56 protein-coding genes (2 of these 56 cut by a window edge) are annotated in these 57671 nt (G+C 40.6%); 25 read left to right on the top strand and 31 right to left on the bottom strand.

Translation table 11 applies throughout. From position 1 onward, the window contains the following. From G601_RS0102690 to G601_RS0102650, 7 genes are all read right to left on the bottom strand, one after another. Positions 1–701, bottom strand: partial view of a class I SAM-dependent methyltransferase gene (locus G601_RS0102690; protein ID WP_026664394.1) — the 5' portion only. The gene continues 97 nt to the left of window position 1, outside the view; the window shows 701 of its 798 coding nt (coding positions 1–701); its start codon is at positions 699–701; its stop codon lies beyond the left edge, outside the window. Positions 702–817: 116 nt separating this feature from the next. After that, a complete protein-coding gene (locus G601_RS21620; protein ID WP_051200894.1) occupies positions 818–1477 on the bottom strand; it encodes a flavin reductase family protein in 660 nt (219 codons plus the stop codon). A gap of 348 nt (positions 1478–1825) precedes the next feature. Next, complete coding sequence (locus G601_RS0102675) at positions 1826–2113, bottom strand: hypothetical protein (RefSeq protein WP_026491797.1); 288 nt, start codon at positions 2111–2113, stop codon at positions 1826–1828. A gap of 640 nt (positions 2114–2753) precedes the next feature. Continuing rightward, positions 2754–4865: a helicase-related protein gene (locus G601_RS21615; protein WP_051205508.1), complete on the bottom strand. Its 2112-nt coding sequence runs from the start codon at positions 4863–4865 to the stop codon at positions 2754–2756. A 68-nt stretch (positions 4866–4933) separates the two neighbouring features. Then, positions 4934–6850 (bottom strand): VWA domain-containing protein, encoded by a 1917-nt coding sequence (locus G601_RS21610; RefSeq protein WP_051205506.1) that lies wholly within the window; start codon positions 6848–6850, stop codon positions 4934–4936. A gap of 98 nt (positions 6851–6948) precedes the next feature. After that, positions 6949–7431 (bottom strand): hypothetical protein, encoded by a 483-nt coding sequence (locus tag G601_RS0102655; protein WP_026664393.1) that lies wholly within the window; start codon positions 7429–7431, stop codon positions 6949–6951. A gap of 144 nt (positions 7432–7575) precedes the next feature. Continuing rightward, a complete protein-coding gene (locus tag G601_RS0102650) occupies positions 7576–8811 on the bottom strand; it encodes a 6-phosphofructokinase (RefSeq protein WP_026664392.1) in 1236 nt (411 codons plus the stop codon). Between the two features lie 193 nt (positions 8812–9004). Here G601_RS0102650 and G601_RS0102645 point away from each other — a divergent pair, with 193 nt between their 5' ends. Further along, on the top strand, positions 9005–9292 hold the full coding sequence (locus G601_RS0102645; protein WP_026491794.1) for a hypothetical protein: 288 nt from the start codon (positions 9005–9007) through the stop codon (positions 9290–9292). A 10-nt stretch (positions 9293–9302) separates the two neighbouring features. Here G601_RS0102645 and G601_RS0102640 read toward each other — a convergent pair whose 3' ends face one another. From G601_RS0102640 to G601_RS21605, 5 genes are all read right to left on the bottom strand, one after another. Beyond that, the gene (locus G601_RS0102640) at positions 9303–10691 is read right to left on the bottom strand and encodes a hypothetical protein (protein WP_026664391.1); all 1389 of its coding nucleotides are present in this window, start codon (positions 10689–10691) and stop codon (positions 9303–9305) included. A 137-nt stretch (positions 10692–10828) separates the two neighbouring features. Further along, on the bottom strand, positions 10829–11278 hold the full coding sequence (locus G601_RS0102635) for a cysteine hydrolase family protein (RefSeq protein WP_026491792.1): 450 nt from the start codon (positions 11276–11278) through the stop codon (positions 10829–10831). A 101-nt stretch (positions 11279–11379) separates the two neighbouring features. Further along, positions 11380–11583 carry a hypothetical protein gene (locus G601_RS0102630; RefSeq protein WP_026491791.1) on the bottom strand — a complete coding sequence of 68 codons (204 nt, stop codon included), beginning with the start codon at positions 11581–11583 and terminating at the stop codon, positions 11380–11382. Between the two features lie 110 nt (positions 11584–11693). Further along, positions 11694–11861: a hypothetical protein gene (locus G601_RS25955; RefSeq protein WP_155829453.1), complete on the bottom strand. Its 168-nt coding sequence runs from the start codon at positions 11859–11861 to the stop codon at positions 11694–11696. 91 nt (positions 11862–11952) lie between these two features. Beyond that, positions 11953–12288: a hypothetical protein gene (locus tag G601_RS21605; protein ID WP_035790224.1), complete on the bottom strand. Its 336-nt coding sequence runs from the start codon at positions 12286–12288 to the stop codon at positions 11953–11955. Between the two features lie 173 nt (positions 12289–12461). Between G601_RS21605 and G601_RS0102610 the strand changes: the two genes are divergently transcribed. From G601_RS0102610 to G601_RS21595, 4 genes are all read left to right on the top strand, one after another. Continuing rightward, complete coding sequence (locus G601_RS0102610; RefSeq protein ID WP_026491790.1) at positions 12462–12752, top strand: hypothetical protein; 291 nt, start codon at positions 12462–12464, stop codon at positions 12750–12752. Between the two features lie 248 nt (positions 12753–13000). Further along, positions 13001–13312 carry a PspC domain-containing protein gene (locus G601_RS27165; RefSeq protein ID WP_035786115.1) on the top strand — a complete coding sequence of 104 codons (312 nt, stop codon included), beginning with the start codon at positions 13001–13003 and terminating at the stop codon, positions 13310–13312. Positions 13313–13364: 52 nt separating this feature from the next. Next, a complete protein-coding gene (locus G601_RS0102600) occupies positions 13365–13604 on the top strand; it encodes a hypothetical protein (protein WP_026664390.1) in 240 nt (79 codons plus the stop codon). 705 nt (positions 13605–14309) lie between these two features. Beyond that, entirely contained in the window at positions 14310–15650 is a 1341-nt protein-coding gene (locus tag G601_RS21595; protein WP_051205505.1) for an endo-1,4-beta-xylanase, read from the top strand. Between the two features lie 70 nt (positions 15651–15720). Here G601_RS21595 and G601_RS0102585 read toward each other — a convergent pair whose 3' ends face one another. The 7 genes from G601_RS0102585 to G601_RS24610 all read right to left on the bottom strand — a co-directional run bounded on the left by G601_RS0102585 (position 15721) and on the right by G601_RS24610 (position 24213). Continuing rightward, positions 15721–17280: an ABC-F family ATP-binding cassette domain-containing protein gene (locus tag G601_RS0102585; RefSeq protein ID WP_026491788.1), complete on the bottom strand. Its 1560-nt coding sequence runs from the start codon at positions 17278–17280 to the stop codon at positions 15721–15723. Positions 17281–17375: 95 nt separating this feature from the next. Then, a complete protein-coding gene (locus G601_RS0102580; RefSeq protein WP_026664389.1) occupies positions 17376–18173 on the bottom strand; it encodes an aminoglycoside N(3)-acetyltransferase in 798 nt (265 codons plus the stop codon). Positions 18174–18187: 14 nt separating this feature from the next. Next, positions 18188–19015: a sugar ABC transporter permease gene (locus G601_RS0102575; protein WP_026492562.1), complete on the bottom strand. Its 828-nt coding sequence runs from the start codon at positions 19013–19015 to the stop codon at positions 18188–18190. Continuing rightward, positions 19012–20298 (bottom strand): carbohydrate ABC transporter permease, encoded by a 1287-nt coding sequence (locus tag G601_RS0102570; protein ID WP_026664388.1) that lies wholly within the window; start codon positions 20296–20298, stop codon positions 19012–19014. Before G601_RS0102570 ends, G601_RS0102575 begins: the two co-directional genes overlap by 4 nt. 12 nt (positions 20299–20310) lie before the next feature. Beyond that, positions 20311–21762: a sugar ABC transporter substrate-binding protein gene (locus G601_RS0102565; protein ID WP_026492560.1), complete on the bottom strand. Its 1452-nt coding sequence runs from the start codon at positions 21760–21762 to the stop codon at positions 20311–20313. Next, positions 21759–23435, bottom strand: a complete 1677-nt coding sequence (locus tag G601_RS0102560; protein WP_026664387.1) for a glycoside hydrolase family 13 protein — start codon at positions 23433–23435, stop codon at positions 21759–21761. Before G601_RS0102560 ends, G601_RS0102565 begins: the two co-directional genes overlap by 4 nt. A 13-nt stretch (positions 23436–23448) precedes the next feature. Beyond that, the gene (locus G601_RS24610) at positions 23449–24213 is read right to left on the bottom strand and encodes a hypothetical protein (RefSeq protein WP_051205502.1); all 765 of its coding nucleotides are present in this window, start codon (positions 24211–24213) and stop codon (positions 23449–23451) included. Between the two features lie 154 nt (positions 24214–24367). Here G601_RS24610 and G601_RS0102550 point away from each other — a divergent pair, with 154 nt between their 5' ends. Next, positions 24368–25252 (top strand): LacI family DNA-binding transcriptional regulator, encoded by an 885-nt coding sequence (locus tag G601_RS0102550; RefSeq protein ID WP_026664386.1) that lies wholly within the window; start codon positions 24368–24370, stop codon positions 25250–25252. Between the two features lie 53 nt (positions 25253–25305). Here G601_RS0102550 and G601_RS0102545 read toward each other — a convergent pair whose 3' ends face one another. Next, the gene (locus G601_RS0102545; protein WP_026492557.1) at positions 25306–25785 is read right to left on the bottom strand and encodes a methylglyoxal synthase; all 480 of its coding nucleotides are present in this window, start codon (positions 25783–25785) and stop codon (positions 25306–25308) included. A 311-nt stretch (positions 25786–26096) separates the two neighbouring features. Here G601_RS0102545 and G601_RS0102540 point away from each other — a divergent pair, with 311 nt between their 5' ends. After that, positions 26097–27191 (top strand): threonine aldolase family protein, encoded by a 1095-nt coding sequence (locus G601_RS0102540; RefSeq protein WP_026664385.1) that lies wholly within the window; start codon positions 26097–26099, stop codon positions 27189–27191. A gap of 87 nt (positions 27192–27278) precedes the next feature. On the opposite strand, the gene G601_RS21585 is transcribed toward G601_RS0102540, so the two are convergent. Beyond that, complete coding sequence (locus G601_RS21585) at positions 27279–27668, bottom strand: DUF4342 domain-containing protein (protein WP_035786627.1); 390 nt, start codon at positions 27666–27668, stop codon at positions 27279–27281. Positions 27669–27899: 231 nt separating this feature from the next. Continuing rightward, positions 27900–29321: a GGDEF domain-containing protein gene (locus G601_RS21580; protein WP_035790222.1), complete on the bottom strand. Its 1422-nt coding sequence runs from the start codon at positions 29319–29321 to the stop codon at positions 27900–27902. 521 nt (positions 29322–29842) lie between these two features. On the opposite strand from G601_RS21580, the gene G601_RS21575 reads away from it, so the two are divergent. Together G601_RS21575 and G601_RS0102520 are read left to right on the top strand one after the other, a co-directional pair. Then, positions 29843–30433 carry a hypothetical protein gene (locus G601_RS21575; protein WP_051205500.1) on the top strand — a complete coding sequence of 197 codons (591 nt, stop codon included), beginning with the start codon at positions 29843–29845 and terminating at the stop codon, positions 30431–30433. Positions 30434–30468: 35 nt separating this feature from the next. Continuing rightward, entirely contained in the window at positions 30469–32220 is a 1752-nt protein-coding gene (locus G601_RS0102520) for a carbon starvation CstA family protein (protein ID WP_026664384.1), read from the top strand. A gap of 83 nt (positions 32221–32303) precedes the next feature. Here G601_RS0102520 and G601_RS0102515 read toward each other — a convergent pair whose 3' ends face one another. Further along, positions 32304–32549: a TIGR03905 family TSCPD domain-containing protein gene (locus G601_RS0102515; protein WP_026492554.1), complete on the bottom strand. Its 246-nt coding sequence runs from the start codon at positions 32547–32549 to the stop codon at positions 32304–32306. A gap of 212 nt (positions 32550–32761) precedes the next feature. Here G601_RS0102515 and G601_RS0102510 point away from each other — a divergent pair, with 212 nt between their 5' ends. Genes G601_RS0102510 through G601_RS0102500 form a run of 3 tightly spaced genes read left to right on the top strand, consistent with a single transcriptional unit; the run spans position 32762 to position 35344 of the window. Further along, entirely contained in the window at positions 32762–33001 is a 240-nt protein-coding gene (locus G601_RS0102510) for a hypothetical protein (RefSeq protein ID WP_035786605.1), read from the top strand. A gap of 25 nt (positions 33002–33026) precedes the next feature. Then, a complete protein-coding gene (locus tag G601_RS0102505) occupies positions 33027–34499 on the top strand; it encodes an alpha-L-fucosidase (protein ID WP_081673349.1) in 1473 nt (490 codons plus the stop codon). A 44-nt stretch (positions 34500–34543) separates the two neighbouring features. Beyond that, the gene (locus G601_RS0102500; protein ID WP_051205499.1) at positions 34544–35344 is read left to right on the top strand and encodes an alpha/beta hydrolase; all 801 of its coding nucleotides are present in this window, start codon (positions 34544–34546) and stop codon (positions 35342–35344) included. An 8-nt stretch (positions 35345–35352) separates the two neighbouring features. On the opposite strand, the gene G601_RS0102495 is transcribed toward G601_RS0102500, so the two are convergent. Together G601_RS0102495 and G601_RS0102490 are read right to left on the bottom strand one after the other, a co-directional pair. Continuing rightward, complete coding sequence (locus G601_RS0102495) at positions 35353–35997, bottom strand: phosphatase PAP2 family protein (protein ID WP_026664381.1); 645 nt, start codon at positions 35995–35997, stop codon at positions 35353–35355. 33 nt (positions 35998–36030) lie between these two features. Further along, on the bottom strand, positions 36031–37311 hold the full coding sequence (locus G601_RS0102490) for an FIST signal transduction protein (RefSeq protein ID WP_026492549.1): 1281 nt from the start codon (positions 37309–37311) through the stop codon (positions 36031–36033). Positions 37312–37519: 208 nt separating this feature from the next. Between G601_RS0102490 and G601_RS0102485 the strand changes: the two genes are divergently transcribed. Next, a complete protein-coding gene (locus G601_RS0102485; protein WP_026664380.1) occupies positions 37520–39964 on the top strand; it encodes a ribonucleoside triphosphate reductase in 2445 nt (814 codons plus the stop codon). 98 nt (positions 39965–40062) lie between these two features. Next, positions 40063–40572 carry a helix-turn-helix domain-containing protein gene (locus tag G601_RS0102480; protein ID WP_026664379.1) on the top strand — a complete coding sequence of 170 codons (510 nt, stop codon included), beginning with the start codon at positions 40063–40065 and terminating at the stop codon, positions 40570–40572. An 83-nt stretch (positions 40573–40655) separates the two neighbouring features. On the opposite strand, the gene G601_RS0102475 is transcribed toward G601_RS0102480, so the two are convergent. Continuing rightward, on the bottom strand, positions 40656–42332 hold the full coding sequence (locus G601_RS0102475) for a M3 family oligoendopeptidase (RefSeq protein WP_026664378.1): 1677 nt from the start codon (positions 42330–42332) through the stop codon (positions 40656–40658). 255 nt (positions 42333–42587) lie between these two features. Here G601_RS0102475 and G601_RS0102470 point away from each other — a divergent pair, with 255 nt between their 5' ends. Together G601_RS0102470 and G601_RS0102465 are read left to right on the top strand one after the other, a co-directional pair. Then, positions 42588–43892: an ABC transporter substrate-binding protein gene (locus G601_RS0102470; protein WP_026664377.1), complete on the top strand. Its 1305-nt coding sequence runs from the start codon at positions 42588–42590 to the stop codon at positions 43890–43892. A 13-nt stretch (positions 43893–43905) separates the two neighbouring features. Beyond that, positions 43906–45693 carry a methyl-accepting chemotaxis protein gene (locus G601_RS0102465; protein WP_026664376.1) on the top strand — a complete coding sequence of 596 codons (1788 nt, stop codon included), beginning with the start codon at positions 43906–43908 and terminating at the stop codon, positions 45691–45693. 84 nt (positions 45694–45777) lie between these two features. Here the strand turns inward: G601_RS0102465 and G601_RS0102460 are convergent, their stop codons facing one another. The 3 genes from G601_RS0102460 to G601_RS0102450 all read right to left on the bottom strand — a co-directional run bounded on the left by G601_RS0102460 (position 45778) and on the right by G601_RS0102450 (position 47889). Beyond that, on the bottom strand, positions 45778–46644 hold the full coding sequence (locus G601_RS0102460; protein ID WP_051205497.1) for a methylenetetrahydrofolate reductase: 867 nt from the start codon (positions 46642–46644) through the stop codon (positions 45778–45780). A gap of 255 nt (positions 46645–46899) precedes the next feature. After that, complete coding sequence (locus G601_RS0102455; protein ID WP_022761203.1) at positions 46900–47262, bottom strand: response regulator; 363 nt, start codon at positions 47260–47262, stop codon at positions 46900–46902. A gap of 279 nt (positions 47263–47541) precedes the next feature. After that, positions 47542–47889 (bottom strand): hydrogenase maturation nickel metallochaperone HypA/HybF, encoded by a 348-nt coding sequence (locus G601_RS0102450; RefSeq protein WP_035790220.1) that lies wholly within the window; start codon positions 47887–47889, stop codon positions 47542–47544. Positions 47890–49727: 1838 nt separating this feature from the next. Here G601_RS0102450 and G601_RS0102445 point away from each other — a divergent pair. The 3 genes from G601_RS0102445 to G601_RS0102435 all read left to right on the top strand — a co-directional run bounded on the left by G601_RS0102445 (position 49728) and on the right by G601_RS0102435 (position 53369). Continuing rightward, a complete protein-coding gene (locus G601_RS0102445; protein ID WP_026664373.1) occupies positions 49728–50516 on the top strand; it encodes a ParA family protein in 789 nt (262 codons plus the stop codon). Next, a complete protein-coding gene (locus G601_RS0102440; RefSeq protein WP_026664372.1) occupies positions 50513–51220 on the top strand; it encodes a hypothetical protein in 708 nt (235 codons plus the stop codon). Before G601_RS0102445 ends, G601_RS0102440 begins: the two co-directional genes overlap by 4 nt. A gap of 919 nt (positions 51221–52139) precedes the next feature. Then, the gene (locus G601_RS0102435; RefSeq protein WP_026492539.1) at positions 52140–53369 is read left to right on the top strand and encodes a replication initiation protein; all 1230 of its coding nucleotides are present in this window, start codon (positions 52140–52142) and stop codon (positions 53367–53369) included. Positions 53370–53476: 107 nt separating this feature from the next. Here G601_RS0102435 and G601_RS21570 read toward each other — a convergent pair whose 3' ends face one another. Further along, complete coding sequence (locus tag G601_RS21570) at positions 53477–53749, bottom strand: HPr family phosphocarrier protein (protein WP_155829537.1); 273 nt, start codon at positions 53747–53749, stop codon at positions 53477–53479. A gap of 276 nt (positions 53750–54025) precedes the next feature. Here G601_RS21570 and G601_RS0102425 point away from each other — a divergent pair, with 276 nt between their 5' ends. The 3 genes from G601_RS0102425 to G601_RS0102415 all read left to right on the top strand — a co-directional run bounded on the left by G601_RS0102425 (position 54026) and on the right by G601_RS0102415 (position 56416). Continuing rightward, the gene (locus G601_RS0102425) at positions 54026–54679 is read left to right on the top strand and encodes a GDSL-type esterase/lipase family protein (protein ID WP_026664371.1); all 654 of its coding nucleotides are present in this window, start codon (positions 54026–54028) and stop codon (positions 54677–54679) included. Positions 54680–54864: 185 nt separating this feature from the next. Continuing rightward, complete coding sequence (locus G601_RS0102420; RefSeq protein WP_026492537.1) at positions 54865–55422, top strand: GNAT family N-acetyltransferase; 558 nt, start codon at positions 54865–54867, stop codon at positions 55420–55422. 4 nt (positions 55423–55426) lie between these two features. Continuing rightward, positions 55427–56416 carry a tRNA dihydrouridine synthase gene (locus G601_RS0102415; RefSeq protein ID WP_026664370.1) on the top strand — a complete coding sequence of 330 codons (990 nt, stop codon included), beginning with the start codon at positions 55427–55429 and terminating at the stop codon, positions 56414–56416. A 26-nt stretch (positions 56417–56442) separates the two neighbouring features. Here the strand turns inward: G601_RS0102415 and G601_RS25950 are convergent, their stop codons facing one another. Continuing rightward, positions 56443–56595 (bottom strand): hypothetical protein, encoded by a 153-nt coding sequence (locus tag G601_RS25950; RefSeq protein ID WP_155834437.1) that lies wholly within the window; start codon positions 56593–56595, stop codon positions 56443–56445. Between the two features lie 168 nt (positions 56596–56763). Between G601_RS25950 and G601_RS0102405 the strand changes: the two genes are divergently transcribed. From G601_RS0102405 to G601_RS0102395, 3 genes are all read left to right on the top strand, one after another. Then, entirely contained in the window at positions 56764–57042 is a 279-nt protein-coding gene (locus G601_RS0102405) for an HU family DNA-binding protein (protein WP_026492535.1), read from the top strand. Between the two features lie 71 nt (positions 57043–57113). Beyond that, positions 57114–57620: a hypothetical protein gene (locus G601_RS0102400; protein WP_026492534.1), complete on the top strand. Its 507-nt coding sequence runs from the start codon at positions 57114–57116 to the stop codon at positions 57618–57620. A 3-nt stretch (positions 57621–57623) separates the two neighbouring features. Further along, positions 57624–57671: the start of an MATE family efflux transporter gene (locus G601_RS0102395; protein ID WP_051205494.1), read on the top strand. The gene runs 1389 nt beyond the window's last position; the window shows 48 of its 1437 coding nt (coding positions 1–48); it begins with the start codon at positions 57624–57626; the stop codon falls past the right edge of the window.

The raw sequence follows: 57671 nt of genomic DNA, 5'->3' as shown, positions 1-57671 counted from the left end.
CCAGTAATCATGATTCCGTTACTACACATACCCGACATAATTTCTGACATGGAATGTGTATAGTCGGTAAATGTCTTAGACTCATAGTTCTTCTGGGTCATATAATACATGCCACCGTTACCCGTCCACTCATGCTCAAAGTACGAATAATGGCACTCCTTTTTGTGGTCTGGATTGTACGGCTCATCACCCTGTGTCGCAAGCATATTCGTGCAGGGATGCTGCTCGTTTATCACTATTACCGCTCCAGGCTTCATACACTTTGCTATAACTGCAAAAAAACGGTCCAGATTATCAAACCAGCACAGCGCACCAATAGTGATGATCACAACATCAAACTCCTCTTTATGGCTGTCATCGATATCGTATACATTTGCCGCCACAAACTCGCAGGGCAGATTCAGTTCTTTGGCCTTTTCATTAGCAAAAGAGATCTGGTTTTCTGCAATATCAAAGCCTACTCCCCTTGCTGCGCTCCCACTCTTCACCAAAGAAAGCAGTTCACGTCCATTATTACAGCAAAACTGACCGATTACAGCACCCTTGGTATTAATCTTTTTCAGAACTGCCACCATTTCATCGTTAAAGAACGGATAATCTTCTTTTTCCACCCGCTCAGTTATATCTGCGCCCCAAGAAGCGTGTCTGTTATCAAATGCTTCTTCCCATGCAGCTTTGTTTCCTTCAATGTATTTTTCCATAACTGTGTTCCCTCATTCACAACTTCAACCGCATATCTAAGTATTTCTGAGTCTTATCTTCAAAGCCAAGCTTTCGATAATCCTGAAGTTCCACGTGTCTTATTTCCATAGTTGTATTAATACTCCATAACATCTATCTTTTTCTTAAGAACTGCTGCGTAGTCATGACCTGTCTTTGTTACTTTTTCTGGATCCATCTGATAGTGAATGTTGTAAAGAATTCCGTTTTCTCCGGTACGATCAGTAATATGATCTTCATCAATATGAATGCCGACTACCTCAAGGCAGAGCATAACATGATCATCACCCGGTACGATTTCCTTTTCCCAGACGAACCTGCATTCAAGGTTCATAAAGCATTCCCGAACCATAGGCGCGTTAACCCATGATGCCTTTTCAACAGACATGCCCGAAGCCGTAATCTCATCTGCTTCAAACTGATTGTTTTGGATTGTCGCCATACATGCCGCATGATACTCTTCAGACATGAAATTGATAACGGCTTCTTTTGTCTCGTTTATGCTCTGATACAGATGTCCATTTTTATTCACGCTGGCAAGAATAGCATAGAATCCATTACCACGATCGGCACTTGTAAAGGTTGACCAAGACTGCATGCAGGCATTTGGTTTACCATTGGATTTGTATGTGGTAACAAGAAAAAGCGGAGACGGAACAGTCGCCACGAATTCCTTCCATGAGAAGCCAAAATTCTTGGAATAATCTCCGTATGTTCCTTTCAAGCTTTCAGGCATATCATTGTATCGATATTTCATATTCTTACTTCCTTTCCAATCTCCTCGTACCCTCTAAGCACAATCTCATAATACAGATAATCGCCGGTAATATTGTCTTTTCTACTTGTCCCAACCTGAGTTTTAGTATTTATCAAGTAGTTTCTGCCTTAATATTAGCTCTTTCCTACGAGTCTTATCTATTCTTAAGCAATTTTCACGTAGTCGATTGCTTTTAGGTGGTCATTTCCTACGCGTGAAATCCCTGTTTGACCATTTTTCGCGTAGTTATTGCCCGAATGTCAATTAGGCTACTTGACCTTATTTGCTTTGTGGCATTCGACGTGTAGTTACACTTTTCATCCCCACTAATACATTATCTCCCGCAATTTAATGTTCTTCTAGTATCCTTGCCAGCTTGACCAAGAGTATGTATATAGTGTTTGTATTTGTTGGAGCCCAATCCCATCCCTTTGATGCATTAGCATGAGACTTTGTCCATGTCGTCTTCTGTAATAAGGATTCATTACTAATCAGCGACTTCATTTCATCCACAATATAATCTCTTTCTTGTTTTGTACTTTCGACGCTAATGCCTTTTTGTTCCATTTCATCAACTTTTTCGCACTCAGTTATTATATCGTGCATCACTTGTTTTATTTTATTAAAGTCTTTCACTTTATTGTATCCTCGTATGAAAATTCACTGTAGTATTATCATCGATTATCCCTAAGCAGAAAGCGGCTTACAATCATCTTGGTGTCCTCTTGACGGGTAGCACACCAAATCTATAGATTAGTATAGCAAGCTTACCCACTTTCAACCTAGTACCACATTTTAGGTCATATAGACGTACACCTTCACGGATAACAGATTACTATTTTCCCTCCCTTTATACCAGAATAACCTTTTATCTGACAACTGACTGAACTTTTTCAGCGATAACAGTATAACGAAAGATATTGAAATGCCTTTATACTTGTTTTTTTCATCCGGAATTCATAAATAATATTCTATCGGCGTAACACAAACGTAATTACGTCAACTTTTGTATCCAGGCTTTACGCCAATTTATGCAAATTTTCTCAAACAGGTTGAACCCAGCCCAAACCCACCATAAATCGAGTAGGCTGACTCCTACTCGATTTCGCACACGAACATTCCGCACTTCGTGCTCCATGTTCTTACAACCGGCAAATGAATTTGTATGCAAGCATCCATTCGCTTGCCGGTTTTGTGCAACAAAAAGGGCAGTAGACCTACTTGATCCACCGCCCTAATAAGCATCTTTATATTAGTCTCCAGCGCTTGTGAGCTCCTATCTTCTCCCCCTCAAATGCCTCCTTTTCCTGAAGCACTCCTGGCAAATGTTGAACTTATACGACCATTTAAGCTTCTTACCACAGTATGCGCATGCCCTCAGGTTCAGCTTCTGCTTATCAAGAATCCTGAATATCTTCTCTGAGATCAGGCGCTTGCCCTCCAGGATCTTATACAGATCATCCGCGTCTCCGAAAATACGTGTGAATGCATACAAAAAATCAAACACGGCACTTGCTGTTTCAAGCTCAACCAGCGCGTTCTTATCGTCTTCATCGACAGTCATAGCTTCATAATCCGCCATGGTCTCATAGATATTGGGCTGCCTTCCGTCATTCAGAATCTTGTAGTAATCCAGATAAACGCCGAAAGTATCCTTATTATCCTCATTAATGGGGATTCTGATGAACTTCCTTATAAGCTCCCTGTTATCCTTAATACTCTCAAGGGCCTTGGCTATGCTGATTTTCTCTGAAATATCGCCCTTGTTATAGTACTTTTCAGCGGGAATCTTGTTCCAGGTTTCGAGAATAGCTGATATTCTGCCATTTTTATGCAAAAAGTCCTCAGGTATGTTGATCATAACCTGCCTGAGGGGCACCAGTCTGCTAAAAAGGAGTCCCTCAATAGTCTCGTAATCGTAGTAAGAAGTCACATACCCGGTATCATAAATGCCATATCTTCCGGCTCTTCCCGCAATCTGCTTGACCTCAGAGGAGGTGAGCGGTCTCTCGTCTACACCATCGAACTTGATGGTCTGCAAAAATACTATCCTTCTGATCGGAAGGTTCATGCCCATGCCTATGGCGTCGGTTGCAACCACCACTTCCGTGTCGCCGTCCGCAAACTTCTTAGCCTCTCTGTGTCTTACGTCATAGGGAAGAGATCCGTAAATTATGCTGCATCTGACCCCATTCTGCTGGAGCTCAGCCGCAACGCTGTGTACATCCTTTCTTGAAAAAACGATGAGAGCATCGCCCTTCCTGACATCCGCAGGAAAGTCAAAGTCCTTCGCGGATTCATCCATAACAAGTGGTGTTTTTCTTTCATGATACTGCACTTCGTATGAGTCTCCGCAGGATTTGATCATTCGAATAAGCAGATCCTCTGCATCTGCGGAAGCACATACATGTATAGTCTTAGCCCTTACACCCAGAATCGCAGCGGTCCAGTAGCCACCTCTCTGGCGATCAGCAGCCATCTGGGCTTCATCAATAACCGCCATATCCCATTCCTCTGTGAGATCAAGCATCTCAATCGTCGAGGATTGGTGGAAGGAACCTGGCATAAGTATCCTCTCCTCGCCCGTTATCATGGAGCAGGGCGTACCTTCCCTGTTCATCCTCTCATACTGCTCATAGGCAAGAAGACGAAGGGGCGCCAGATATATGCCATTTTCTGCGCTTTTAAGGTCCTCCATGGCCTGATAGGTCTTACCGGAATTAGTAGGGCCTATATGAAGGATAAACCTGCGCTCCATCTGCCTTGCAAGAGGGAAAAGCTGCGTATAATCATCAGGTGTTGAGGTCTCAATATTTTCAAAAAGAAGCCTCTTTGCCTCCATTATCTTCTGATAACGCCTTGTGGCCTTCTGATAATGGGGATTCTTCATAAGCTGCTCAAATACCACCTGCTCGGACGTATTGTCCTTGACATAGGCCACAATCCCCTTCATAAAGCGGGATTCCCTGAGATACCTCATTATTACCTTAGAGATGACCTTTTTCCTGCCGGATGATATGAACTCCAGGATCTCTGTCCTGTCTGACTCCCAGAGTACGTCTATGATCACATGCCCCAGCTCCGGGATTAGCTGCGTGAGATATACAGTATTTACCCTGCTCTGAAAATCCCTGCAGAATTTCTCTATGTTAGCGCCTGATATCTCCTGCTTTTCGGTCCTTCCAAAGCTTCCATGCACAGTTATGTAAATGCGCTCCGTTTTAAGGACATCAAGAAGAGCGCTATGAATAGCATAGGCCACCTTAGCGCTGTTTTTCTCAAAATATGCATCAAAAACATCCCCGGGGAAGGTTTCTCTGACATCCCGGAGCTCTGCGTTAAATTTTCTTTTCTTTGCAATGTAGTGATTTGTACGTTTCTTCTTCATGCCTCTATTATATATGAAAATCCGCCACCCTTAAACAGAGTGACGGATCTCATATTTTTATCTAAATATTATTCCACTACATACTTGGAAGGATCTTCACTGACCTTCTTAACCATATATAAAAACTGGAGTTTTGAAATATCATCTGTTACGCCTGACAGAGTCTTAAGTCTGTCATAAACTGAATCATAGGTTGTTGTTCCCTTGTTGTCAGAGTCGCGCATAAGCATTCCAAACTGTGCTACGCCGCAGGCCCATGAAGTGTCATCATCCATCTTATCCTGGAGCATATCGTAGGATACAAGGTACTCCTTGAGTACGCTTTCTGATGCCTCGGGCTCCTTATATCTGATATTTACTGTAAGGAGCTCACCTTCGGGAGCCTTTGCCTCTTCCTCTTTCTTATCCTGATATTTGGACTCGACCTTAGGCATATCCATTGCTGAATCTGTAGGAACTATCTCGTAGAGTACAGTTACACACTGGTTTGAACCGATCTCGCCGCCGTCCTTTGTATCATCTGCGAAATCCTCAGCTGCCATAGCTCTGTTTTCGTATCCAATAAGGCGATAGCCTTTGACATTTTCAGGATTGAACTCAACCTGGAACTTTGTATCCTTCGCAACAGTGTAGATTGTGGACCAGAGCTCTTTTTTCAGAACGCGCTCTGCTTCATCCGGGCAATCGATGTAAGCATAGTTGCCATTTCCGTGGTCTGCCAGAGCTTCCATCTTGTCATCCTGATAGTTGCCTGTACCGAATCCGAGGCAAGAAAACATAACGCCTGTTTCCTTTTCTTTCTCGATGAGATCTATCAGTCCGGCCTCTGAGGTTGTTCCAACATTGAGGTCTCCGTCTGTTGCAAGGATGACACGGTTGTTGCCGCCATCTATAAAGTTCTTCTCAGCGATTTCATAGGCTGTGATTATTCCCTGGCTTCCGTTTGTGGAACCGCCTGCTTTAAGCTGATCGATGTAGTTCTTGATCTTCTTGTGGTCACTGCCCTTTACGCCCTCTGCTACTACTTCGGAAGATCCCGCATAGGTTACTATGGATACGCGGTCATTTTCATCAAGGCTGTCGGTCAGTGTCTTGAATGCGTCTTGTACAAGGGGAAGCTTATCAAAATCGTACATGGAACCTGATGTGTCGATAAGGAATACGATATTGCTTCCTTTTTCAGGAATGGCTTCCTCAGTCTTTAAGCCGATCTTCAGAAGAAGTGTATCCTCATTCCAGGGGCAGGGATTAAGAGTTGTTGTAACGCCAATCTTTTCACCCTTTTCAGGATCCTTGTAGTCGTATTTGAAGTAATTGATCATCTCTTCAACTCTGATTGCATCGTTATCTATTCCATAACCGTAGTAATCATAGTCAACGCCCAGAATTTTCCTGCGGAGATTGGAATAAACGGCAGTATCTGTATCTGCTCCGAAGGTTGAAAAAGGCTGTGTGCTAACTGATGTAAAGCCTGACTCAGTTACGTTCTTATAGGACTCTGTATCCCATATCACAGGCTCGTCCATGGAAGGCGCCATATCATAATCTGCAGAATAGTCCTCCGCGCATGGTTCTTCATAAGCCATAGCAGTTTCTGTTTCGCAGCTCTCCTCTGCCATGGGTGCCTCCGCAGTGGCTGTTGCCGCATCCTGAGGTGATCCGCCTATAAAGTTAGTGATCTCATTCAAAATTCCGCCGGTTGACTTAGTGGTTTCATACTTATCATATTCCATGCCACCTTTAAGATAATCCTCGTAATCTTTTCCGGCATTTCTGATAAGCCTGTCCATCTCTATTGAAGACAGAGCAGGAGCCTTGGCCTCTTTATCCTCGTCCGCTTTGACATTTTCTGCCTCATCCGGCTCTTCATCGTTATTCTGTTGTTCCTGGGTAGGATTGTTATTTACCTGGGGTGTCGGCTGACTGCAGCCCGAAAGTGTGATTGTAGCTACAAGTGCAAGTACCAATATAGATTTCCTTTTCATAAATATATCCTCCTGAAAGCGTAGTTTTACCGTTTCTACCCTATATACAGTTGGGGATATAAAAATGTTGCAAAGGAATTAAAAAATTTTTTTATTTTTTATTCTTCGTCATAATCGAATTCGTAATCGGGCTCCTCATAGCTATCCTCGTAATCATCATAATCCGCTTCCGCATCATCGAAGTCCTCATCGTCATCAGTATCCACATAATACAGAATGTCCGTAGTAAGAATCTCCTGAATAAAGGTATAGCTTCTGTCGCCCTTTTCCCAGTCAGAGGCCTCTGACTCCCTGTGGGCACTGGTTAAGGTCAGAATTTTATCGTCACTTATATCATAAAAAAAGTATTCCTTGTCCGACGGGCCATGCCTCAGCACGATCATACCCTTCTCGAATTCTTCCCACCTTCCGGAATTAAGGCCTTCGCCACTTGATGTAAAATCGCCTTCTTTTCCGAAAGTGATCTTGCCATCCTCAGAAGTCCATGTTGTCTGGGAAAGTCCGCTGGTTTTTGATGCGCCGCAGCCCCACAGAGCAAGACAAAATATCGCCGACAGGGCTGATAAAACAAATTTCTTCATGCAAAAAGCTCCTTTATAAATTCACCCCGGCGATAAAATTATCTGCCACTTTCTTCATCCTCTAATGATACGTTACATCAGTTAATGAAGTATAAAAAAAGGATTAAATAACTCTTTTATTTCTGCATGAAGAAATTTCTATTGTTAATTATTTGCTTTTAAATGTCTTACGTCCAAATACTCCGGAACACCGTTTTTAAAGCGAATCACCGGCTCTCCTGCGATCAAAGGTCTAAGGTAGGTCAGCATTTCTTCTGTGACATCGTTTCCTTCGGCATTTATCCAGCTATCGGGAACGTTTTTAACAAGATTGGCTGTATCATGAATATCCTGATAATCCGTCTCTACGCAGTAAGGCGTATTGCCTGTTCTTTTCAGGGTTACCATAACGCCGCTCTTACCCTCCTTGGCAAGAAGGAGTGCGCGTTTTCCCTGCTCTGCAGACTCATTAAGGTCTGTAAGGGATGCCAGGTGCGAAGCACATCTCTGTAAAATATTGACCTCTACGGAGCGAACCTTTACGCCGATACGCTCAGCTACAAGGCTCTCAAGGGCTTTTCCTGCGCCGCTTAGCTGATTATGTCCGAAATTATCGGTTGATGTGGAGGATGCGCTTATATAGTTGCCATCCTTATCGCGTATGCCCTCAGAAACAGCCACAACAACGCTGTTATTGGTCTCAAGGAGCCTCTTTACATCCTCGATAAATGCGTTCTCATCAAAGGCTCTCTCCGGAAGATAGATAAGGTGAGGCGCGCAGGAATACTCATTTCTTGCAAGGGCAGAAGCCGCTGTAAGCCAGCCTGCGTCTCGTCCCATTACCTCCACGATAGTCACTGACTTAACAGGATAAATGTAAGTATCATGGGCCATCTCCAATATTGAAGAAGCTATATATTTAGCCGCCGAACCAAAGCCCGGAGTATGGTCGGTGCCACACAGATCATTATCAATTGTCTTGGGAATACCTATAATTTTGACGTCGCTACCAATTTCAGCAGCATATTCGGATAACTTAAGAACCGTATCCATGGAGTCATTGCCACCGATGTAAAAGAATGCATTTATATCATGCTCAGCAAAGAATTTGAAGATTTTTTCATATATTTCAGGCTCATCCTGATGTTTGGGAAGCTTGTATCTGCATGAACCAAGATACATAGCGGGTGTGACCTTTAGTTTCTCGGTAAAATCCGGGATAGTAGCACAAAGCTCCGACAGATTAAGAAGCTTCGAATTAAAAATACCTGTAATTCCATTTATGGAACCATACACGGTATCAAAATACCTGTTTTCCCCATTTGCCAAAAGAACACCGGCAAGTGATGCGTTAATAGCAACTGTTGGCCCACCTGACTGGGCGATGATGCAATTATTCAAAACTGTACCTCTCCTGATAGATTACTCCTCATTGCCACGCATTTGTCATGGCAATATATTTTTTCCGACCGGATTAGTCTACTTTATTCAGAAAAAAAATACAACTTTAATTAATAATTTGTTCGATTGAAACACCAGTTCGAAAGGAGTATCATATAGATAACCGAATATATGTTCTGTCGGAGGATTTACCATGAGCAAAATCTATGAAAATATTGATGTTATATGCGCACATAAGGCAGACGGGAGCATAATCCCGATTCGTATAAGGTTTATGACAGATGACGGCGAATACCAAACCTTTAATATAAAGGGCTATCGTGAGGCTGAAAAAAGAGGAGCCCGAACCACAGAGGACGGCATTTTCGTCTGCGATTCAGGCTTCATATTTGAATGTATGATATATGTTTTTAATACGAAAAGGGTAGTCAGACTCTACTACGACCCCAAGACCAATACCAATTGGAAAATGGCCATCTGACGTTACTCAGCTACACCTTTTTCTGATATGCTACCCCGCCGGCCTCAAAGCCCTGCACCTCCTCGGTTCCGTAGGCATCATATTCATCATAATCGAATTTAGGAATTGCATTAGCTTCAGGCTGGTCTGTACTTTCTGCGGCCTCCGCATTCCCTGCATTTTCTGCAGCCTCCGCCTGGACTTTCTTCATTTCCTCCACATATTCGATCTCGTAGTCAATCTCTTTAGCAAGATACATGACTCCCGCAGCATGGACCACATCACCGCTCTCGAAGGCCTTCTTCACTTCCTCTTCGATCTTCTTGTGAAGGTTCCCCTTGGGGAAGGTCTTTAAAACATCCACTGCAGGCCCAAAATACGCCTCGTCAACGTCTCTGATGCACTTGAACAGGAAACTCATACCGTCTGCATTTGCGGGGTATCTGAGGGTATTCATGACCTCAACAGCATTACACACGCAAAACTCATTTTTATACTGTGTAAAGTGCAAAAATGACGATAACGGAGCCTTCTTTTTCCTGATGGCATCTGCGGTCTTTGCCACCTCTACATCCGACAGAACCCTCTCAAAAATAGTCCTGTTGATCTCTGTTTTATTAAAAATGGGAATGTATCTATACCCGCTTTGCTTATTCCTTAAATATCCGTCCTTATCAGAAGCATTCGCCTTCTCCCAGAGGTAACGAAGTCTGCTAAAGTCAGCCTTATCAAGCACATCATCTGGTCTCTGAAAGGCTTTATCGAACTTTTCATCGGCTTTCCTTGGCATATCGGTATAGTAAACGCCTCTATCCTTGAAAAATGCATCAATCTCGTTCTTTACGCCAAAATACTTAGCCCTTAAGGGAAGTCCTATCATGCCCCCATCTATGGTATATATAACGTTTTTCTTGCGATTATAGCCGCAAATAAGATCCACAGGCATATAACCGCCAAACATGCATATCCACTTATCATCCTCACTGACCGTGATATGCTTCAGCTCTTTTCCGTCTTTTGTTTTATATGGTGAAAACTGCGAGCTATTAACTATATTCATGACCTGATCTTTTTTAAGCATCTTTTCAAAATGCGGCAGATCGCTGAACTTATCAGGCTTCTTCACCTTCCTGCGGGCTTCCTTGGGATCATGGAGCAGCGCATCTACGCTTAAAAAGCCCAGTGGACCATCCAACCGTATCGAAAATGAAATAACAAAACTTATACCTATACCAACGGTACACGCAAGCCCTATTAAGGAGGAATTCTGGGACCAAAGCGTTAGCCCAAGCCCTGCAGCCATCCCCAAAAGCATCGTTATTACCCATCGCACTCCCCAGGCACATATATAAATAAGGCCCGCTAAAATATTTCCTACGGGGCCTCCTTCTTTAAAATACTCAATTACTTTCCTTATCATCTCTGGTTCCCTAAAATACAATACTTCCATGCTTTATCTGATTTTCAGCCAAAGCATTATATATTATATCCATATAAAAAGCGGTTTACAATCAGAGACTGCAAACCGCCTGGATACTCGCAATATTATGTTTTTCTTTATAAAATCCTTACACCTGCATCTTCAAGCTTTTTCAGCGTTTTTTCATACACCTTGTCATTGCGTGCGCCGACACAGGCCCTTACTATTTCTGTCTTATAACCCAGTTTTAAAGCATCCATAGCGGTTTTCGCCACGCAGGATGAGCCATCTATTCCTATAAGCTCAAGCTCTGTTGTTTTGAGCGACTTTATCTTGTGAGCAAATTCTTTGGACGAGAAAGCGCTTGGCCTTCTCTTTTCAAAAACCAGATCTGAAACCAGGAGCAGGTCATCAGTGAGCTCGTATCCGGTATTATTACCCGTTACTCCCACATTTTTCACGTATACGATAGAGACGTCTTCTTCCTCGTGGGCAAGCTTAATCTTTTTGTTGATATTCTCCACAAGTCCGTCATCATATCTATCCATATACTTTTCCTGCATATCGATAACAACAAGTGCCCTCATAAGAACCCCCTTTTTCTCATCGGTGCATTGTCTATGAAAACTTATTTTGATTTTAAGCTGAAACAGGCTTTTTATCAAGTTTTATTCTCGAAGCCAAGACCTCATGCGCCCTTTATGGCCTTGATCCACTTGCCGCTTCTAAGGCGAAGTACGCACCATACGCACTTGATAATCTGATCTATTTTTATGAAAAAATATACCCAGAATGCCGGCAGATGCCATATAAGACCTGCCAGTATACCGAGGGGAACAGAGGCGATCCACAGGAACAATACGTCCGCCAGCCCAATCTGGAGCTTTATCATCACCTCAGAATGCGTGCTGTGGCTTACGGATGCCTGTCTTAATAACAGGATTAGCTCCGCAAAAACATATTAAAACTATAAAAGTGATGGAACTGCATACTGCAATTCCATCACTTTTCATTTGTATCTCCAATTCCCTGAGAAGATTCTTCCTCAACAAGAACAAACCTGTCGTCAGGCTGCTTGCACCTCGGGCATACATCTATGTCACGTATGCTTTTGCCCTCTTTTTCCTCATCAAAAATGTATCCGCATGCTCTGCATCTATAAACTGCCATATCTGCCCCCTTTCAGAATAACAACATGTTTATATATTAAAGATATCAAAAAAAGCTTCAGGATGCCATATAGCGCCCTGAAGCCAGTATATTAATCGTTAGATTCTGTAGATGCATCTGTCTCTGCACTATCCTCAGCTGCATCATCTGTAGCAGTCTCATCTGTTGCTTCTGTAGCATCATCACCTTCAGCCTCTACCTCAATAGGCTCATCTGCTGTAGGAGTTGCCTCATCAGTTATCTCTGTAGCTGCTACCTGTGCAGGATGCTTGGATGCATATACTCTCCATCCGGCGATGCCACAAACCGCCACAAGTACTACCAGACTTACGATCTTCGCGATCATCTTATTGCGTTTCTGCTTGGCAAGTCTTGCCTTTCTCCCCTTTTTTTCTTTCTTGTACGCGTCAACTTTTTCCTGACTCATTGATTCTACCTCCCATTTTTATAACGTGATACACGCAGATACGTGCTCGTATAAGAACATAATTAACATAGCAGAAAAATGTGTACTAAGTATGAATATTTTTATATATGCTTTTCATGAAAAATTGTGATATAATTCCAATTCGTGACTAAAAGTAAAAGGAAGGTTTGAGATTGACTAAGACAGAATTTGAAAAGCTCCTTCTTGATGAAGGTTATGTATGTGAGCAGGGAGCGCAGTATCCCTCAGTTATCGTATATGATAGCAAGGACGTTAAAACCGTTTCTAAAAAGGTACGCGCTTTGTGTAAAAAATGCGGATATGAGTCATCCTTCGCTGTTCGTTCCTTCAGAGAGGGCATAAAAACATATCCACAGAATACAAAGGCTGAAGATAATGTTGCCGAGGTAATTGATATTGAAAATGGTGAGCAGCAGGAAGAAACTGCAGCTGTTTCAGCGTAAATCCATATCTTTTAAGGCAATAGCCACTTATAAAAGGCAGAATCAGTGCAAAGCAGGTCATTATCCGTGTGATGGGGCCTGTTTTTTCTATGGACTGATAGTATACGTTCAGGAAGCCGACATATACGCTGCAAAAGAAAAATAAGAATGGCGTTTTTGCTTAATGAAACATTTATGTGAAGACTTTTTAGTCCTACAATCGTTTTATAAACAGGAGCTGCTTTTAAAAGAAAGTGAGGAAAGTGGTTATGAGTGGAAAAAAGCTTCGTAAGAGCAATGATAAAAAGGTGTGCGGCGTATGCGGAGGAATCGCAGAATATTTTGATATGGATCCTACCGTGGTCAGAATTATATACGCATTACTTCTTGTGTTTACAGGAATAGGAATTCTTCCGTATTTCCTGGCTGCAATAATAATGGATGAGCCTGAAAATGATGAAAATAGCTCAACCTACGCAGAAACAAACAGTTACTCGGCAAATAATGTATATGAATCAGATGAACCCGTTGGTTTTAAGCCTGATTCTAATGACGAAGAGGTCAGAGGTTTCAAAATCTGACCGGAATATTCCGGAATCCTTGATCCCGGAACTTTCGAAAGAGGTGATAGGCATGAACAAAAAGCTAAAGAAATTCGCAGGCATGGGAGCAATGATAATCGGTGTATTGCTTACTTGGGAAGCTGCCAGCGAAGCTAACATGATGCTGATGTGCGAATGCATATGCCTTACTTTCATAGGAATGTTCTATACATTCCCGATTACGGAGAATATTAAGCGAGTTATGCAGGAAAATCGGAAAACTAAGGCATCTAAAGCAAATAAGACCGATGAATCACTGAATATAATATAAACGAATAATGATATTGTTGATAATTATATAAAGCAAACAACCTAATATTTGATATAGTTACATCCATTGAACAGAGCTGGCCCCCTATCCAGCTCTGTTCTTCTTTATATGTATTCGTAAACTCTTCTATAACTTCATATGCTATATCTCAGCAATATACTCCCCAAACTCAACAATTACTGAGTAGAAGCCGCGCCCGTTTTACGGCTATATTAGTTTAATCAGAGATATTTTTACAAAAACTAAATACCGGAGGCAGACGTCAACTACCACGCACCTAAAGGTACGTGGCTTGCGACTCCCTTGTAGTTCGTTGCAATAACTCCTACATTTTGTCGGTGAGACTTCCGTGGGGTCGCATCATGGGACGGTTGACACCGCCCCTTACAGACAAGACATGCTTATCTGTAACTGTATCAGGTACTCTATATATTAACCTCACGGATAATATATTCCCATGCAGTACAGTAAACGCTAATGCTTGAGTATATTTTACGTAACACCAAGACTTATGTGTTACAACCTCATATATACTTGCCAATGTACAAAGAGTGCCTTTGGTGAACAGCGCACCTAACGGTTTTCTCGTAAAACTTGCTGTTGAGTACATTATAGCATGTATGTTCTTGGATAACAATTTACAAGGCTCCTCCCACCGCCCAAGGGCAGTGGGTTTCTGCCTACGAAACCGAAAGGATTATATTTATGAAAAAAGCTAAATTACTAAGTGGTATTATCGCGTTATCGTTACTTGCCGGCTGTGGAAGCAATCCCCCTGCGGCAGACACTTCCAGTTCTGAGAGCACAAGCGTCGAAAGCACTGTTTCAGCAGAAGAAAATTCTTCCGTTGACACCGAACAAAGCGCTTCCGTAGAGGAAGAAGTCACTCCAACAGAAGAAGACAATGGCGCTACTTCCGTTTCTTCTGAAGAGGACAATGACGATACTTCCGCCGCAGACGATGAATACGCTGATGCAGTACTTAAGGATCTCAGTGCCGATTACTTCACATTTGGTGTCGGCATAAACGGCAGCACTTTGGAGAATCAGACCCTCAACATTCCTGAATACATGGAACTGGCGAAGGAGCAGTTTAACAGCTGCACAATGACAAACCTTATGAAAAGCTGCTATATCCTTGATCAGGCCGGTTCAATTGAAAGCTTAAATAGCGGCAACGGGGAGCCTGCTCTCTCATTTGCTTCTATCGATCCCACCCTGAAATGGTGCAGTGAAAACGGCTTGAAAATGCGTGGTCACACCCTTGTTTGGCATACTCAGGCCCCTGAATGGTTCTTCAGGGAAGGCTATGTTGATGATGGAGAATACGTAGACAAAGACACTATGCTGATGCGCATGGAGAGCTATATTAAGCAGCTCCTTACCCATGTTCAGGAGGAATATCCCGGTGTTATTTATTGCTGGGATGTTGTGAACGAAGCAGTTGATCCCGACAGCGCAGATCCGAACAGCCCCTTCAAATGCAGAACAAAGATTGAAAACGCACCTAATCCCTGGTTTGAGACCATAGGCCAGGACTATGTGGAAATGGCATTTACCTATGCAAGAAAATATGCTGACAGCGATGTTAAGCTCTTCTACAACGACTACAACACCTATCAGGCACCTAAGACAGAGGGTATCTATACTCTTTGCGAATCACTTAAAGAAAAAGGGCTGATCGATGGTATCGGAATGCAGGGTTACTGGGGAATTGACTATCCTCCGATCAAGGATATCCGGACCGCTATAGAGAAGTTCTCAGAGCTTGGCCTTGAGATACAGGTAACAGAATTGTCTGTTGGTGTTGATAAGGAAAATGATGACATGTTCCAGAAGCAGGCCGATAAATACGAAGAGATCTTCAATCTCCTCTGCGACATGGATACACAGGGCGGAGGCCCCGCAAACATAACAAACGTCACAGTATTTGGCCTTGTAGATCATTATCGTGAAGGCGACGGCACCAATTCCAGGCTTTTCGATGAAAATTACAACCCCAAGCCGGCCTTTAAGAAAATTGTTGATGTACTTAAATCCAGATAATAGCCATTTTCTAATCCCTTTTTTATTAATCAAAAAATGACGGCGAAAGCCGTCATTTTTTGCGATTTCTTTAGATTTTTGTAGTCCATTTTGTACAATCTATTACTTCTGTGGCCAGATCCTCATAAAAATCAGGTTCATGGCATACCATGATAACCGTTCCCTTATACTCTTTCAAAGCTCTGTGAAGCTCATCCTTAGCATCGACATCCAGATGGTTTGTAGGCTCATCGAGTACAAGTATGTTTGATTCCCTGTTCATAAGCTTGCAAAGTCTTACCTTAGCCTGTTCTCCTCCGGAAAGTACCTTACACTTACTCTCTATATGCTTGGTAGTAAGTCCGCATTTTGCAAGAGCTGAGCGAACCTCGTACTGTGAGAAGGACGGGAACTCATTCCATATCTCCTCAAGACAGGTGGTCTCGATATCTGGAGACATCTCCTGCTCGAAATATCCTATCTCAACATGCTCTCCTCTCTGTACCCATCCGGATATTGAAGGAATAATTCCAAGAAGACTCTTAAGCAGTGTTGTTTTACCGATTCCGTTAGCTCCCTTGAGCACGATGAAGGAATTTCTCTCAATCATGAGATTTAAGGGGCTTGAAAGAGGCTCATCATATCCAATAACCAGGTCCTTTGTCTCAAAAAGAACCTTTCCGGGTGTTCTTGCTGTCTTGAAATAGAATTCCGGCTTCGGCTTTTCCTGTATCTTCTCGATAATTTCCATGTTATCGAGCTTTTTCTGCCTTGCCATAGCCATGTTCCTGGTGGCAACTCTTGCCTTATTTCTTGCAACGAAGTCCTTAAGGTCTGCAATTTCCTGTTGCTGTCTGTTGTAAGCAGCCTCTCTCTGGGCTTTTTTCATTTCATAGACTTCCATGAACTTGTCATAGTCACCTACGTATCTCTCGAGACTGTGTGTTGTACCATCCATGTGATAAATGATATTTACCACGCTGTTAAGGAACGGAATATCATGGGATATGAGAATAAAGGCATTTTCATACTCCTGAAGGTATCTTGTAAGCCATACGATATGCTCGGCGTCAAGGTAGTTCGTAGGCTCGTCCAGAAGCAGAATATCCGGTTTTTCCAAAAGGAGCTTCGCAAGAAGGATCTTGGTTCTCTGTCCACCGGACAATTCAGTAACGTCTCTGTCCAGTCCCAGCTCCAAAAATCCCAGAGCCCTTGAAACTTCATCAATTTTGGAATCAATGAGATAAAAATCGTGATTTGTAAGAAGATCCTGGATAGTACCGAGCTCCTCCATGTACTCCTCAAGCTGCTTCTCATCAGCATCTCCCATGGAATCGCAGATTTCGTTCATCCTGCGCTCCATCTCATACAGGGGCTCATAAGCAGAGGCAAGGACATCTCTTATTGTCATGCCTTCCTTCAGAACTGCATGCTGATCAAGATACCCTGCCTTTACATTTTTGGACCACTCAATATTACCCTCATCCGGCATAAGCTTGCCGGTGATTATATTCATGAAAGTTGACTTACCTTCGCCGTTTGCTCCGACAAGTCCGATATGCTCTCCCTTAAGGAGTCTGAATGAAACATCGTCAAATATGGCTCTGTCGCCAAAACCATGGGTGAGATGCTCTACGTTTAAAATACTCATATGTTACACCTTTTCTTTTCAGTAAATATAGTATAGATATCTTATCCAAAAATATATGTACTGACAAGAAATATGGCTGCAATATGAATTGTTATTTATTTTCCGGTACTTCCGTTTCTGTTCTTGGTAATCCATTTAGTGGCAAAATCCACCAGTTTTCTCTGACTCATAAGGCGAAGCTGCGCATTACCCAAAATACATTTATTTACGTCCGTTTCCTGCTCGAAAGCAGCACCTATGTCTACAAAATCCTCTCCGTCAACAAAAAGGGTCTCATAGGCCTTCCAGACGCGTTTTCCGCCCTCCATAACCGCACTGTGTTCAACGCAGTTATGCTTTCCGGGATATGTGGCACGGACATCAGCAAGATGAATTGATGTGTTTTTATCATAGTCTACGCCTATAAGCAGCACATCTCCGTCCAGCTCATAGAGCTTACCTATTGGAGAGCCCTCCCCGAAAATATTGGAAAGATCATGATCTTTAGTGAGATATTCTGCATTTTTGCCCCAGGCTGCCACGGATCTTGCCGGATGATCACTTCTAAGAGCCCCCGGCCAGCTTCTGAACATCTCTGCCACGGCTCCCATGGTATTTGTAGGGGTTATATTCTTGTCATAGGCAGGCCAGTTGTCGCGGATAATCTGCCAGTATTCCTCGGGAACAGTCCAGTGAACGCCATCCTCGGGATCTAAGTTTTTCCAGGACTGAGTGGGCATCATGATAGTGCCCTCAGGCCCTACTGTCTCAGTAAGCACCTCGATGACTGTCTGAGCGCCGCCGCATACATACCCGATAGAGCTGAGGGATGTGTGTACCATAAGAGTCTGCCCCTTATGAAGGCCAATCTCTGAAAATGCAGCCATAATCTCGTCTTTTGTAATTGGTTTCATTGTGTTCTCTCCTCTTACTGTTTAACCGCTCCATCCGACACTCCTGCCACAAGGAATCTCGATAATGAGAAATATAAAATAACAATTGGTACCGCTATAAATATGGCTCCTGCTGCGAATCTTGAGAATTCTGTCTCGCCAAGATGTGTAAGTCCAACCGCCACAGTCCACAGATCACGGTTTTTAAGCAGCATGTTAGGTAAAATGAAGTCACTCCAGGGCCATGCAAAGGAAGTAAGTGCCGTATACACCAATATTGGCTTGGAAAGCGGCATTGTAACCTTCCAGAAAATCGTCGGATTCGAAGCTCCGTCAATTCTTGCAGCCTCATAGATAGAGTTACTTATAGTGTCAAAATAGCCCTTTTGCACAAGATATCCCATGGGTGCACCGGCTGAATAAACAAGTATAAGGCTCCAAAGGTTATTTATCAGATTGAAATTGATCATAATGAGGTAAACAGCCGTCATTCCCATAAAGCTGGGGAACATGCTGAGCACAAGGGTTGTTTTCATCAGCGGTTTTCTCATCTTAAATCTGAATCTGCTCATGGTATAGGCAGTAAGTATGACAAGAACCGTGGACAGCACACAGGAAAACACCGCAACAAACAGCGTATTCCTGAGCCAGCTGGGATAGTCATACATCTGTGTATCCGAAAAGAGCTTTATATACGTACCAAGGCTATAGCTCTGGGGGAAGAATCCCTCATAGTCATATATTGAACCTGAAGCTGAAAATGACGCAAGTACAAGCCATAACACCGGGAAGAAGAATACAAAGGAGACAATAATCAGGACTATATGCGTTATTACTGCCTCTGAGAGTCGTTCCTTTCTCATCTGAATGTATCCTCCTTCTTAAATGCTGATGAATTCACGTATGCTGTTAATGATATAACAGATGTTATTATGAAAATAATGAGACTTACTGCGGCTCCTATCCCATAGTAGTTATTATCAATTGAGAGATTGTAGAGCCAGTTAATGAGCAGATCCGTATCGCTGGCAAGGAAATAATCGTCCAGATACAGTCCGCCTCTCAGGAAATAGAACACTCCAAAGTTATTGAAGTTACCTACGAAGCTGGTTATTAGCGTAGGGGTAGTAGAAAATACCACAAAGGGAAGTGTAAGCTTTGTAAACTGCTTCCATCTTCCTGCTCCATCAAGACTTGCGGCTTCATAGAGCTCATTATTCATATTTGACAGTATTCCTGTCGCAAGGAGCATGGATGTAGGAATTGATATCCATGCATTTACCAAAAGTCCTATTATTCTGGCCTTCCAGCCCGCATCAATGTCCAGAAATCCCACGGCCTGCAGCCCAAAAGCCTTAAGATAGTAGTTTATGGGGCCGCCATAGGAAAACATGAACTTGAAACCAAGAAGCGTGATAAATCCCGGTACAGCATAGGCAAGAATAGGAAACGCCCTCCAGAAGGTTTTTCCCTTTACACACTTTTTATTTAAAAGAAGCGCCAGGAAAAGCCCGCCAAAATAGTTAATTATTGTAGCGCTTATCGCCCAAATAATGTTCCAGCCAAGTATCCTTACGAAGGTGTCCTTGATTCCGGAAAGAGACAGTATCTGAGCAAAATTGCTTAGTCCCACCCAGTCAACAAGCTTAGGCGGAACGATATCTCCGCCATAGTTGGTGAAGGCTATAAGAATCATGAAAATGATCGGAAGAATGTTGAATACTGCAACCCCCACCACCGGCAAAAACAGCGCAACAACATAGAATTTCTTATCCACAAAGGACAGAAGTGAAGCGTAGAAGCCGGGAACAGGCTTACCCTGTTCCACCAGCTTTTCCGTATTTTTAATGTCTCTTATATTGGAAAAATAGAAAACAATTACTGCTATCAGAATGAGAAACGACAGTATTCCCTTAAGCATCATGATGATGGAGTCATCACCGGCAACGCCCAGCCAGGGATCGCCCTCCACGGTACCGAGGGTGAAAAATCCCACAATATCAGTGATTCCCGCACTAAACAGGTACCAAATATACAACCCAAGGACCGCCATATACAAAAGGCCTTTGATCCTCTGCCCGTACAGGAACTGTCCAAGTCCCATTACCACATAGGAGCACTTGGTTTTAACGTTAGTAGATTTCATTTCATGGCTCCCTTATTTTGACAAAGTAAAGATCGCATCATAGATGCTCTGTGATGCCTTATCCAGGGCTTCCTGCATAGCAGCTTCGTCGCTGTACTTCACCTCTTCGCCCTTAATCTCTCTGAATGCATCCTTAGCCACATCACTAAGAAGTGTGCGCATGGGATCCCAGATCTGATCAACGGCCTTCACTGAAGGCATAAGACTGATATGTCCGGCATTAAGGCTCTCAAAAATCATACCTGTTACGCCGCCGATCTCCTCAGCCACATCGGATCTTGTAGGTGCTATTCCGAGGATTTCAGCTCTTTTCTTGATCATCTCTCTGCTGGTTGCAAAGTTAACAAACTCTATGCACGCTTCCTTGTGCTCAGTGTAGGCACTGATTCCGTAGCCGTTGACACCACCCATGACAACTGTGTCAACTTCTGTGTCATTACCTGAAAGATTGCCATCTGCAGGCATTTTTCCGGGAAGCTCTATCATTCCAAGATTTTCAGTTGCCTTATCGGAAGCCTCTGCGTCACTAAGGCCCTCTGCTTTATATACATCAGCAAGTCTGTCGTGGAAAAGAACATAGGTATCCGGCGTTGATATAGAGCAGAAATATGTGCCATCCGCAACCTTGGAGTATCTGTTCTGACCGATGGAGTCATCGATACACTCCTCGCTCATAACTCCCGCAAACTGCCTGAGTCCCATCATTCCCTTGGCAGCGTCAGCCTTGCCAAATCCCACATCCTCGGGGTTTGAGATGCCGTTTTCATCCTTCCCGAATACATAACCGCCGTAAGAGAACATAAACTCTGCCATCATATAAAGGTCATTGCAGGCTGCCACAAGGCCGTAATTCTCGCCGTCAGAGTCATCCTGAATCTGCTCGGAATACTGATATAAGCTGCTCCAGTTCTGGAAGAAATCCGGAGTCTTGTCGCCATCCTTATCCCAGTCGGTTTCCCAGTTTTCCGGAAGCTTATCCTTTCTGTAAAAAAGCATGGGCTCCTGAACGTTTACAGGAATCGCGCAGGTGTACTGTTTTCCGTCGACCACGATGGTAAATGCATCCCAGGCCTCCTCCGGAATGAGCTTTGCACACTCGAAATCATCCCTGTTAAGGGCCAGAATATGCTTATCCTCAGCATAGGTCATAAGCTTGTCATTTGCCTGATACAATACGTCAGGGCCATAGCCATAAGGGCCGTTTTCCGCAAGATTACTGTACTCATCCATGTTTGCATCAACCGCAACGATTCCCTTATCCTTGTAGGCTTCGTTAAACTCATTAAGGAGTTCATCAAGATACCCCTCTGATTTTGCTGTATCATTCTCAAGTATTCTTAAGGTTATGACTCCATCCTCGGATTTCTCGCCTGAAGCCTTGCCGCTGCTGCTTCCGCAGGCTGTAGCACCGGCCGCCAGTGATGATATTAATAACAGGCTAAGCGCCTTCTTCATATACTTCATATTACTTCTCCTCCGTCTACGAACAGTCTGTATTTACCGGGTTCCACCTGGATTTCTCCGTCTTGACCCATACAGTCAGTCTGATTTATATATAGTGCCATATCAGCATTTTCGCCGTGTCTTTTCATACACAGCAGCTTCTTGTCTTCAGATGGATATATTGATGTCCCACTGAATGAAAATCTGCCCTTTTTCCTGATATCCGAGAGCCGCCTGATGAGCTCTCCAAGGCTCTTTTCAGGGGTATTCTCCCAGTCCATGCATCTTCTGCAATCTGGGTCGTAGCCACCAACAGTATAGCACTCCGTACCATAAAAAATCGATGGCGCTCCCGGGAACAGATACAGCAGCGTAAGTGCGGCCTTCAGTCTGTCCTTGTCCTCATGAACCTCGCTGAAAAACCTGTCAGTATCATGGCTATCCAGTAGGTTTAGCATCATGTCGTTAACCGTGTCAGAGTTTCTTGCAAGGATATCATTTAGTTTAAACGCCATGCCTTCGGCGTCGAACTTATCATACGCGAAATAATCAAGAGCCGCCTTGGTAAACGCGTAATTCATAATGCTGTCGTACTGATCGCCCTTTAGGTAATTACTGGCATCGTGCCAGTTTTCACCGATTATCACCGCTTCCTTCTTGGCAGCCTTCACCTTTTTCCTGAACCTCCTCCAGAAATCGTGGCTTATCTCATCGGAAACATCAAGCCTCCAGCCGTCTATGTCAAACTCATTTATGTAGTAGGTGGCGATGGATATGAGATAATCCTGCACATCCGGGTTGGAGGTGTTCCACTTTGGCATATATTTGCAGCCGGCGAAAACCTCGTAGTTGAGCGGTTCCTTATTAGGATAATCCTCCCTTATTACAAACCAGTCATAATACTGCGATTTTCTGCCGTTTTTAACCACATCCTGGAACTTATCGTTTTTCTCACTCACATGGTTAAATACCGCGTCGAGAATTATCCTCATTCCTCGTCCATGGAGGTCCTTTACCAGCTCTTGCAGGTCTTCCTTAGTTCCAAACTCCCTGTCTATCTCGAAATAGTCCACAATATCGTACTTGTGATTGGAGGGAGACTTGAAAATCGGCGTAAGATACAGGGCATCGCACCCGAGCCTTTGTATATAATCGAGTTTATTTATGATTCCTTTTATATCGCCGCCTGCAAAGCTCCTGGGATTGGGGATATCGCCCCATTTGAGGTTTATGTAGCCCTTGTCCTTCTCTTCATCCCCGATGCAGAATCTGTCTATGAATATCTGATAAAAACAGGCCTGTGACAGCCACTCCTCCTTATCAAAGACATCTGCATTATTTATGTATGGATACTGGAAAAAGTTATAATATCCCTTGGTGAAATCATAATCAGCGGTAGCTCCGTCCTCTGAGAAATAGTAGTAATCCTCTCCGTCATACAGGTAAAATACGTAAGCAAGCCTTGTATCCTGCAGATCAAGCGTTATTGAATAATAATCGTATAATTCCCCGCGAAGCTCCCTTTTCATCAGAGCCTTCCTCTGACTCTCACCGATCACATATTTACTCTCATATACGATCCACGCCTTCTTGATGTCGTCCCTTGCTGTTCTTAGTCGTATTACAATTTCATGCTCAGATATCGGAAAACAGTACGCCGAATCCGTTATATGCAACAGTGCAAATTGGTTCATTTATACTGCCCCTTTACTCTGAAACTTCTTCAGTAGCTACCGGATCAGAGTTTCTGACTATTGAAAGTGTATCCTGAGCCTGATTATCGGGATTTGTTGTTAATGTAATGGTGTAATTTCCATCAACTACAACCTCAACATTAGCTGTATCATCAGTTCCGCCAAGGCCTCCGGCATTTTTCATCTGAGTCTCATCAATATCTGTAAACTTACCAAAGCCCTTCTGTCCATCCCATGACCAGTCATGAATAACCTGGAACTGATCGCCTTCAAACAGGTCGATTGTAAGTGAAAACTCATTTGCATTTACGCCTGTGGGAACAAGCTCAAATTCTGCCTTTTCCTCATCGCTAAGATCAGCTGCCCAGTTGTTAACCTGGAGAGAACCCTTTGTTGAAGTTCCTGCTATATACCAGTGTCTTGTGTCCTCTGCCGCTGCTTCAGCTCTGAAATCTCCGTACAGGGTTGTGTCCTTATCAAAAGTATCTGTTGAAGGATCCTTCTTACTGGCTTCAACAAATGAAGGTGTTTCGAACCATCCGTTAAACTCTGCGCCATCTGCCTGCTCATAAGCTTCGTATGTGGCCTTATCAAGAGCTTCACCAGCCGTTCCTGTCACAGTACCAAGAGTTTCATCCTGGTTCATGAAGGTAACTGTGATCTCTTCTGCCGGCTTACCTGCAGCCTTGGAGCTGCCACAGCCTGACAGACTTCCTATAACCAGCATTGTTGTCATTGATCCAGCCAGCATTTTTGTGAAAAATGATCTCTTTCCCATAATTTTAATCCTCCGCGTTTTGTTTTGTTAAACTTGTTAACTTAACAGTTAAACTAGTAATAGCACTTTAAATTTCTCTTGTCAACACCGAGATGCTTTGCTATCATTAGGTTAACTTGTTAACCCATATATAAAATGTAAAGGACGGAGCAAAATGGCTAATGAAAAGAAGGCAACTGTCCGCGATATAGCCGCAAAGGCAGGCGTTTCAGTTGCTACTGTCTCCTATGTACTTAACGATAAAAAGGATACAAAAATAAGTGACGCAACCAGGAAGAAGGTTCTTCAGGTTGCAAATTTGTTAAACTACAGTATTCCTGAAAAATATAAGAATATAGACGCAAGAAAGAGTACCTACACCATCGGCGTTATGTATCAGCTCAAGGCAGATACTCCCTCCAGAAATATGGAGATTATGACTCTTATTAATCTTCTGGCAGAGAGATTTATAAGGATAGGCTTTAACTGCCAGCTTATTCCTATCGAATCTGAGACTGAATACAATAAACCGGTACAGGGACTTGATGGAATAATCGCGATCGACCTCGAAAGCAGCATTTTCAAGCAGATGTCCGGTCATTACTTCATCCCCATCCTCTGCCTCGACATGATCATCAACGATTTCCTTTTCTATCAGATCCATACTGACATGGAGATCCTGGTATCTCAGGCAAAGGAGCACCTTGGTGATGATTTCTACCTCGTTACTGATAAGTACAATAATGAAGGCTACAGAAATTACATCTCCTCTGTAGTCCCGGATGAGAAAACTATATATTTCTCCGATCTGGAAAGAGAGGGCTTTTCTAAATTAAAAGGCAAAAAAGCCCTGGTTTTCGGCTCACACCTTGGCATGATCCTCATGCAGTATGCAAACTGTAAGGAAATAGCCATCATTTCCAGCAGCGATGCCCCAAATAGCTATTTTAAAGCCAAAAACATCCACCACGATATCGAGAGAAAAGCCAATCTCGCCATGAATATCATGATGAATGCGCTCGAGAAAAAATTCGATGTAAAGCACGAATATAAAGTATAAACGGTAAAAATTTAAAGCAGATAATATCCTCGCAAAATTGCCTAAAGCTTTCCTTACATCTCTGATGGCAGGGTTTCTGCTCTATTAGCGATATTCTGCTTGAAATTGATGATGTCATGGTTATATTCCTCGTCCATATAAGTTGAATGAAGAAGGAAATCAGCTGTAGCTTTATTATTGGCGAATGGAATATCATAAACCTGTGCAATTCTCATAAGCGCCTTTACATCAGGATCATGAGGTGCTGCTGTAAGCGGATCAGAAAAGAAAATTACGAAATCAACCTTTCCCTCTACTATCTTGGCACCAATCTGCTGGTCGCCTCCAAGCGGGCCGGAGTTGTAGCCTCTTACAGGAAGTCCTGTGGCATCTGTAATCATGCGGGCTGTTGTCCCTGTTCCGCACAGGAAATGATTCTTAAGTGTCTCCGCATTATCCTTACACCACTTTATAAGCTCTGCTTTCTTACCATCATGAGCGATAAGTGCAATATTTTTCTGTTTTCCAATTGTAAGTGTAATTGTATCTGTCATATCTGTCCTCCCAAGTTGTTTTTTAATGCTAAATTAGTCTTTTTATCGAAAAAATCTGTAGCGGTAAAAACGCCGCTAATGTGGATTATTATACCATTTCTGGCTGTTTTGGGTAGACTTTATCATATTCATTTCGCCTTATACATCATGACATCATAACATCATGATGTTGTATCATCAAATCGTTTTATCTTGCAAAGTCCTTCAAAAAAGAGGCTTGCTACTCCCCTGAAACATAGCTATTATCATAGTATTGACTGTAAACTCGACGCAATTATATTGCATATCTTTTTTTAGAAAGTGAAAACAAAATGAGTAAAAAAATATCCTTTTCAAGTGATTACACAAAAGGCGCTCATCCTAACATATTGAAGCGCCTCCAGGAAACCAATTTTGAACAGTTAGATGGCTACGGCACCGACGAATACTGCAAAAGCGCAGCTGATAAGATACGAGAAGCCTGCGATGCAAAGGACGCAGATGTGTTCTTTCTGGTGGGCGGAACCCAGACCAATCAGATCATTATCGATATGCTTCTTGAGCCCTATGAGGGCGTTGTGGCTGCTCAGACAGGACATGTGGCAGCTCACGAAGCAGGTGCCATCGAGTTTTCCGGCCATAAGGTGCTTACTATCCCCGGATTTGTAGAGCCCAAAGAGTTATCTGGCGAAGGTGCTTCAAAAAAACCGGTTTATTCCGATCAGATCGGTAAGATCAGAGCCTGTGACCTCAAAAAGCTCCTCTCTGATTTTTACGCAGATGATAACCATGAGCACATGGTATTCCCAGGAGCAGTGTACATTTCACATCCGACAGAGTATGGCACTCTTTATTCCAGGTCAGAGCTTGAAGAGCTCTCAGCCATCTGTAAGGAATATGAGATACCGCTTTTCCTTGATGGTGCGAGACTTGGCTATGGTCTCATGAGCCGCAGAACAGATGTGACTCTTCAGGATATCGCAAGGCTCGTTGATGCATTTTATATCGGCGGAACCAAGGTTGGTGCACTGTTTGGAGAGGCTGTTGTATTTCCGAAAAAAGTGCCCACAAAGCACCCTGTTCCCATCATCAAGCAGCATGGTGCCCTTCTTGCAAAGGGATGGCTCCTTGGGCTTATGTTTGATACTCTTTTTACTGATGATCTTTACATGAACATCAGCCGCAATGCCATTGATATGGCAGAGGAGCTTCGCGCAGAGCTCGTTAAAAAGGGCTATCAGTTATTCATCGATTCTCCCACCAATCAACAATTCATTTTGATGGATGATGAGAAATTAAAGGAATTATCAGAGCATGTAAGATACGGCTTCTGGGAGAAATATGACGATACCCACACCGTAATAAGGCTTGCCACGGACTGGGCGACCACTAAAGAAGACATCGATGAGCTTATGAAGTTTTTATGATATACAGGCGTTGATCATTGATAAATACAGCATGAAAAATCCCCGATTCAGATACCTGAACCGGGGATTATCTTTAATTATTCAGTTTTAATTTACCTCGTCAGAAGTGCCATCCTTTTTAACTACGATGAGCTTGCATCCAAGACCGAATGCTGCAACTGATCCGGCGATGAGTGCCCAGGGAGCTGCTGCAAGTCCAACGATACCGCCGATGATACCTACATTAACAGGTACGCTAAGGACAATCTCATCATCCTTTTTAATCTGGATACGATCAACATTTCCCTCTTCAACAATCTTTTTAAGCTTGTCAATGAGGTTCTTAATGTCATCACCGATGTCCTTTGTAGCGGGCTGTATAAGCTTTACTGCCTCATCAACATCTCCGTTAGTCTTTTCAAGTGCTTCTTTAGCTGTCTTATACTCTACCCCTGTAAGTTCCATTACTTTTTCAATAGCTTCAAGTGTTATATTCATTGTCTCTCCTTTCTGTTCTTATGCGTTTTGCAATAAGACTGGCAATGCCAACAACAATTGTTTTGTTTATGCTATTACTATAATGTGTCTAGTCTGTCTGTTACATATCATATAGAGCAAAACCTGATATTCTATTTCTCTATTTTAGCAAAAAAATTATCAGAATTCAGCGTTGATTCTGATAAAAAAATGCAAAAAAAAGCTGATTCTCCGAAGAAAACCAGCTATATTCTAATCTTCTCTTGCCATCTTGCTCTCAAGCTTGTTTTTATACATGAGATCATCGGCACGTTTAAATACATCATTCATTGAGGTGTCTATATACTGATCGTATACCGCAAGTCCAAGGGCTGCTGAATATCGCTCCCATGGCTCTTTACTCTCATCCAGGGCACTCTTATCGAATTCCTCTTTTAGCTTGGCAACCAGCTTATCTCTGTTGCGATAGTCGAAATTTTCAAGCAGTACAACAAATTCATCACCGCCTATTCGGAATACGGGAGAATGGTTGAAAACCGTACAAATAGTGCGACAGGCTCCCAGAAGAAAATCATTTCCATGCTCATGACCATAATGGTCATTTATCTTCTTCAGATTGTTTACATCAGCCATCAAAATGGCAAAGCTGGCAGTATTATTTGCGATATTTTCGTTAATACGCTCCTGCGTCTTGTCATACCAGGCCTTGTTCTTAACGTTTGTGAGAGCATCCTGATATGCAATCATATCCATACGATTGACCTTGCTCTTCATATCCTCGACCATGCCTTCGGCTTCAAGGATATTATTTACATACATGCGCATATCCATCGCCATCTGCGTTATGGCTTTCGATAAGGATTCCACTTCGTTTTTGGTGTGAATATCCGGCGCCTTGTAATTTAACAGGTTCGGATCCTTTTCTTCCTTTGAATGACTAACCTTTGCAAACACACCAACACTTTTTTCAAGCTGCCCTATAGGTTCGGTGACATTACTGCTCATCCACATGGTAAATACTGTAATGAAAACCATACCCATAACCATAATAAGTACGACTGTAATGGCTGTATGGGCTGTTATTGCGAACTGAATATCTTCGACATTGATATCAACGCACAAAAGTGCAATATGCTCTCCGGCATCATTGATAAGTGGCTGTGCTGCCGTATAATCATATCCCCAGGTTGAAAAATTTTTGAAATGAGATATAGTATTCCTCTCCAGAGCGGCCTGATAGGTCTGTAAATCCTCTTCTGTGTATACATCATACATCATATAATTCAGATAATAGCCATCCGGATCTGTTGCTCTGCCCTCAGCAGTATCTGCTGAAAAAATATTCATCATCCCATGCTCAGCATCGCCCAAAACAGGTTTTACTATATATAAATAATGGATGTCAAAATCTTCCATAATGGAGTCCATAAGGAGCCCCATTTCTTTGAATTTTTCTGTTTCAACACCTGTTTCTATACACTTGGTAAGATCCTCGATATCGATATGGCCTTCTACATACTCAATGATGTCTGAAGTCCTCTTGTCATAAGCACGATAAAGGGAACTGGAAAATGTAGAATATGCCAGAATACTAAGTGTCACGCATAACAAAGCTATGAATGTAATTGTAAATATTAAGATGCTTCGTTTTAAGGGTTTCTCAATAGTTTTCACGCTTTTCTCCTGTTCGTCCCAGAATCGTAAAAAAGCATAGTTATATACATAATTTTATCATTATACTTAGTCAAATAATTATAATAACTTAGTAAATTTGTATAAAATAATAATAACCTGACCTTGGCGGGATCAGGTTATCATCACATATTATAGGAGGACTAAAAAAAGGAGAAAAAACTTTTTTAACTTACTATTCTTAATACATCCTCTGAAAGCTCGGGCTTTCTCGGGAGGTGCCCATACAGAAACCGGAGGCTTGTCGCGTTCCCTGTATGTTCTTCTTTCTGTTATATATTTCGGTGAATTCTTAGGTCCGATAACACATTTTTCTCAAAAAATCCCTGATATTGAACTTTTATTCCAATAAAAGAGTCAAAACATGAAAATACATTACAAAATTAATCTCAATTCTAAAAAAATGATTAAATTTGTCATCTTGCAATAACGCGTCAAAGTGATAAAGTGTTCGGTAAGTTGATTTTGCATAGTATTATTTGATTATTTTTAAGGAGAAGTCCATGAGTTTTACTGATTCATATTTGAAAGAGCTTCTTCGTCGTTACCAGGCGAACTTCGATATAACAGAAAACTTCAAATTAGGCGATAAACTCTATCCCGCATACGCGTGGTTTTACTCGCTTAGTGAAAAATATGTCCTTAAGAAGGAAGCAAAGCTCTGGGCTATAAGAGCTTATGAACACGTTCTTTTTATAGAAGAGGACCAGCTTACACAGGAAAAGCTCTTAGATCTGATGGATGTCATTACGGATTACGCAGAGCCTGAGCTTGTAAGGAAAAACGACAAATATCCTGAAAAAGATCACATGTGTTCCTACATCACCTTTGTTGTACTTACATCCAGAGATACTGATGCCCAAACCGCTAAGGCTATAAAAAAATTCAACTATGATAAGGGATATCTGTTTAATTTCAGAGGACACTGCGAGGCAAGGCTTGCGGCAGTATCCATGGAGAGCGGTCAGGTAATAACCAATCGTTCCGGAAAGGATATGAAATCCATTCTGGAGGACGCATATATCAAAACAGTTGATATTGTAAAAACTCAGACAGAGGCTGCGACTGACGATTCCTACGAATTTGTCAGTTGATATATACCCTATGGGGAAAAAAGGAGGAGAAAAGTATGAATGCAGCATTATTACTTATTGTAAGTATTGCAATCCTTGCTGCCGGATATGTTTTCTATGGCGGCTGGCTTGCAAAGCAGTGGGGAATCGATCCCAGCAGAAAGACTCCCGCTCACGAATTAGAGGACGGTATGGACTATGTTCCTGCAAAGACACCTGTCCTTATGGGTCACCATTTTTCATCTATCGCTGGTGCTGGCCCTATTAACGGACCTATCCAGGCCGCAGTATTCGGTTGGGTACCGGTACTTCTTTGGGTTCTTATTGGAGGTATTTTCTTTGGAGGCGTGCATGATTTTGGCGCACTTTTTGCTTCCCTTCGTCACAAGGGACAGTCAATCGGCGAAATCATAGACGATTCCATGGGAAGAACAGCTAAGAAGCTTTTCCTTACCTTCGGTTATCTTACACTGCTTCTGGTAGTAGCTGCTTTTAGTTCAATTGTTGCAAGTACATTTGGTACAACTACTGCTGCAGGTGTTGCTGTAGAAGGTGCTACACTGGCTGCAAACGAGTCTACAGCTATGATTTCACTTCTTTTCATAGCGCTTGCTATTATTTTTGGTTATTTTGTTTATAGAAAGAATGCAAATATTGCACTGGCATCTGTACTTGGTTGTGCAGGCATTGCTGCTATCGTAGCAATCGGTCTTAACTTCCATCCCGTTGCTCTTTCTTACAACACATGGATGTGGGTACTTGGTGCATATATCCTTGTGGCTTCAGTTACTCCTGTATGGATTCTTCTGCAGCCCAGAGATTATCTCAGCTCATTCCTGCTTTATTTCATGATCGCTGCAGGTGTTATTGCAGTAATCGGTGCAGTTGTAACAGGTAATGGACAGTTCGCTGTACCAGCAATGGGAGATGCTTCACTTAAGGGAACAGGCGTATTTACAACAGGCACAGCCTTCCCTGCATTGTTTGTCACAATAGCTTGTGGTGCTATTTCAGGCTTCCACTCACTTGTTTCATCAGGAACAACAGCTAAGCAGCTTGATAACGAGAAAAATGCCCGTCCTGTTGCTTACGGTTCAATGCTTATCGAGTGTATTGTTGCTGTTATCTCACTTTGTGCAATCGGTTTTGTATGGTCAGCAGCTTCAGACGGAACTTATGCAAGTCCTACACAGGTATTTGCAGGCGGCCTTTCAGCTATGATCGGAAGCTTCGCTCCCTCTGTACAGAACACAATGTATCAAATGCTTATCCTTGCTGTTTCAGTATTCTGCCTTACATCACTTGATACAGCTACACGTCTTGCAAGATACATGTTCCAGGAGTTTTTCCTTGAGCAGGGTCAGACAGCAAAGGATGCAACAGGTTACAAGAAGGTTCTCGCTAATCCTTACGTAGCAACAGCAATCACAGTTGTTCTCGGTGTAAGCCTTGGTATGACAGGTTACACCAAGATCTGGCCTCTCTTCGGTGCTGCAAACCAGCTCCTCGCTGCTGTAGGTCTCATCGCTGTTTGCACATGGCTTGGCGCAGTTGGTAAGAACAACAAGATGTTCTATATTCCCATGGTATTCATGCTTGTAGTAACCATCTGCTCACTGTTCCAGACAATCACAGCTAAGCTTAACGCTTACACATCAGGTGCTGCCGATGTATGGGCACTTATCCAGGCTGGTATTGCTATTCTGCTTGTAGTATTATCACTTGTTTTATCAGCTATTGCAGCTAAGGTTCTTGTTAATCAGTACAAGGAAAACAAGAAAAAAGCTACCAAAGAAGATGCAGCTTAATTCAAGCTTCATTATAGCCATTAAAAAAGGTCCGATACTGTTAACAGTATCGGACCTCACTTTTTATCAGCGTTTATAAAATATCAAGCATTTTGCATAGCCTGCTCGATCGCATATGATAACTGATCGGGACATGATGTGTTCTTAAAGCCGCATTTTATTCCTCTAAGCTTACTGATAGCGTCCTCAGCCTTCATTCCTTCAACAAGTCTTGAAACCCCCTGAAGATTACCGTTACAGCCATTTGTAAACGCCACGCTCTTTATAATTCCATCCTCAACCTCAATATCTATCTGTGTTGAGCAGGTGCCCTTTGTCTTGTAAATCATTGTGTATACTCTCCTATCCCTGATATTTCTCAGGTATTCCACGTATTTATGTTTCAGAGACATAGTATACCACATAAAATCAGATTGTATAATAGTTGTTAATGTACAAAATCCGCCGGATTTTTACTGTACAAGTATAGTTATTACCCTTGTAAATGAAGGAATATAGGGTAAAATAAAGCGATAGCATTTTTAAAGGAGATAAATATACTATGAACATTAATCCTATGGCCATTATGGCACTTCAGCAGAAATTAGGCACCTTTAAGCAGGAGCACCCCCGTGTTCTTCCCTTTTTAGGCGCAGTTAAGGATAGCGCTATGGATATAGGCACTATCATCGATATGAAGGTCACAACTACAGATGGTGTTGAGAAGCAGTGCAATATAAAAATCACTCAGAATGATATAGACATCTTCCAGACTCTTATGAATATAAATAACGCACAGTAAAATTGACTTTTTGGGGAGAATCGGTATGAAAAACTATGACATGACAGAAAAACTTGCAGCTATTGATAAAGTTATTAGCAATGGTCCTTACGCTGACACATGGGAGTCCCTGTCAGCCTACAATGTTCCGAAGTGGTACAACGGTATGCGCTTTGGAATCTTCATTCACTACGGTGTATTTGCGGTTCCCGCTTATGATAACGAGTGGTATTCACGCAACATGTATGAAAAGGACTCTGTAGCCTACAAGCACCACATCGAAACCTATGGAAAGCACACAGATTTTGGCTATAAGGATTTCATTCCTATGTTTAAAGCCGAGAATTTTGACCCGGACAAGTGGGTGCACAGCTTCAAGGATGCAGGTGCACAATATGTTGTGCCGGTCGCAGAGCATCACGACGGTTTTCAGATGTATGATTCCGATTTATCCTCATTTAATGCCAAGGATATGGGTCCTCACAGGGATATACTCGGCAGCCTGAAGAAAAGCTGCGAGGATGAAGGCCTTATTTTCGGTACATCTTCCCACAGAATTGAGCATTTCTTCTTCCAGAGCGGCGGAAGGGAATTTGAGAGCGATATAACAGGTGAATTCCACAGAGGAGACCTCTATTGGCCTTCCATAAAGGGTCCCAGGGACTTTGATGCAATTGATGGTGAATGTGTTCCCACAGAGGAATTCATGCAGGATTGGCTCGTCAGAACCTGTGAGATCATAGATAAATATCAGCCTAATATTCTTTACTTTGACTGGTGGATCCAGCGCGTGGAGCTTAAGCCCTATTTGAGAAAACTTCTTGCATATTTCTACAACCGTGCTGCATCCTGGGGCAAGGAGGTTGTAGTCAATTACAAGCACGATGCAATACCTTTTGGCATTGCTGTACCGGATATTGAACGTGGTCAGCTTGCGGCTCAGAAGCCTTACCGCTGGCAGAGTGATACCGCTATGTGCTTTAACTCCTGGTGCTACACCGAGCAGAATAAGTACAAGGAAGCAAAAGATATCCTCTGTGATCTTATAGATATCATATCCAAGAATGGTACAATGCTTTTGAACATAGGTCCCAAGGCAGATGGTACCTTCTCTGATGAAGAAACCGCTATCCTTAAGGAGATCGGATCCTGGCTTAAGACCAATCATGAGGCTGTTTTTGACGCAGCACCCTATCGCACCTACGGTGAGGGTAATGTATCCATCGTTGAAGGAGCCTTCCAGGATGGTAATGTAAAGGCATTTTCATCCGAGGATTTCCGTTTTCTTGCAGGAAACGGCCATATATACGTAATAGCAATGCGTCCCTCCAAGAACGGTAATTATGCTGTTAAATCCTTCGCAAAAAAACAGGGGTTATTTAATAGCCCCATCGCAGAAATAGTGCGTCTTGGGGATAATTCACCCTTAGAATTTACTCACGATGGTGATGCACTCCGCATTAAATGTAACAGCTCAGATTCAGATGATCTTCCTGTGGTATTCAGGCTCAGCATCTAAAAGTGTGCTATACTGACAAAAAACAATGAAGAAGGCACCGGATTTTGAAGAAATTTAAGAAGTTTTTAAAATGGCTGATAATACTTATAGTTGCTATTGTAGTAATCTCCGTGGTGGGCTTTAAAATATACACCGGCAGTTACTACAGAGCAGATATCGGTATTATCGATAATATTGAAAAGCTCCTATCGGGTGAAGTTATGTCCTTTTCAGACAAAAACTGTACAGTTTTTATCCCTGCTAAGCAGGAACGAAAGGCTGTAATCGTTTTTTATCCCGGGGGAAAGGTTGAATATACTTCTTACAACGGGCTTATGTACGAGCTTGCTGCAAGGGGATATGTATGTCTTTTGACCAGAATGCCGGAAAATCTTGCTGTTCTTAACATAAATGCCGTGGACAAGCTGACATCAAAATATCCTGAGTTCACTAAAGAAGCTGAGCATCTGGACTGGTATCTTGCAGGTCATTCCCTTGGCGGCGTGGCCGCCAGCGTACACCTTGAAAAGACCTTATCTTCAGCAAAAAGCGGCGAAAATTCAACAATCCCGTCTGAATATAAGGGAATCATTCTCTGTGCCTCATATCCGTCTGTAGATTTTTCCGACGCAGATATTCGTCTTCTTTCGATTTACGGATCAAATGACGGGGTTTTGGACATGAAACAGTATGAAGCCTGCAAAAAGCTCTGGCCTGAGAATTCTGAAGAATATGTAATCCAGGGCGGAATACATTCATTTTTTGGAAGCTATGGAATCCAGGATAAGGACGGAAAGCCCCAGATAACCAACTTTGAACAAATAACCCAGACAGCAGATATAATTGCCAACTGGGTTAGTCATTAAAATTTCTATTATTTTTTAAGGATACCTGAGAACGCGGAAAGCAGAGCAATACTGATGAATATTCCACCCATAATGTCGGTGAACCAGTGAACTCCGCAGATCAGTCTTCCCAATACAGTAATAACCATAATTATTGCACAAGCGACTTGTAGGATAGATGCAAGTCGTTTGTTTTTTATGTACTGGTTTAACACCATTATTGTGCTACCCATAACAACACAGATAAGCATTGTGTGTGATGATGGGAAGGAAGCCTCAGGCTCTAAAGAATCATACATTATCATCGGTCTGTAATTTATTATTACCTTCTCGAACAAAGCATAGAGCCCAAGCACTACTGCATATAAGCAGCCCAATTTGATTATTGTAGCATCAACCTTAAAAACACTTTTTCTCTGCACAAGCTGGATAAGACCTACCAGTGCAAATATTGCACAAACAAGTAATGCAAGTATTCCGAACACCTCAGTTATTGTATACCAGATGATATTTACTCCAAAAAAGTCGTGAACGCCGCCGTTTATATGCGAAAAACCAATGGATGTATCCATGGGTCCTATCTGTGCAACATCATAGGTTTTGACCAGGATGATCAACAACACTGTAAGTATGGCAAAAATGCCTGAAACAACAAAACTTTTCTTATTATTCATAACTTTGTACTTCTCCTATCTAAATTAACAGCATTAACGATCGCTGTTGGCTTCTCTTAGTTCAGCAGCCGTAACGTTTATGAAGTTCGCAAGTCTTCTGACCATGGATATCTGTCCATGAATCTTCTGCTCCTCGGGAACCTCTATCGCCTTATCTCCTATTCCGGTGGGCTGAGAAAGCGCCTGTCCGCCCTCTCTCATACCAATGGCAATAAGAGTCACATGATGCTCTATTATATAGTCGCCCATATTCATGATCTCACCGCTTGAGTAGAAACCGCTCACCGGCGCGATAAAGCTAAAAGGCCCAGTTTCTTTATTTATAAGATATTTCCAATACAGTCTTCTGACTCCGCAGGAATAAAGAAACACCGCCTGAGGCGCGAAGCTTCTGACATTCCAGACCAGATCCTCCACGTCTGACTTTATCACATCAGGATCACCGTATGAGAGGTTCACGGTTGTACCCTGTCTGATATTTGCCGCAAGATTGATGGAATCATCCTTTGTATCACAGGAAAACGGCAGTCTCAAAACATCATAACCGTGCTGCTTTGACAACAGCGGGAATTCAAGCATGTTTGCAAAGAAATTCTCATCTGCCTGAATATCAAGATATTTACTGTAAATTTTGCCTGCAGGAACACCATCAAGCTCATACAGCTTCTTTCCTACAATTTTTGTAACCTCAAGGTCTTTACCAAGAGGCTTCCAGCCGGTAGCGTGATGTACATCTACATGCAGATCGTCTCCCGCATAAGTAATAAGTACTACTCCGGAGCTACATATTTTATCTCTATCAATAACTTTTGTTTCTGTATTTTCTATTTCACAGCCTGCACTTCCGGCTCCAAAGATTTTGATTTTTTTCTCGAGCTTTTCAACTTCATCCAATATAGCAGTAGAATTAATGGATTTTAAAGTAAGCAATATCTCCGCAGCACAGACCTTATCCGTAGTATCAATTGTGCGCCTTATCCGGGCTCCAATCTCGCTCTCTTCCCCCGGCTTGCACTCAAACAGATACGCCTTTACATCGGAAGTATCAAAAACGGAAACTGCCATTACAAGGCCGTCTTCTGCCAGATGACCATCGCAAATATCACCATTTGAGCTGGTTCCTGCTATTGCTGCCTTGGGATACATCTCCAGGATCTCGCTCTGAACGGCTTTGATATCCTCATCATTAAACTTCATAGTATACAGATGGAAAAGAATTGCGCTGTATGGCTGTCTCTGAGTATAAGCATAAATATCTGTCAGAGCCTTTTGCACATCTGTTACTGCTGTTAATTCAAAATTAAACTGTTTCAATAATATTCCCTCATTAGCATATTTTTACAACATTTTAATAATATATCAAAACAAGTATCTATTAAATAGGCAATTTTCAATTCCCGATATATAGGAGCAAAATACTATATCTAGTATTTTATATGATACCCCTATCTATATATTGACCACCAATATGTTCTGTGATAACTTATAGATATGGGTGTATAAGTTTTATGGGGGTATTCTTATGTATGAAGTTGTAAAACGTGATGGCAGTATCGCCAAGTTCGACATTTCCAAAATTTCTTCAGCTATAATCAAAGCTTTTGTGGCATTAGAGAAGCCCTATCACACAAGTGTGATAGATTTAGTTGCTCTGCGTGTTGCATCTGACTTTGAGAGTAAGATCTCTGACGACAAAATAACAGTCGAGCAGATTCAGGATAGCGTGGAGAAGGTGCTTTCAGAGTCTGGCTACTCTGATGTTGCAAAAACCTATATCTTGTATAGAAAACAGCGAGAGAAGGTTCGTAACGTTAATTCTGCACTTCTTAACTATAAGGATCTTGTCAATGATTACCTGAAAATAAACGACTGGCGTGTAAAGGAGAACTCTACCGTTACATATTCTATCGGTGGTCTTATTCTCTCCAATTCCGGCGCTATAACTGCCAATTACTGGCTTTCAGAGGTTTATGACGATGAGATCGCCAAGGCTCACAGAAGCGCAGCTCTGCATATCCACGATCTTGCCATGCTTTCAGGCTATTGTGCAGGATGGAGTCTTAAGCAGCTGATCCAGGAAGGTCTCGGCGGTATTCCGGGTAAAATAACATCTGCTCCGGCTAATCACCTCTCTACTCTTTGCAATCAGATGGTCAATTTCCTTGGCATCATGCAGAATGAGTGGGCAGGCGCACAGGCCTTTTCTTCCTTTGATACCTATCTTGCTCCTTTTGTTAAGATAGACAATCTGTCACAGGATGAAGTGAAGCAGTGCATACAGTCCTTTGTATACGGCGTTAACACGCCCAGCAGATGGGGAACTCAGGCTCCCTTCTCTAATATTACTCTTGATTGGACAGTTCCCAATGACCTTAAGAATCTCAATGCCATCGTAGGCGGCAAAGAGGTTGATTTCACATACGGTGATTGTCAGCATGAGATGGATATGGTAAACAAGGCCTTCATCGAGATTATGATCGAAGGTGATGCTAACGGCAGAGGTTTCCAGTATCCTATACCCACATATTCAATAACTAGTGATTTTGATTGGAGCGAGACAGAGAACAACAAGCTTCTCTTTGAGATGACCGCAAAGTACGGCACTCCTTACTTCTCAAACTATATCAATTCTGACATGGAACCCAGCGATGTTCGCTCCATGTGCTGCAGACTTCGTCTTGATCTTAGAGAACTCCGCAAAAAATCCGGTGGATTCTTCGGTTCAGGTGAGTCAACAGGTTCTATCGGCGTAGTAACTATTAATATGCCCAGAATTGCATACCAGGCGAAGGATCTGCAGGATTTCTACAACCGTCTTGATCACCTTATGGATATTGCTGCACGAAGCCTTAATACCAAGAGACAGGTTATCAGCAAGCTCCTTGATCAGGGTCTGTATCCTTATACAAAGAGATACCTCGGATCCTTTAGCAACCACTTTTCAACAATCGGTCTTATCGGCATGAACGAGGTTGGTCTTAACGCAAACTGGCTCCGTGCTGATATGACAGATATAAAGGTTCAGGAGTTTACCAAGGAAGTGCTTACACACATGAGAGACCGTCTCTCTGATTATCAGGAGCAGTACGGTGATCTCTATAACCTTGAGGCTACACCTGCTGAATCAACAACATATCGTTTTGCTAAGCATGACAAAGAGCTTTATCCCGATATAATAACAGCCAATATGGATGGAACGCCCTATTATACTAACTCTTCACACCTTCCTGTTGGTTATACTGAGGACATTTTCTCAGCTCTTGATATCCAGGATGAGCTTCAGACATTATATACATCCGGAACTGTATTCCATGCATTCCTTGGAGAGAAGCTTCCTGATTGGAAGGCTGCAGCTAATCTTGTTCGCAAGATCGCGCAGAACTACAAACTTCCTTATTACACCATGTCTCCTACCTATTCAGTTTGTAAGGAACATGGATATCTTGCAGGTGAGCAGGCTGTTTGTCCTCACTGCGGCAAGAAAACCGAGGTTTATAGCCGTATAACAGGCTATTATCGTCCTGTAGCTAACTGGAACGACGGAAAAGCTCAGGAATACAAGGATAGAAAGGTTTATGACATCGCTCATTCAACCTTAAACCACAAGCGCGGCATTGGTAACCCTACAGGCGAGCCGGTTCAGTCTCCTACCATGGAAACAGTTGTTAAAACCGCAGCCGAGCTTGAAAATAATTTAATAAAAGCAACCGATCATTCAGAAAAGTCTATTCTTTTATTCAAGACAGCAACCTGTCCTAATTGTCAGATCGCAGGAGCACTTTTGGATAAAGCAGGAATAAGCTATGAACTGATAGATGCTAATGAAAATGCAGATCTGGCTGAAAAATTCGGAATAATGCAGGCTCCTACATTGGTAGTTGCCAATAATGACAGTTTCGAAGCACATCCCGGCGTTTCCGATATCAAGGAATGGCTGAATTTAGCAAAAAATTCCGTTACTGCATAAAAAAATTCCAATAAACAGTAGGCATATCACATGATATTGTATTAGAATTATTCGCATCATAGTCTTATGGTATGCTTTAAAGTAACGGAGGAACACAAATGGGGAAGAAATCCATCAAAGAGAACAAGAATATTTATTTTGAAAGCCGAGAGGAGGCAGGATTAACAAGAGCTCAGGCCAGTGAACGTATAGGATTCATAAGCGAAAGCCGTCTTGAGAAAATCGAATCCGAAAAGACAGCTATTCAGCCAGAGGACGTAGTTGCTATGGCAGAGGCATACAAAAAGCCTGAATTATGCAATTTTTATTGCACACATGAATGCAGAATCGGTCAGGATTCCGTACCTGTTGCAAAGGAATCTACTTTATCTGAAATCGTACTTGCCATGCTGTCTTCACTTAACTCTCTTGACGAGCAGCGCAACAGACTGATCGACATCACTGCTGATGGAGTTATCTCTGATGATGAGCTTCCTGATTTTGTTAATATTCAGAAGCAGCTTGCTATGATAGACCAGACTGTAGAATCCCTTAAGATCTGGATGGCTAATACAGTTGCCAACGGTCAGATCAACAAAGAAAAGCTTGAATCACTTATGCAAAAATAATCATCAATATTTTCGCGTATTTCGCAAGAAAACAGGGATGCACATATAAAATGTGCATCCCATTATTATTGCCCTTATTTCGGTCAAATATTAACTTTTTCGGCCATGTCCTTTGCAAGGCTTTCAATAGTGCCATCTTTGAAGGGACTCTTAAGGCCAACCTCTGCCAGCATGTCCTCATAGAACTCGCTTGCAGATATTTTGCAAAGCTGTAAATAATGTTTCCATGCATCTTTGTAGTCCTTATCCATCCATACCTTGAACTGCATTGCAATAACGCTGGCAAGAACATAATCAATGTAATAGAAAGGACTCCAGAAAATGTGTCCCTGCTTCTGCCAGAAACCACCCTCGTCAAAGAACGGATCTCCATCAAAATCAAGCCAGGGTCTGTAGGTCTTCTCAAGCTCCTTCCATACCTGCTTTCTTTCAGTCGGTGTCATCTCAGGCTTCTCATATACAATATGCTGGAATTCATCGACCATACATCCATAAGGAATAAATGTTACTGAATCCTCAAGATGCATCTTAAAATAATCATCTGCTCTGTCACCGAAGAATTTGTCCATCCATCCGTATGTGAAGAATTCCATGGACATTGAATGAATCTCGGCTGTTTCCATTGTTATGTCATTGTGCTCGATTATTTCATCATCTTTAGTTACATACCCCTGGAAAGCATGTCCGCACTCATGGGTTACAACGTCGACATCTCCGCTTGTACCGTTGAAATTCGCAAAAATGAAAGGCACTTTATACTTTGGCAGGAAATCCATATATCCTCCCTGCTTTTTGTTCTTTCTTCCAAGAACATCAAAGAGCTCATTTTCCATCATAACATCGATAAACTCAGCAGTTTCGGGAGACAGCTCTCTATACATTGTCTGTCCGGCCTTCATGATTTCCTCAGGAGTGCCTATCGGTGCGGGATTTCCGTTCTTAAAATAAACCTCGTTATCATAATATTTCAGTTCATCAACACCTATTTCCTGGCGACGCTTTTCCTGAATCCTTGTTACAAAAGGAACAAATGACTCCTTTACCTGCTTTCTGAAGCTCTCAACCTCAGGCCTTCTGTATGAATTTCTAGTCATACGGTTGTAGCCAAGCTCGATATAATTGTCAAATCCCAGCTCCTTTGCCTGCTGTGTCCTGTTTTTGACCAGCTTGTCATAGATATCGTCAATTTCATCGGTTACAGACATAAAATAGTCTGAAAGAGCCTTCCAGGCACGTTTTCTTGTATCTCTGTCGTTACCTGTAAGGAATTTACGAAGAAGTGAGATATTGTACTCCTCTCCGTCAAAAGGAATTCTTGCTGAAGCTATGATATTGTCATATTTATTGATAAGCGCGTTTTCCTCCTGCATAAGAGGCAGTATCTTCTCATTAATTGATGCAAAGTTAAGCTCCATGTTTTTGAAAGCCACCTTGCCGATTTTCTCCTCAAGATATGACTTATAAGGAGAAGCGTACAGTACCTTCTGATAATCATTCTTGTACTGTTCTATTACAGGACTGATCTCATCCAAATACTCCTGCTCTTTTGCGTAGAATTCCTCTTTTGTATCCACATCATGGCGGAATGAGGCAATTCTCATGTTAGTATAGAGGTCATTGTTAAATTCATAGAATTTTTTATGAAGCTCAAACTGCTCCTCTCCACTTTTTGCATTTTTTGAATCCTCTATCAGCTTTTCAAAGAAGCTTTTTACTTCATCCATATCTATATGCTTATATGGCATTTCAGAAAATTTCATCGATTTTTCCCGTCCTTTCTCAAACAATCTGCCTTCCAATTATATTCTCTGAAATATGGTTTAACAATATATTTTTTATACATCATGATGACATGATATATTGATGTGTCGCCTTGTATTTTGCACAATTTTTCTTTTTTAGTCTATTATTTATCATTATTTTATACTTATTTAATCATATTCCTACGTACTTCCACATATAATTATAAATGGATAAATATCAAAACTATTGTGGAAAGGAAGGTTTTTAAAGGTATGCAAAAAAGGCGCTTTATTTCTTTAATAACGGTACTTGCGCTGATGCTTCTTACTTTTGGTTGTAATAAAGCAACAACAGAAAGTGTCGAAGAAACTGATGCCGGTACCACTGGTTCAATTACCCTGCTAAACATCAAGGGTGAGGTTACAAGCCAGATTGAAGCTCTCGCCAAGCAATATACGCAGGAAACCGGTGTCCCTGTAACTGTAGTAACCGTTCCTGCTGGTGTTGACGTACAGGCAACCATAAAAGGTTATTATCTTTCCGATCAGATGCCGGACATTATTGCCTGCGAGGCATCCGGATTTGGTAGCTGGGATGGACTTCTTGTAGATCTCAGCGATCAAAACTGGGCTACCAGAACAGATGCTGAGTATATCGATCCCACATATGGCACCTTAGGCTTCCCTTATACTACTGAGGCTATCGGCCTTGCATATAATGGAGATATCCTCGCCAAATGTGGCATAGATCCTGCCTCTATAACAAGTCCTTCCGCATTACAGAGCGCTTTCGAAACCATTGATGCTAAAAAAGACGAACTCGGACTGACAGCTGTTATAGGATACTGCGCAGAGCCCAATGATGTAGGCTGGTCTAGCGGAAACCATGTCTTTGGAACGTATCTCGATTCTGGTCTTGATCGCTCAGATACCAAATACATCGATATGTTGAATGATGGTGGAAAATTCGATGACGAAAGACTATCAGCCTTTGCTGACATGATCGAGCTATTCAATCAGTATTCAGATCCTGCTGTGCTTACAGAAAGCGCTTATGACGCTCAGGTAGCAGGCTTTGCATCAGGCAAATATGCTTTTGTTACACAGGGTTCCTGGATCGGTGCAACAATGACAGGCGCTGAAGCAGACGCTTATGCTGCAGCCGGCAATTTTGACGTAGGTATGCTTCCTTATTGCTTCATGGATGGTCAGGATACAATCCTTACAAGTGCTCCTTCCTGGTGGGCAATTCCCAAGGAAGGTAACGTCGAAGCCGCAAAGGCATTCCTGCAGTGGTGTTCAGAGGATACAGCACAGAAAATCCTTGTAGAAGATGCTGGATTTATCAGTCCATTTACTGATTGCAAATATGTAGCTACAGATCCCTTTGCTAAGGTTATTTCCAGTTATGTATCTTCCGGAAAAACCTCAAACTGGCACTGGCAGAGCATGCCTGAAGGCTTAGGACAAAAGGGTCTTTCCTTCGGATTCTACAAATTCGCAAGCGGTGAAATCGACAAAGCCGGATTTATTAACGAATTAAAATCAATCGCTTCCGATTGGTATTCAAAACTTTAAGGAGGTGACTAAATTGGCTAATAACACAAGTTATGAAAATCCAGGCAGTGCTGGTATTACCGTAAAAAAGGTTAATTCCATACTTTTTCAGATTATGACACTTAACCTTTTTATGCTCATTGCCTTCGTACTCGTTATGATGCTGGTTATGTCCTCGATGCAGAAAACGACAAATACCAGTATACAGATGTTTGACTCCATGATGAGCCTGACTCAGCATGAAGCGAACCTAAAATCCGATGTAATGTCACTGTATGACCAGACCACCGGATATATCGCAGCTGACGCTATAGAGACCAAGGAAGCTCTGCTTCCCCAGATTGAAGTAGCAAAGTCAACTATACAGGCTGATATCAATCAGTTAAATCAGGATTTTGCATCCTTTAATGACGAAGAAGCTACGGCTCAGCTTAAGGAAATATCAGACCAATATTCCAGACTTTCCGCACTTATTGATAATGCAATCTCACGCTGTGATTCAGGTGATCAGGCCGGCGCCTATACTACTCTTTTTGATAAGGCAGAAATCCAGAAGATCGCTATCTTCCATTCATCAAAGGCTCTGGATAACGCAATTACAAACGCTGCAAGCGACACAACCAATATGATGAATGAGCTTCTCAAATCAGGACGTGTCATTGTTATCCTTGGTATGGTAGCTATCCTCGTACTTATCATCATTAACTTCCTGATAAGCTATAACAACATCGTTAAGAAGATCAGAAGTATCAGTGATGAGGTTAATGAGATCATTTCCAATATTGAAAAGGGACAGGGAGATCTTACTGCAAGAATCAAGACAAAGACTAAATCTGAGCTCCTATTCATAACATCTGGTATCAATCATTTCATTGAGACATTGCAGGGAATTATGCGTGATGTCAAGAATGGTTCTATTATTCTTACATCCTCATCCGAAGAAGTTGTATCACAGCTACGGTTGGCAGATGACAACGTAACAAACACTTCTGCAGCTCTTCAGGAGCTCTCTGCAAATATGGAGACACTGGCTGACACAGTATCCTCTATTAACGGAAAAGTTGATGATGTTAAATCTGCAGCTCAGGCCATTACTGATGAAGCCTCTAACGGTACTACTACCGCCCTTTCAATCAAGGAAGAAGCAAATACCTTAAAGGATCGTGTAACCCACAAAAAGGCCGATGCCGGTAATCAGATGGCTACATTGTCCGATACACTTACCAAATCTGTTAAGGATTCCGAAAAGGTTGGACAGATCAACGAGCTTACCAATGTTATTCTTGATATCGCATCACAGACCAATCTTCTTGCTCTTAATGCATCAATCGAGGCTGCAAGAGCAGGTGAAGCAGGAAAAGGCTTCGCAGTCGTTGCTACTGAGATCAGCGCCCTTGCTGACAACAGTAGAAAAACAGCTGGTACGATTCAGGAGATCAGTAATGAGGTTACTGAGGCCGTTAATGCACTTGCCAAAAACGCTCAGGATGCCCTTGATTTCATCAATGGTACAGTTCTTGGTGATTATGATGAATTCGTTGATACAGGCGAAAAATACGAGCATACAGCCGATTTAATGGACGATATGCTTAATTCCTTCACCGAGAAGGCTGATCACCTAAACGATATCATGCAGGAAATGGTTGAATCCATTCAGATGATCACTACATCAATCCAGGAGAGTTCTACAGCAATTTCAATGTCTGCTGAGAGTTCTACCGAGATTGTAGGTGGTATTAAAAAGATATCAATTGCTATTGATAAGAATACAGATGTTACCGAACAACTCAGTGAAACCACTGAAAGATTCACTTCTCTTTGATTATTAAAATATAATTATATATATTCTTATCAAAATAACCCGTCGCGAAAGCGACGGGTTATTTGTTTTTATATTTTTACGGTTTTATTTTACTGCATCTATCAGTTCTTTTGCCAATTCAGGCTTATTCATTATATAAAAATGAATACCCTCAGCTCCTTTTTCTTTTAGATCCATTGCCTGTCTTATAGCATAATCTATGCCATATTTACGCATTTCCTCCGGATTATCTCCGTGTTTTGATATTATAGAGGATAATTCCTCAGGAACCGTCGTTCCGGATAACGTAACTGTTGTACCTAATTGTTTTGCACTCGTAACAGGCATTATTCCGGCCGAAATAGGCACTTTTCCCCCTAAACCATATAATTTATCCTTAAGACGATAAAAGTACTCATTTTCGAAGAATAATTGCGAAATAAGCACATCACAACCACTCTCAACCTTTATCTTTGTATTAAGAACATCTTCTTCCTCTGTAACAGCCTCCGGATGCTTATGAGGATAACACGCACCAAGCAGGGTGAAATCCATGCCTTTTTCCCTGATAAAGGCCGCCATATCGCTGGCATGAAGGAAATCTCTGGAATTAAACTGTTCGTCTGTCATAGCCTTTGGTCTGTCGCCTCTAAGCACCAGAATGTTATCTATTCCTATTTCCTTAAATTTATCCAGCCCTTCGATTAGTTTTTCTTTGCTGAATCCGACACTTGTTATGTGTGAAACAACTTCTAATCCTGCTTTATTTTTAGCATAATCTGCTATTTCTACGGCTTTTCCTGCATTGGATCCGCCTGCTCCGTAGGTTACACTTACAAAATCCGGTTTTATCTCTGATAAACGCTCCAGCTTTGCATATATGTTTGCAAACTCATCTTCCTTTTTAGGCGGATAAATCTCGCATGAAAGTACAGTTTTACCGCGATTGTAAAGCTCTTTTATGCTCCCCACTTCTTCGTCCTCCTTTTTCGTTTTTATGTATTATAACACGTGAAAGCTGCCAGGGGGCAGCCTGGCAGCTTTCTATATGGTTATCAAGCTTGCGATCCATCCTTTGATCACCGCAACGGGCCTAAAAAAAGGCATAAAAAACCTGTTTCCATGTCGTTTCCCTTCCATGGAAACAGGTTGCTTTCCGTTGCTAATAAATATATCGGTGCATCTGTTAAAAAATATTAGTGCAAATCGGTTGATTTATTTTATTATTTATCCAATCGCCTTCTTAACAGCTTCCAGAACACGATCTGCCTGGAACGGCTTAACGATAAAGTCTTTTGCACCAGCCTGAATTGATTCAATAACCATTGCCTGCTGACCCATGGCAGAGCACATAATACAACAAGCGTTAGGATCTGCAGCCTTAATACCCTTAAGAGCACCAATACCATCAAGCTCCGGCATGGTAATATCTAGAGTTACAAGATCAGGCTTAAGTTCGTTATACTTGTCGATTGCGATCTTTCCATTTTCGGCCTCACCGGCAATCTCATAACCACCCTTTGTCAGAATGTCTTTCAACATCATGCGCATAAAAGCGGCATCATCTGTAATAAGTACTCTCTTAGCCATTATGAACCTCCATATTTTTAATTCCGGACTTATATTTGCGCTCCGGTGTATCTCTCAAATTCAATTTCTATTTTATCATAAATTTATCAAAAAAAACCCTAAATCGTCGCTCAAACAATTAAAAAATGATAAAATTTCGTTCCGTTTCGAAATTATTTCTAAATTTCCTATGTATAATGACATCATCACATCATTATACATATTCATATTGTTGTATCGACAACTAGGATTGTACTTTTTGTATATAATTTATCGGTTTTTTTGTAATTATTTTTCAGATTATTCTTCGATTTCTATGCTTCTGATCTGGATTCCTTTTCCTTTTAAAAGCTTCCCTTTCCTTTCACTACATTTTGGACATCTGTATTTATTATTTTTATCCGGGTGATAAATTGTTTTACAGGCTTCACATTCAATTTCTACTTCAACTTCATTCGTTTCCAGTAAGGTATCCTTTAACTTTGTATCTTTCACCGCTTCTGGATAGTATTTGTGCAGATAATATGGTACTACTCCGCTCATTTCGCCAACATCCACTATTATCTTGTTTACACGATCTATTTTTTGTGTTTCCATTTCATGCACTACTGTATTAACAATATCTATAATATAACTCAATTCATGCAAAATTGTGTATTCTCCTCATATTGTACATATAATATAAACAATTGAAAATTGACCTTTATAGTCAATTATATACTTAACATTAAGTTGTTGTATTTAAACATAATGCGTGTTGTTCTATATTTATTTAAATCTATGGATTTCTTGGATAGATAGCATGTGCTATTTATTTATATTGACTATTTTAGTCTATATTATTTTATTTTATAATTTTATATATTTATTTTTTGTTAGATTATGATAATTATGCCGAATATCACATTCATAACGCCTGAAATAAATTAATTGTATGTGCATTACGTTAAATATCTGTTTATTTGAATATACCCCATATATATACAGACTATTATGAATATTCTATATATGAGCATTATATATTGAAATGTATATTTAAATGAAATAATTTTAGTTTTGCTTTTCTATGCAAATTCAGGCAAAAATCACGGATTTTTTTCAGGATTTTTTTTCGGATTTTATCCTGGATCCAGTCCTCTTTCAACCCTTACTCAATCATGAGTATCAATATGTAAAAGTACACATTTATATTATCATCTTTTTCAACTTTTATCAATATATTTTGCTCACTATACATAAATATATTTATATATTTTGCTCACTATACATAAATATATTTATATATTTTACCCTCATTTTATATAAATATTTTTATTCTATTTTATCATTACCTAATTATATTTATATATATTTATATCATATTCCTTTTATATTTATATATTTCGATATATTATTATTTTTCTATTTTTGTATTATATCATCATTATTATAATATATCTATTTATCACCTTATAATTACATCATCTATTTATATCATCATGTTATATTTATACTATGATGTTATACATAAGAATATCAATACATCATGACATCATGATATTCTTATGTATTTTCATCTTTATTATATACATCATGTCTTCATGTTATATTTATACTTATACATTTAAATATCACATCTTCAAAATATCGTGCTACTATGATACTTTATCAATTCGATGTTACTTTATACAATGACATCATTTTACATTTGTACACAAACATCAGCACCTCTAAATACACTTATGTCCACATATCATTATATATCATAATTATTGATTCTTTATGCCAGATCAGATAACATCATAATACAATTATATATTCACATCTACTTAATTCACACTCTATATATAGGCTTTTAAATTTATTAACCACAATATATAGCATATATAATGATGTCATGACATCATTATATATTAGTTGATAGTTGAAATTATATTAATATCCTTGTTCCAACTGGCGTAATTTATGATAGGAAATTTTATAGATTTTTCTATCATATCTTCAGTATAATTTATGAGATTATTATATTTATATATTTTTATATTATATTCATGTTTTATTAATATATTTATATATTGATGTATTTATATCATCGTGATGTATTGATGTTTCATTATATATACATCAACATAAATACATCATGCTGTTATGATATAATATATCATGCTGTATTAGTATCAATACATTAATGATGTATATATATCGTTTATTATTTATATTTTGATTACATTATCTCTTTGTATTTTATTATCTATATATCATTATTACTTTATATTTTATTATTTAGATACATTTATATTATGTTATTCTAATATATATGTATCTGATTATATTATTATATCTATACAATAATATATTGATATTAGATTACATTAATATAGTATTATCACTATACATATATATTCATATATCATGAAACTCTTATATCAATGTATAAAAATCTTTACACATCGAAACATCAATGATAATATAAATAAGAAATAACACGGAAAAAATGGGAGGAAAAAATGAAGACAATCGCATTTTGCAACCAAAAGGGTGGCGTTGCAAAAACAACATCAACTTATGCATTAGCGTCCGGTTTAGCAAAAAAGAAGTATTCTGTGCTTATGATTGACTCAGATCCACAGGAAAACCTTAGCCAGGCCGCAGGAATCGATTTATACAATATACCGGCAGCAACCTTATCAGATGTATTTAAGACAGAAAAAGGTGAGCCTGGAGCTGATATAAATGAAGCAATAATACCTATTAGTGACCATATTGACCTTATTATCGGTGGAATTGAGTTTACATCAGCAGATCTTGATTATTCTGGCGTTACATCCAGAGAATTTATGCTGAAAAGAGCACTCAAAAAGCTGAAAAAAAGCTATGATTTTTGCATAATTGATTGCAGCCCTACATTAGCTTTAATTACACAAAATGTACTTGCAATCACAGATAAGATAGTTGTTCCTATGACACCTGAAGCTTTTGCTACAAACGGTGCAAATATGCTGTTTTCATGGATTTCAGTTATGTCAGAGCGTTTAAATAACCCTGATCTTGATGTAGCAGGTATTCTGGTCACAAATTGCAGAAATACCAATAATGCTAACATTTGGCTTGAAGGTATTGAAATGCTCGCAAAAGAGTATGAAATTAAGGTTTATGACACAAAAATACATCAGAATGTAGCTGTAGAAGAGTCGCAGACCTTAAACCAGTCATTATTTGATTATGCTCCAAATGCACGTGCAACTAAGGATTATGAAGCATTTGTAAAGGAATTTTTGAAAGGAGAGTCCAAATGAAGAAGGATCTGAAAACCGCAATGGCAAAAAATTTCCAGAAAATGGTTAATGAGCAGCCTACGCAGGACACACCTAGTAAAAAATCCGAAACAGTGACAGCAAAAAAAGAAGAGAAGAAAGCTGCAACACCAGAGCCTGAGAAGGTTAAAGAGGTTACGCCTGTTATGAATGAACCCGTTGAAGTAGTTCCTGAACCGGTTCCTCCGGTACAGGTTCAAGCAACAGTAGAGGTTCCTCAGCAGCCTGTTCAACAGCCTATTCCTCAGCCTGTAGTACAGCCAGTTCAACAGCCCGTTGTTCAGCAGATTCCTGAGCCTGTTGCACCAGTTCAGCCTCAGCCTATGCCAGTACAGCAGCCTGTTCCTATATATGTTCAGACACCTGTTCAGCCTGTAGCTCCTACTTATGTTGAAACTCCTGTAGTTAATCCTACAGTTCAGACAAATATATCACCTGTTTTTGATGAACCTCAGACATTTTCAAAGGTTTCATCAAAGAAATCTATTCCTCTTGTTCCAGAAGAAAAGAGTAGTGGAGTATTACATATCCGTTTAGGTGAACTTAGATCCTACGTTGATTTTATGACTCAGTCAGGTAAGATATCTTATCAGCAATATATCAGTAATCTTATTGAACAGGATTATGAGAAAAATAAAGATTTATATCTTAAATATAAGTCTTTCATGGAACAGTTAAATATGTAACAACACTTTGTTGTAACAATATATTAATTAACAACAAATTTCTTATTAATTAGGACTCTCAGAGAAGCAGTAAATAAGCGCTTCCTGGGAGTTTTTTATATAGTTTAATGGGAGAAGAATGATAGAAAAAGGGTCCATGTTTGTTAGAAATATGGATAAAGATGATAGATATAAGGGGCGTATTTTGCGATATTTTTTTAGGTATAAAGTATAAGTTAGTAGTTTTTAGGGAAAATCGAGCAATTTTATTAGTAGTTTTTGGGATGGTAAATAAGAAATAGGGTTTTTTATCGTAGTTTTTGGGTAGATATAATACGGACAGTACCAGATACAGAGCCATTGAGCAGTAGATGGTATATTTCAGGTAGAAAAAAGGGTAATATCCATCCTTTATTAGTAGTTAAAGGGGTTATATATAGCTTTATTAGTAGTTATTGGGGATGTTTTTGAATAACATAGTAGTTTTTAGGGATAATAATACGTAAAATACATTAGAAAAGACGATATTAGGGAAAAAATACGAATTCTTATTGACCGGAAAAAGATTAATAATGGCGTACTTAGTAGCAAATGGGTACATAAATAAACTTTATTAGTAGTTTTAAGGTATAATTTGAGTGTTTCTTAGTAGTAATTAGGTATATAAATATATAATTTAGTAGTAAAAAGGTACGTAAAAAAAAAATACTTGTTTGGTCAATTTAGCCGCTGACCGTATCAGTCAACTTAATTATCGCCAAATAGTTTTAATAACAAACAATATCACGTAAGTTATTAGTTAAGGGGTATATAATAGATGTAATTAGGTATAACTTTAATAAAATGAGGGATTTTTGTTTACAGTGTGCTATAATAGCACTATAATAAATTAGTACTAAAAAGGTATGAAAATAGACCTTATGGGGTAAAGGAGGTTGTTTTGGGGAGAAAATCCAAAAAACAGATAGAAGAAGAAACAACTGCTATCGAAAGCTTTTTATCTAATCAACATTACAAAAAAGCAAATACACTTATAAATTCTAAAGGTAGATCTACACTTCTAGTCCAGAAGCTCTTCGCAGTAAGTATTGCAAAGGCAGAGCTTAATCCGGGCGATAACACATTAGAAGCTAATATATATGGAACAGATCTTAAGAAAATCTTTGGTGTAAAGGGTGGCTCCTTTTATGAGCATATCAAATCAGCCATAGAACCGGCTAAATCCAAGCCATCCATATTGGATTGGAGAATTATCTATTCTAATGATGATACCAAGGAAATTGAGGCTATAAATGTTATTACAGACGCTTCTTTTAAGAATGGAGTCCTCAATGTAAGGTATAATAGTAAGATTACTCCGTACCTGGCTAATTTGCAGAACAATTACACGGTATTGAGCCTTGCGGAAGCAGTTCAGCTTAATAGTGTTTATTCCTTCAGACTTTATGAGATTTTGAAGGCTGAGATGGATAAACAGAGGGCTATAACCAAGAAGGAAGGCCCATATTACATACAATATCACCTTACAGACTTAAAGCTCCGCCTGGGAATCATTGACTCACAGGCAGATCCTGCTATTATAAGTGCACTTAAGAAGGGTAATCCTGATTATGATGCTATTGAGAGACAGGCCGATAAGTCAGACGGAGCCGGTAAACTTAAGACCTTTGGTAACTTTAAGAAGTTCGCATTGGATAAAGCTCAGAAAGAATTAAATGAGACCACAAGCATCTGGTTTGATTATGAACCGGTTAAAGCCGGAAGAGGTGGGAAGGTAGTAAGCATCAGGTTTAAGATAGATGTTAACCCTAAGATAAAGAATAAAAATAACACCTATAATGATTTAAATCTCAAGGATAGAAAGGTAAATCCTGCTGAAGAGCTTGAGTATATGGATCAGGTTCAGGATATTATCGATGAGAGAGTTAAGCCCTCTGAGATAAGATCAATATTGAAGGCTGCTGATTATAATATAGATAAGATAAAACAGGCTTATGATTTATACAGCAGACAGAGCAATCAGGTTGAGAATTTTGTTGGTTGGATGATATCAGCGATAAGAAATAACTATACTACAGCCGGTTATTCAGCTAAACCCATAGTTGGAGAGTATGTTCAGGGGTCCTTTTCATATGATGATATGGAATCTGAATTACTGGATAACTTCTAATTATCAGTATTAATTCATTAAGAAAAGCTCAAATTCCGATAAATCCTCGGAATTTGAGCTTTTTAGCAAAAATAAAAGAGCTCAGATGAGCTCTTTTTTCATACATTTCAGCCAGTCACTAAATGACATTCCTGATAGCCACTGATAAGATCTGAGATTTTATTAGAATCTCCAATTACAGATACATATAAAGGTTTGAAAAGATTGAGTGAGAGAAGACCAATAATTGACTTACCGTCGATATAGCTGTGGCCGCTTCTTACATCAACCTGGCAAGATGACTTAGAGTTCATCTGCACAAACTTCATAATCTGTTTCTCGTTTTCAAGACTAATAGTTACATCCTTTGTCATGATCTTATTCGCGTATCTTCTACGCATCCCCCTATAAATTATTTTGTATAAAAAAATACAGACACAAAGATATCACAAAGTCATTTAAAATGCAATACCTACATGTAGATATGATAACTATATGAGTACAAAATATCGACATTGTTAGTTCAATATTGCATCAATATGTGTGTTAATTGCGACAAATTCAGAAAAAAAGGCTGAATTTCATAAAAAATCTATAAAAACACAGATTATTCATAATCTGTGTGGTATATTGTTTTTGTAAACGTAGAAAAATGTTGAAAGGGCTGGGTGACGCAAATGAAAAAGCTTCTTTTTTACGGTGATTCCAATGTTTACGGATTTGATCCCAGAGGAATGATGGGTGGTCGGCTTCCGGAATCTGAGAGATGGACCGATATTCTGGCAAAAAAAATGTACGGTGAATGGCGTGTTTTTGCTGACGGAATGAACGGAAGAGTAATTCCTGATAATGCATACTCGCTTCTTTCTCTTGATAAGACCGTACTTGAGAATAGTCCCCTTGATCTATTTGCGGTAATGCTGGGTACAAATGATCTTATAAATATGTCAGTTCCTGATGCAGAGACAGTTGCTTCTAAAATGAGAGATTTTGTTGAGCGTCAGCTGGAGCGTCAGGAATTTATAGATAATAAGACCGGTTTTCTTCTCATTTCTCCGCCAAGAATACTTCCTCATATGGATGAAAATCTTGAAGAAGCCGAGGCTCAGAGGAAGAGATTTTCCGCAGAGCTTGATATTATCGCCCAGGAAGTAGGCATTTTCTTTGCTGATGCCAGTGAATGGGATCTTGAGATGTCATTTGATGGGGTACATATGTCTGCTGAGGGACACGCATTATTTGCAGAAAAAATGGCTGACATTTTATCAAAAATTGATCTTACAGCTGAGAGACATGAAGCAGATGATTATGTTTGTGCATATCTCGCATAAAGCGTTTAGGAATAATTATGGTAATATTTAATTTCAAGAAAATCCACGAAGTTATCGACTTTGTGGATTTTTTATTGCATAATAGATGTATGAAAAATATTCAAATTAATGACTGAGTGAGTCATTAATTTACTTAAATATAGCAAATGATATGTATTTATATTTAGTAGTTTTTGGGGATCAAAATGAAGATAGAAGAGAGAAAAGTAACAACAAAAAGGGGAGAAGAATTCCAGCTTAGAACACCTACAAGGGACGATGCTGAGAAAGTCCTGGCCTTCAGGCGTGATGTGGCCGGTGAGACGATTTATCTGACCAGATATCCATATGAAATAGAGAATTCAGTAGAAAAAGAGGCAGAAATCCTCGGGAATTATAATAGAGCAGAGCATTTGGGCATGATAGCCATTTTTGATAAGAACAGGATAATAGGAATAACATCAGTCAGTCCTGTAGGAATTACCTTCAAAATGAGACACAGGGCCTCTGCAGAGCTTGTAGTGAGGAAAGAGTACTGGAATCTTGGTTTAGGGGCTCATTTGCTTGATCAGGCCATAGAGCTCGCCGGAATCTGTGGATATGAGCGTCTGGAGCTTAGCGTATTTGCCGATAATGCACGGGCACTGCGATTATATAAGAAAAAGGGATTCATAGAGTGTGGACAGGTTCCGCAGGCATTTAAGATGATGGATGGAACCTATCACGATGAAATCCTTATGTCCAAGAATTTGTGGAGATATTAGAACTATGAGAAACACTTTTGCACCGATGGAAGGCATAACAATTTATTGTTATAGGAATACCCATCATAAATACTTTGGCGAGGGGCTGGATTATTATTACACGCCCTTTTTATCAGTTTATAAGCATCATTCCATTAAAAAGCGCGATATGCGTGAAATACTTCCGGAAAACAATGCAGATAACGGGTTACGAATAATCCCGCAGATTATGGCCAATGATTCCGATGAAATCATATGGGCCTTAAATTACCTTCATGAGCGTGGATATGACGAAATAAATTTAAATATGGGATGTCCTGTCGGAACGGTAGTTAGTAAAAATAAGGGATCGGGCATGCTGTCGGATCCGGACAGGCTCTATGAGATATTTAGCAGAGTTTTTGAAGATAAAATAACAAACGAAATCAAATTTACGGCTAAAACACGCCTTGGATTAACAGATCCTCACGAGTTTGAAAACATACTTCCGGTCCTTAATAAGTTCCCTTTTGCAGCGGTTATCATTCACCCAAGGGTACGGACACAGATGTATAAAGGAACTCCGGATATGGAGATGTTTAAATGGGCATACGATAACAGTACTAATCCCGTGGGCTACAATGGGAATATTTTCGTGCCACAGGACTATGACAATATCATAAATAATTACCCTGATCTATATGAGATTATGATGGGAAGAGGTCTTGTTGCAAATCCTGCTCTTGCACGGGAGATAATTGGCGGTAAAGAGATGTCTCTGGACGAATTAAAGGGATTTATGACGGATCTTGAGAAAAATTTTAAGATAGAGATTCCTGCAGACGAATCCATAATGCATAAAATGAAGGAGATATGGTTTTATGTAGGGAATCTTTTGGTAACAAAGGATGGAGCTGAATCAGAACCGCTGATTCATAAGATAAGGACCGCAAAAAATATAGCTGAATACAGAAATGCAGTCAGGAATGTGTACAGAGAATGCGCTATGAAGGGCCACGACAACAAAACATCATGATACTATGATGTCAAAACGGATATAGCTTATTCGGCCCCGGAGTCTTTCATAAGCATCTCATGGATGGCCTTAGCCAATACTTCATCGGGAGCGGCCTTAAGCTTTTTCGCTTTTTCACCCTCCTCAGGCTTGCTAGGAATATCCTGTAATTCAGCATCTTTTTGATTTTCAGCGCCCATAATCCCCCTCCAATTCAGATTATTTGCTATATAAATAATAATAACACTAATCTGTGAAATAGGACATAAATTCATCTAAATGCGAAAAACCGTATAAAAGCGTTGATTTAGATGATAGTTAGTGTTAGAATTGCTTTAGTTTCAAAAAACCTAAAAGGGGGAATAAAAATGAATAAAACAGAACTTGTAGAAGCTATTGCAAAGGAAACAGGTCTTTCCAAGAAGGATTCAGAGAAGGCTGTAAAGGCTTTCATCGATGTAGTTTCCAAAACACTTAAGAAGAAGGATAAGGTTCAGCTCGTTGGCTTTGGTACTTTCGAGACCACAAAGAGAGCAGCTAGAACTGGTAAGAACCCTCAGACTGGTGATACCATCAAGATTCCTGCTTCTATCGCTCCGAAGTTCAAGGCTGGTAAAGCCCTGAAGGATCTTGTAAACAAGAAGTAATTTAGATCATGAACTTAGACCCCGGAGTACTACGGTATTCCGGGGTTTTTCAATGTAAAAGAGGAAGTATTATGAAAAAAATTGTTAAATCTTTTGTAGTTACACTTGTAGTAGTATTGGCAATCGGTGCTATTTATCTTTATAGCAAGGATTCACTTTTTAAAAGTGAAAATGCAGACAGTACAGAGGAAGCAGCTGCTGAAAACACTGATGATTCCAAGAGCGGTGGAATAACGGGTGCTATAGAAGATGCAAAAAAGGAAGTAATCAAGAGTGTAGCCAAGACAGTTGTTGATAAGGCTGTAGAGCAGTATGCAGGCGAGTCCAGTTCAGAGGTTAAGGAGATGCTTGATTCTGTATCTGAGGAAGATAAGGATAAGGTTACTGATATTATTGTAGATAATATGTCAATTGAGGACATGTCAGATGTTCAGGAATACATCAGCAATAAGGATGTTGACGGACTTAAGGACTATGCTAAGGATAAGCTTACAGAGGAAGATTATTCCGAGCTTACTGATATTCTGGAGAAGTACTCAAACGAAGCTGCAGATAAATTGGATGGAGTTTCAAATTAAATTATGAAAAAAAGCGATATGACAGTCGAGGAAGCTTTAAAGATTAAGCTT

The sequence above is a fragment of the Butyrivibrio sp. FC2001 genome (assembly GCF_000424125.1).
Taxonomy (GTDB): domain Bacteria; phylum Bacillota; class Clostridia; order Lachnospirales; family Lachnospiraceae; genus Butyrivibrio.
This window is presented reverse-complemented; position numbering and strand designations above follow the sequence as displayed.

What these genes read in the sequence shown, in the direction of transcription:
- G601_RS0102600 (WP_026664390.1), top strand. Translation starts at nt 13,365, where the DNA reads ATGAACAAAAAGCTAAAGAAATTCGCAGGCATGGGAGCAATGATAATC.
- G601_RS0102515 (WP_026492554.1), bottom strand. Translation starts at nt 32,549, where the DNA reads ATGATTTACAAGACAAAGGGCACCTGCTCAACACAGATAGATATTGAG.
- G601_RS0102400 (WP_026492534.1), top strand. Translation starts at nt 57,114, where the DNA reads ATGAAAAAAATTGTTAAATCTTTTGTAGTTACACTTGTAGTAGTATTG.
- G601_RS0102485 (WP_026664380.1), top strand. Translation starts at nt 37,520, where the DNA reads ATGTATGAAGTTGTAAAACGTGATGGCAGTATCGCCAAGTTCGACATT.
- G601_RS0102545 (WP_026492557.1), bottom strand. Translation starts at nt 25,785, where the DNA reads ATGACAGATACAATTACACTTACAATTGGAAAACAGAAAAATATTGCA.
- G601_RS21620 (WP_051200894.1), bottom strand. Translation starts at nt 1,477, where the DNA reads ATGAAATATCGATACAATGATATGCCTGAAAGCTTGAAAGGAACATAC.
- G601_RS21575 (WP_051205500.1), top strand. Translation starts at nt 29,843, where the DNA reads ATGAGTTTTACTGATTCATATTTGAAAGAGCTTCTTCGTCGTTACCAG.
- G601_RS25955 (WP_155829453.1), bottom strand. Translation starts at nt 11,861, where the DNA reads ATGGCAGTTTATAGATGCAGAGCATGCGGATACATTTTTGATGAGGAA.
- G601_RS21585 (WP_035786627.1), bottom strand. Translation starts at nt 27,668, where the DNA reads ATGAATATAACACTTGAAGCTATTGAAAAAGTAATGGAACTTACAGGG.
- G601_RS27165 (WP_035786115.1), top strand. Translation starts at nt 13,001, where the DNA reads ATGAGTGGAAAAAAGCTTCGTAAGAGCAATGATAAAAAGGTGTGCGGC.
- G601_RS0102655 (WP_026664393.1), bottom strand. Translation starts at nt 7,431, where the DNA reads ATGAAGAAATTTGTTTTATCAGCCCTGTCGGCGATATTTTGTCTTGCT.
- G601_RS24610 (WP_051205502.1), bottom strand. Translation starts at nt 24,213, where the DNA reads ATGGGAAAGAGATCATTTTTCACAAAAATGCTGGCTGGATCAATGACA.
- G601_RS0102415 (WP_026664370.1), top strand. Translation starts at nt 55,427, where the DNA reads ATGAGAAACACTTTTGCACCGATGGAAGGCATAACAATTTATTGTTAT.
- G601_RS0102550 (WP_026664386.1), top strand. Translation starts at nt 24,368, where the DNA reads ATGGCTAATGAAAAGAAGGCAACTGTCCGCGATATAGCCGCAAAGGCA.
- G601_RS0102440 (WP_026664372.1), top strand. Translation starts at nt 50,513, where the DNA reads ATGAAGAAGGATCTGAAAACCGCAATGGCAAAAAATTTCCAGAAAATG.
- G601_RS0102540 (WP_026664385.1), top strand. Translation starts at nt 26,097, where the DNA reads ATGAGTAAAAAAATATCCTTTTCAAGTGATTACACAAAAGGCGCTCAT.
- G601_RS21605 (WP_035790224.1), bottom strand. Translation starts at nt 12,288, where the DNA reads ATGAGTCAGGAAAAAGTTGACGCGTACAAGAAAGAAAAAAAGGGGAGA.
- G601_RS21595 (WP_051205505.1), top strand. Translation starts at nt 14,310, where the DNA reads ATGAAAAAAGCTAAATTACTAAGTGGTATTATCGCGTTATCGTTACTT.
- G601_RS0102420 (WP_026492537.1), top strand. Translation starts at nt 54,865, where the DNA reads ATGAAGATAGAAGAGAGAAAAGTAACAACAAAAAGGGGAGAAGAATTC.
- G601_RS0102495 (WP_026664381.1), bottom strand. Translation starts at nt 35,997, where the DNA reads ATGAATAATAAGAAAAGTTTTGTTGTTTCAGGCATTTTTGCCATACTT.
- G601_RS0102635 (WP_026491792.1), bottom strand. Translation starts at nt 11,278, where the DNA reads ATGAGGGCACTTGTTGTTATCGATATGCAGGAAAAGTATATGGATAGA.
- G601_RS0102570 (WP_026664388.1), bottom strand. Translation starts at nt 20,298, where the DNA reads ATGAAATCTACTAACGTTAAAACCAAGTGCTCCTATGTGGTAATGGGA.
- G601_RS0102425 (WP_026664371.1), top strand. Translation starts at nt 54,026, where the DNA reads ATGAAAAAGCTTCTTTTTTACGGTGATTCCAATGTTTACGGATTTGAT.
- G601_RS0102645 (WP_026491794.1), top strand. Translation starts at nt 9,005, where the DNA reads ATGAGCAAAATCTATGAAAATATTGATGTTATATGCGCACATAAGGCA.
- G601_RS21610 (WP_051205506.1), bottom strand. Translation starts at nt 6,850, where the DNA reads ATGAAAAGGAAATCTATATTGGTACTTGCACTTGTAGCTACAATCACA.
- G601_RS25950 (WP_155834437.1), bottom strand. Translation starts at nt 56,595, where the DNA reads ATGGGCGCTGAAAATCAAAAAGATGCTGAATTACAGGATATTCCTAGC.
- G601_RS21615 (WP_051205508.1), bottom strand. Translation starts at nt 4,865, where the DNA reads ATGAAGAAGAAACGTACAAATCACTACATTGCAAAGAAAAGAAAATTT.
- G601_RS0102630 (WP_026491791.1), bottom strand. Translation starts at nt 11,583, where the DNA reads ATGATAAAGCTCCAGATTGGGCTGGCGGACGTATTGTTCCTGTGGATC.
- G601_RS0102455 (WP_022761203.1), bottom strand. Translation starts at nt 47,262, where the DNA reads ATGGCTAAGAGAGTACTTATTACAGATGATGCCGCTTTTATGCGCATG.
- G601_RS0102640 (WP_026664391.1), bottom strand. Translation starts at nt 10,691, where the DNA reads ATGATAAGGAAAGTAATTGAGTATTTTAAAGAAGGAGGCCCCGTAGGA.
- G601_RS21570 (WP_155829537.1), bottom strand. Translation starts at nt 53,749, where the DNA reads ATGCGTAGAAGATACGCGAATAAGATCATGACAAAGGATGTAACTATT.
- G601_RS0102470 (WP_026664377.1), top strand. Translation starts at nt 42,588, where the DNA reads ATGCAAAAAAGGCGCTTTATTTCTTTAATAACGGTACTTGCGCTGATG.
- G601_RS0102475 (WP_026664378.1), bottom strand. Translation starts at nt 42,332, where the DNA reads ATGAAATTTTCTGAAATGCCATATAAGCATATAGATATGGATGAAGTA.
- G601_RS0102445 (WP_026664373.1), top strand. Translation starts at nt 49,728, where the DNA reads ATGAAGACAATCGCATTTTGCAACCAAAAGGGTGGCGTTGCAAAAACA.
- G601_RS0102505 (WP_081673349.1), top strand. Translation starts at nt 33,027, where the DNA reads ATGAAAAACTATGACATGACAGAAAAACTTGCAGCTATTGATAAAGTT.
- G601_RS0102480 (WP_026664379.1), top strand. Translation starts at nt 40,063, where the DNA reads ATGGGGAAGAAATCCATCAAAGAGAACAAGAATATTTATTTTGAAAGC.
- G601_RS0102565 (WP_026492560.1), bottom strand. Translation starts at nt 21,762, where the DNA reads ATGAAGTATATGAAGAAGGCGCTTAGCCTGTTATTAATATCATCACTG.
- G601_RS0102580 (WP_026664389.1), bottom strand. Translation starts at nt 18,173, where the DNA reads ATGAAACCAATTACAAAAGACGAGATTATGGCTGCATTTTCAGAGATT.
- G601_RS0102575 (WP_026492562.1), bottom strand. Translation starts at nt 19,015, where the DNA reads ATGAGAAAGGAACGACTCTCAGAGGCAGTAATAACGCATATAGTCCTG.
- G601_RS0102510 (WP_035786605.1), top strand. Translation starts at nt 32,762, where the DNA reads ATGAACATTAATCCTATGGCCATTATGGCACTTCAGCAGAAATTAGGC.
- G601_RS0102585 (WP_026491788.1), bottom strand. Translation starts at nt 17,280, where the DNA reads ATGAGTATTTTAAACGTAGAGCATCTCACCCATGGTTTTGGCGACAGA.
- G601_RS0102520 (WP_026664384.1), top strand. Translation starts at nt 30,469, where the DNA reads ATGAATGCAGCATTATTACTTATTGTAAGTATTGCAATCCTTGCTGCC.
- G601_RS0102560 (WP_026664387.1), bottom strand. Translation starts at nt 23,435, where the DNA reads ATGAACCAATTTGCACTGTTGCATATAACGGATTCGGCGTACTGTTTT.
- G601_RS0102405 (WP_026492535.1), top strand. Translation starts at nt 56,764, where the DNA reads ATGAATAAAACAGAACTTGTAGAAGCTATTGCAAAGGAAACAGGTCTT.